At 72.7% G+C, this 52,533-nt stretch carries 60 protein-coding genes and 1 tRNA gene (1 of these 61 running past the window's edge); 14 read left to right on the top strand and 47 right to left on the bottom strand.

Going from position 1 to position 52,533, the window contains the following annotated elements:
* The 25 genes from ACFOSY_RS07780 to ACFOSY_RS07660 all read right to left on the bottom strand — a co-directional run.
* Positions 1-572: the 5' portion of a hypothetical protein gene (locus ACFOSY_RS07780; RefSeq protein ID WP_394305992.1), read on the bottom strand. It extends 226 nt beyond the left edge of the window; the window shows 572 of its 798 coding nt (coding positions 1-572); it begins with the start codon at positions 570-572; the stop codon falls past the left edge of the window.
* Positions 569-1,024 (bottom strand): hypothetical protein, encoded by a 456-nt coding sequence (locus tag ACFOSY_RS07775; RefSeq protein ID WP_394305991.1) that lies wholly within the window; start codon positions 1,022-1,024, stop codon positions 569-571. The genes ACFOSY_RS07780 and ACFOSY_RS07775 overlap by 4 nt, the downstream gene beginning before the upstream one ends.
* A gap of 73 nt (positions 1,025-1,097) precedes the next feature.
* Positions 1,098-1,451 carry a hypothetical protein gene (locus ACFOSY_RS07770; protein ID WP_394305990.1) on the bottom strand — a complete coding sequence of 118 codons (354 nt, stop codon included), beginning with the start codon at positions 1,449-1,451 and terminating at the stop codon, positions 1,098-1,100.
* A complete protein-coding gene (locus ACFOSY_RS07765; protein ID WP_394305989.1) occupies positions 1,448-1,669 on the bottom strand; it encodes a hypothetical protein in 222 nt (73 codons plus the stop codon). The genes ACFOSY_RS07770 and ACFOSY_RS07765 overlap by 4 nt, the downstream gene beginning before the upstream one ends.
* Positions 1,669-2,019, bottom strand: coding sequence for a hypothetical protein (locus tag ACFOSY_RS07760; protein ID WP_394305988.1), 351 nt, complete (start codon positions 2,017-2,019; stop codon positions 1,669-1,671). The genes ACFOSY_RS07765 and ACFOSY_RS07760 overlap by 1 nt, the downstream gene beginning before the upstream one ends.
* Positions 2,020-2,021: 2 nt before the next feature.
* A complete protein-coding gene (locus tag ACFOSY_RS07755) occupies positions 2,022-2,357 on the bottom strand; it encodes a hypothetical protein (protein ID WP_394305987.1) in 336 nt (111 codons plus the stop codon).
* 45 nt (positions 2,358-2,402) lie between these two features.
* The gene (locus ACFOSY_RS07750) at positions 2,403-2,615 is read right to left on the bottom strand and encodes a hypothetical protein (RefSeq protein ID WP_394305986.1); all 213 of its coding nucleotides are present in this window, start codon (positions 2,613-2,615) and stop codon (positions 2,403-2,405) included.
* Positions 2,612-2,833, bottom strand: a complete 222-nt coding sequence (locus ACFOSY_RS07745) for a hypothetical protein (protein WP_394305985.1) — start codon at positions 2,831-2,833, stop codon at positions 2,612-2,614. Before ACFOSY_RS07745 ends, ACFOSY_RS07750 begins: the two co-directional genes overlap by 4 nt.
* The gene (locus ACFOSY_RS07740; protein ID WP_394305984.1) at positions 2,830-4,206 is read right to left on the bottom strand and encodes a WhiB family transcriptional regulator; all 1,377 of its coding nucleotides are present in this window, start codon (positions 4,204-4,206) and stop codon (positions 2,830-2,832) included. Before ACFOSY_RS07740 ends, ACFOSY_RS07745 begins: the two co-directional genes overlap by 4 nt.
* A complete protein-coding gene (locus tag ACFOSY_RS07735) occupies positions 4,203-4,556 on the bottom strand; it encodes a hypothetical protein (RefSeq protein ID WP_394305983.1) in 354 nt (117 codons plus the stop codon). Before ACFOSY_RS07735 ends, ACFOSY_RS07740 begins: the two co-directional genes overlap by 4 nt.
* Positions 4,556-6,193: a hypothetical protein gene (locus ACFOSY_RS07730; RefSeq protein WP_394305982.1), complete on the bottom strand. Its 1,638-nt coding sequence runs from the start codon at positions 6,191-6,193 to the stop codon at positions 4,556-4,558. Before ACFOSY_RS07730 ends, ACFOSY_RS07735 begins: the two co-directional genes overlap by 1 nt.
* 26 nt (positions 6,194-6,219) lie before the next feature.
* Positions 6,220-6,594, bottom strand: a complete 375-nt coding sequence (locus ACFOSY_RS07725; protein WP_394305981.1) for a hypothetical protein — start codon at positions 6,592-6,594, stop codon at positions 6,220-6,222.
* A 51-nt stretch (positions 6,595-6,645) separates the two neighbouring features.
* Positions 6,646-6,969, bottom strand: coding sequence for a hypothetical protein (locus tag ACFOSY_RS07720; RefSeq protein ID WP_394305980.1), 324 nt, complete (start codon positions 6,967-6,969; stop codon positions 6,646-6,648).
* On the bottom strand, positions 6,966-7,670 hold the full coding sequence (locus ACFOSY_RS07715; protein ID WP_394305979.1) for a VWA domain-containing protein: 705 nt from the start codon (positions 7,668-7,670) through the stop codon (positions 6,966-6,968). Before ACFOSY_RS07715 ends, ACFOSY_RS07720 begins: the two co-directional genes overlap by 4 nt.
* Before the next feature lie 81 nt (positions 7,671-7,751).
* The gene (locus ACFOSY_RS07710) at positions 7,752-8,276 is read right to left on the bottom strand and encodes a hypothetical protein (RefSeq protein ID WP_394305978.1); all 525 of its coding nucleotides are present in this window, start codon (positions 8,274-8,276) and stop codon (positions 7,752-7,754) included.
* Positions 8,273-8,509, bottom strand: coding sequence for a hypothetical protein (locus tag ACFOSY_RS07705; RefSeq protein WP_394305977.1), 237 nt, complete (start codon positions 8,507-8,509; stop codon positions 8,273-8,275). The genes ACFOSY_RS07710 and ACFOSY_RS07705 overlap by 4 nt, the downstream gene beginning before the upstream one ends.
* Positions 8,506-9,012: a hypothetical protein gene (locus ACFOSY_RS07700; protein ID WP_394305976.1), complete on the bottom strand. Its 507-nt coding sequence runs from the start codon at positions 9,010-9,012 to the stop codon at positions 8,506-8,508. Before ACFOSY_RS07700 ends, ACFOSY_RS07705 begins: the two co-directional genes overlap by 4 nt.
* Positions 9,009-9,554, bottom strand: coding sequence for a hypothetical protein (locus ACFOSY_RS07695; RefSeq protein WP_394305975.1), 546 nt, complete (start codon positions 9,552-9,554; stop codon positions 9,009-9,011). The genes ACFOSY_RS07700 and ACFOSY_RS07695 overlap by 4 nt, the downstream gene beginning before the upstream one ends.
* Positions 9,551-9,766, bottom strand: coding sequence for a hypothetical protein (locus ACFOSY_RS07690; protein WP_394305974.1), 216 nt, complete (start codon positions 9,764-9,766; stop codon positions 9,551-9,553). Before ACFOSY_RS07690 ends, ACFOSY_RS07695 begins: the two co-directional genes overlap by 4 nt.
* Positions 9,766-10,374, bottom strand: coding sequence for a hypothetical protein (locus tag ACFOSY_RS07685; RefSeq protein WP_394305973.1), 609 nt, complete (start codon positions 10,372-10,374; stop codon positions 9,766-9,768). The genes ACFOSY_RS07690 and ACFOSY_RS07685 overlap by 1 nt, the downstream gene beginning before the upstream one ends.
* Entirely contained in the window at positions 10,365-10,637 is a 273-nt protein-coding gene (locus tag ACFOSY_RS07680) for a hypothetical protein (protein ID WP_394305972.1), read from the bottom strand. Before ACFOSY_RS07680 ends, ACFOSY_RS07685 begins: the two co-directional genes overlap by 10 nt.
* Positions 10,634-11,200: a hypothetical protein gene (locus tag ACFOSY_RS07675; RefSeq protein ID WP_394305971.1), complete on the bottom strand. Its 567-nt coding sequence runs from the start codon at positions 11,198-11,200 to the stop codon at positions 10,634-10,636. Before ACFOSY_RS07675 ends, ACFOSY_RS07680 begins: the two co-directional genes overlap by 4 nt.
* On the bottom strand, positions 11,197-11,745 hold the full coding sequence (locus tag ACFOSY_RS07670) for a hypothetical protein (protein ID WP_394305970.1): 549 nt from the start codon (positions 11,743-11,745) through the stop codon (positions 11,197-11,199). Before ACFOSY_RS07670 ends, ACFOSY_RS07675 begins: the two co-directional genes overlap by 4 nt.
* Positions 11,746-11,841: 96 nt before the next feature.
* A complete protein-coding gene (locus ACFOSY_RS07665; RefSeq protein ID WP_394305969.1) occupies positions 11,842-12,120 on the bottom strand; it encodes a helix-turn-helix domain-containing protein in 279 nt (92 codons plus the stop codon).
* Positions 12,117-12,404 (bottom strand): helix-turn-helix domain-containing protein, encoded by a 288-nt coding sequence (locus tag ACFOSY_RS07660; protein ID WP_394305968.1) that lies wholly within the window; start codon positions 12,402-12,404, stop codon positions 12,117-12,119. Before ACFOSY_RS07660 ends, ACFOSY_RS07665 begins: the two co-directional genes overlap by 4 nt.
* Before the next feature lie 261 nt (positions 12,405-12,665).
* Between ACFOSY_RS07660 and ACFOSY_RS07655 the strand changes: the two genes are divergently transcribed.
* Both ACFOSY_RS07655 and ACFOSY_RS07650 read left to right on the top strand, forming a co-directional pair.
* A complete protein-coding gene (locus tag ACFOSY_RS07655) occupies positions 12,666-13,106 on the top strand; it encodes a hypothetical protein (RefSeq protein ID WP_394305967.1) in 441 nt (146 codons plus the stop codon).
* A gap of 152 nt (positions 13,107-13,258) precedes the next feature.
* Positions 13,259-13,513, top strand: a complete 255-nt coding sequence (locus tag ACFOSY_RS07650; RefSeq protein WP_394305966.1) for a hypothetical protein — start codon at positions 13,259-13,261, stop codon at positions 13,511-13,513.
* 60 nt (positions 13,514-13,573) lie between these two features.
* Here the strand turns inward: ACFOSY_RS07650 and ACFOSY_RS07645 are convergent, their stop codons facing one another.
* The 4 genes from ACFOSY_RS07645 to ACFOSY_RS07630 form a co-directional block, all read right to left on the bottom strand.
* Complete coding sequence (locus tag ACFOSY_RS07645) at positions 13,574-14,863, bottom strand: tyrosine-type recombinase/integrase (RefSeq protein WP_394305965.1); 1,290 nt, start codon at positions 14,861-14,863, stop codon at positions 13,574-13,576.
* A gap of 121 nt (positions 14,864-14,984) precedes the next feature.
* A tRNA-His gene (locus ACFOSY_RS07640) sits at positions 14,985-15,057 on the bottom strand.
* Between the two features lie 120 nt (positions 15,058-15,177).
* Positions 15,178-15,780 (bottom strand): oligoribonuclease, encoded by a 603-nt coding sequence (gene orn, locus ACFOSY_RS07635; protein WP_394305964.1) that lies wholly within the window; start codon positions 15,778-15,780, stop codon positions 15,178-15,180.
* 123 nt (positions 15,781-15,903) lie between these two features.
* Entirely contained in the window at positions 15,904-17,139 is a 1,236-nt protein-coding gene (locus ACFOSY_RS07630) for a helix-turn-helix domain-containing protein (RefSeq protein ID WP_394305963.1), read from the bottom strand.
* Positions 17,140-17,959: 820 nt separating this feature from the next.
* On the opposite strand from ACFOSY_RS07630, the gene ACFOSY_RS07625 reads away from it, so the two are divergent.
* Positions 17,960-18,487 carry a universal stress protein gene (locus ACFOSY_RS07625; protein ID WP_225654121.1) on the top strand — a complete coding sequence of 176 codons (528 nt, stop codon included), beginning with the start codon at positions 17,960-17,962 and terminating at the stop codon, positions 18,485-18,487.
* 170 nt (positions 18,488-18,657) lie between these two features.
* Here the strand turns inward: ACFOSY_RS07625 and glmS are convergent, their stop codons facing one another.
* The 3 genes from glmS to ACFOSY_RS07610 form a co-directional block, all read right to left on the bottom strand.
* Positions 18,658-20,475, bottom strand: a complete 1,818-nt coding sequence (gene glmS / locus ACFOSY_RS07620; protein ID WP_394305962.1) for a glutamine--fructose-6-phosphate transaminase (isomerizing) — start codon at positions 20,473-20,475, stop codon at positions 18,658-18,660.
* 12 nt (positions 20,476-20,487) lie between these two features.
* Entirely contained in the window at positions 20,488-20,745 is a 258-nt protein-coding gene (locus tag ACFOSY_RS07615; protein WP_006131553.1) for a hypothetical protein, read from the bottom strand.
* 98 nt (positions 20,746-20,843) lie between these two features.
* A complete protein-coding gene (locus ACFOSY_RS07610) occupies positions 20,844-21,737 on the bottom strand; it encodes a DUF4429 domain-containing protein (protein ID WP_394305961.1) in 894 nt (297 codons plus the stop codon).
* 90 nt (positions 21,738-21,827) lie between these two features.
* Here ACFOSY_RS07610 and ACFOSY_RS07605 point away from each other — a divergent pair, with 90 nt between their 5' ends.
* Complete coding sequence (locus tag ACFOSY_RS07605; RefSeq protein WP_394305960.1) at positions 21,828-23,453, top strand: beta-N-acetylhexosaminidase; 1,626 nt, start codon at positions 21,828-21,830, stop codon at positions 23,451-23,453.
* A 147-nt stretch (positions 23,454-23,600) separates the two neighbouring features.
* Here ACFOSY_RS07605 and ACFOSY_RS07600 read toward each other — a convergent pair whose 3' ends face one another.
* The 10 genes from ACFOSY_RS07600 to ACFOSY_RS07555 all read right to left on the bottom strand — a co-directional run bounded on the left by ACFOSY_RS07600 (position 23,601) and on the right by ACFOSY_RS07555 (position 36,785).
* On the bottom strand, positions 23,601-25,373 hold the full coding sequence (locus ACFOSY_RS07600) for an IucA/IucC family protein (protein ID WP_394305959.1): 1,773 nt from the start codon (positions 25,371-25,373) through the stop codon (positions 23,601-23,603).
* Positions 25,370-25,912, bottom strand: a complete 543-nt coding sequence (locus ACFOSY_RS07595) for a GNAT family N-acetyltransferase (protein WP_394305958.1) — start codon at positions 25,910-25,912, stop codon at positions 25,370-25,372. Before ACFOSY_RS07595 ends, ACFOSY_RS07600 begins: the two co-directional genes overlap by 4 nt.
* The gene (locus tag ACFOSY_RS07590) at positions 25,909-27,195 is read right to left on the bottom strand and encodes a lysine N(6)-hydroxylase/L-ornithine N(5)-oxygenase family protein (RefSeq protein ID WP_394305957.1); all 1,287 of its coding nucleotides are present in this window, start codon (positions 27,193-27,195) and stop codon (positions 25,909-25,911) included. Before ACFOSY_RS07590 ends, ACFOSY_RS07595 begins: the two co-directional genes overlap by 4 nt.
* Entirely contained in the window at positions 27,179-28,621 is a 1,443-nt protein-coding gene (gene desA / locus ACFOSY_RS07585; RefSeq protein WP_394305956.1) for a lysine decarboxylase DesA, read from the bottom strand. Before desA ends, ACFOSY_RS07590 begins: the two co-directional genes overlap by 17 nt.
* Before the next feature lie 159 nt (positions 28,622-28,780).
* Positions 28,781-29,653 carry a siderophore-interacting protein gene (locus tag ACFOSY_RS07580; protein WP_394305955.1) on the bottom strand — a complete coding sequence of 291 codons (873 nt, stop codon included), beginning with the start codon at positions 29,651-29,653 and terminating at the stop codon, positions 28,781-28,783.
* A 46-nt stretch (positions 29,654-29,699) separates the two neighbouring features.
* Entirely contained in the window at positions 29,700-30,743 is a 1,044-nt protein-coding gene (locus ACFOSY_RS07575; protein ID WP_394305954.1) for an ABC transporter substrate-binding protein, read from the bottom strand.
* A gap of 245 nt (positions 30,744-30,988) precedes the next feature.
* Positions 30,989-32,149 carry an acyl-CoA dehydrogenase family protein gene (locus ACFOSY_RS07570; RefSeq protein ID WP_394305953.1) on the bottom strand — a complete coding sequence of 387 codons (1,161 nt, stop codon included), beginning with the start codon at positions 32,147-32,149 and terminating at the stop codon, positions 30,989-30,991.
* A 6-nt stretch (positions 32,150-32,155) separates the two neighbouring features.
* Positions 32,156-33,103, bottom strand: coding sequence for a hydroxymethylglutaryl-CoA lyase (locus ACFOSY_RS07565; RefSeq protein WP_394305952.1), 948 nt, complete (start codon positions 33,101-33,103; stop codon positions 32,156-32,158).
* Complete coding sequence (locus ACFOSY_RS07560; RefSeq protein WP_394306237.1) at positions 33,100-35,142, bottom strand: acetyl/propionyl/methylcrotonyl-CoA carboxylase subunit alpha; 2,043 nt, start codon at positions 35,140-35,142, stop codon at positions 33,100-33,102. Before ACFOSY_RS07560 ends, ACFOSY_RS07565 begins: the two co-directional genes overlap by 4 nt.
* Positions 35,143-35,168: 26 nt before the next feature.
* Positions 35,169-36,785 carry a carboxyl transferase domain-containing protein gene (locus tag ACFOSY_RS07555; protein WP_394305951.1) on the bottom strand — a complete coding sequence of 539 codons (1,617 nt, stop codon included), beginning with the start codon at positions 36,783-36,785 and terminating at the stop codon, positions 35,169-35,171.
* 88 nt (positions 36,786-36,873) lie between these two features.
* Here ACFOSY_RS07555 and ACFOSY_RS07550 point away from each other — a divergent pair, with 88 nt between their 5' ends.
* From ACFOSY_RS07550 to ACFOSY_RS07535, 4 genes are all read left to right on the top strand, one after another.
* On the top strand, positions 36,874-37,515 hold the full coding sequence (locus ACFOSY_RS07550; protein WP_394305950.1) for an SACE_7040 family transcriptional regulator: 642 nt from the start codon (positions 36,874-36,876) through the stop codon (positions 37,513-37,515).
* Positions 37,516-37,723: 208 nt separating this feature from the next.
* Complete coding sequence (locus tag ACFOSY_RS07545) at positions 37,724-38,881, top strand: acyl-CoA dehydrogenase family protein (protein WP_394305949.1); 1,158 nt, start codon at positions 37,724-37,726, stop codon at positions 38,879-38,881.
* A 35-nt stretch (positions 38,882-38,916) separates the two neighbouring features.
* Positions 38,917-39,783, top strand: coding sequence for an acyl-CoA thioesterase II (tesB, locus tag ACFOSY_RS07540; RefSeq protein WP_394305948.1), 867 nt, complete (start codon positions 38,917-38,919; stop codon positions 39,781-39,783).
* A 14-nt stretch (positions 39,784-39,797) separates the two neighbouring features.
* Positions 39,798-40,190: a hypothetical protein gene (locus ACFOSY_RS07535; RefSeq protein ID WP_394305947.1), complete on the top strand. Its 393-nt coding sequence runs from the start codon at positions 39,798-39,800 to the stop codon at positions 40,188-40,190.
* Here ACFOSY_RS07535 and ACFOSY_RS07530 read toward each other — a convergent pair.
* Together ACFOSY_RS07530 and ACFOSY_RS07525 are read right to left on the bottom strand one after the other, a co-directional pair.
* A complete protein-coding gene (locus ACFOSY_RS07530) occupies positions 40,187-40,975 on the bottom strand; it encodes a phosphatase (RefSeq protein WP_394305946.1) in 789 nt (262 codons plus the stop codon). The two genes, ACFOSY_RS07535 and ACFOSY_RS07530, sit on opposite strands and share 4 nt — an antisense overlap.
* A gap of 87 nt (positions 40,976-41,062) precedes the next feature.
* A complete protein-coding gene (locus ACFOSY_RS07525) occupies positions 41,063-42,034 on the bottom strand; it encodes an NAD(P)-dependent alcohol dehydrogenase (protein ID WP_394306236.1) in 972 nt (323 codons plus the stop codon).
* A gap of 109 nt (positions 42,035-42,143) precedes the next feature.
* On the opposite strand from ACFOSY_RS07525, the gene ACFOSY_RS07520 reads away from it, so the two are divergent.
* Positions 42,144-42,833, top strand: coding sequence for a TetR/AcrR family transcriptional regulator (locus tag ACFOSY_RS07520; protein WP_394305945.1), 690 nt, complete (start codon positions 42,144-42,146; stop codon positions 42,831-42,833).
* A gap of 6 nt (positions 42,834-42,839) precedes the next feature.
* On the opposite strand, the gene ACFOSY_RS07515 is transcribed toward ACFOSY_RS07520, so the two are convergent.
* Positions 42,840-44,330: a PucR family transcriptional regulator gene (locus ACFOSY_RS07515; protein ID WP_394305944.1), complete on the bottom strand. Its 1,491-nt coding sequence runs from the start codon at positions 44,328-44,330 to the stop codon at positions 42,840-42,842.
* A 185-nt stretch (positions 44,331-44,515) separates the two neighbouring features.
* On the opposite strand from ACFOSY_RS07515, the gene ACFOSY_RS07510 reads away from it, so the two are divergent.
* The 4 genes from ACFOSY_RS07510 to ACFOSY_RS07495 all read left to right on the top strand — a co-directional run bounded on the left by ACFOSY_RS07510 (position 44,516) and on the right by ACFOSY_RS07495 (position 49,764).
* A complete protein-coding gene (locus tag ACFOSY_RS07510) occupies positions 44,516-45,997 on the top strand; it encodes a sodium:solute symporter (RefSeq protein ID WP_394305943.1) in 1,482 nt (493 codons plus the stop codon).
* A 55-nt stretch (positions 45,998-46,052) separates the two neighbouring features.
* Positions 46,053-47,021, top strand: coding sequence for an agmatinase (gene speB, locus ACFOSY_RS07505; protein ID WP_006135327.1), 969 nt, complete (start codon positions 46,053-46,055; stop codon positions 47,019-47,021).
* The gene (locus ACFOSY_RS07500; protein ID WP_394305942.1) at positions 47,018-48,703 is read left to right on the top strand and encodes a thiamine pyrophosphate-binding protein; all 1,686 of its coding nucleotides are present in this window, start codon (positions 47,018-47,020) and stop codon (positions 48,701-48,703) included. Before speB ends, ACFOSY_RS07500 begins: the two co-directional genes overlap by 4 nt.
* Before the next feature lie 95 nt (positions 48,704-48,798).
* The gene (locus ACFOSY_RS07495) at positions 48,799-49,764 is read left to right on the top strand and encodes a YihY/virulence factor BrkB family protein (RefSeq protein WP_394305941.1); all 966 of its coding nucleotides are present in this window, start codon (positions 48,799-48,801) and stop codon (positions 49,762-49,764) included.
* A gap of 784 nt (positions 49,765-50,548) precedes the next feature.
* On the opposite strand, the gene ACFOSY_RS07490 is transcribed toward ACFOSY_RS07495, so the two are convergent.
* Positions 50,549-51,388, bottom strand: coding sequence for a helix-turn-helix domain-containing protein (locus ACFOSY_RS07490; RefSeq protein WP_394305940.1), 840 nt, complete (start codon positions 51,386-51,388; stop codon positions 50,549-50,551).
* Between the two features lie 113 nt (positions 51,389-51,501).
* Between ACFOSY_RS07490 and ACFOSY_RS07485 the strand changes: the two genes are divergently transcribed.
* The gene (locus ACFOSY_RS07485; protein ID WP_394305939.1) at positions 51,502-52,098 is read left to right on the top strand and encodes an NADPH-dependent FMN reductase; all 597 of its coding nucleotides are present in this window, start codon (positions 51,502-51,504) and stop codon (positions 52,096-52,098) included.
* A gap of 30 nt (positions 52,099-52,128) precedes the next feature.
* Here ACFOSY_RS07485 and ACFOSY_RS07480 read toward each other — a convergent pair whose 3' ends face one another.
* Entirely contained in the window at positions 52,129-52,485 is a 357-nt protein-coding gene (locus tag ACFOSY_RS07480) for a peptidase inhibitor family I36 protein (protein WP_394305938.1), read from the bottom strand.
* Positions 52,486-52,533 lie beyond the last annotated feature (48 nt).

Genomic DNA, 52,533 nt, shown 5'->3' with positions numbered 1-52,533 from the left:
GTGTGGCCGTCCCAGCGCGCACGGTCGTCGTCCGTGGCGACGTGCTCGACGTCGGCGAAGAGGTCCGCGTCTGCGGGGCTGATGTGCCATGAAGCCTGGCGGCCGCCGATGCGGAGGTAGACGATCTGCCAGCCGGGCTCGTCGACGTCCGATGCCGGCGCGATGACGGCGCCGTCGGTCATCGCCGCGAGGAGCGCGACCAGGTGCGCGCGCTCCCGGTACGCCCCGTCCCGTTCCTGCTCGGCGTTGTGCCGTGCTGCGCCTGCCGTCCTCAGTTCGGCCTCGCGCAGCTGGGCGATGGACTGCCAGTCGACGAGGGCGCCCTGCTCCTGGGCGGGCTGGGTGGGGAGGGTGCCGTTGAGGTAGGCGATGCCGATCGCGGCGGCGAGGTTGGTGCCGACGCGTTCCATCTCGGCTTCGGCGTTGCTGCCGTCGAGGATGTGGGCGGAGGCGGCGAGGCCGGTGAGCATGCCGGAGGTGAACAGGCCGGCGGGCTGGGCGAGTGCCTCCGGCTGCTCCTCCTTGAGCGCGTCGATCATGGCCTTGATGTGAGTGCGGGCACGGTCGGTCACTGGGGGTCCTTACTGGTCGGGGCGGTGTGCCAAGCGGTGGGCTCGTGTTTGAGGGCCCGGGCGGGCAGGAAGAGGGGGCGGCCGTAGCGGCTGTATCCGATGACCCGGTCCGGGCCGACGTACGGGTTGCCACGGGAGGTGCCGTCGCAGTCGATGCAGGGGTCGCCCTCGTGGCGGCCGTGCGCGCACCGGTCCAGGTCCGCGAGGACGGACAAGAGGCTCTGCGCCCACCGGTCCGCAGCGGTGTCGGTTGCTGCGGTCGGCGCCTGCGGGTGGCGGGTGGCGGCGTGGCGGCGGGTGTCGCGGATGCCGGCGACGAGGTCCTCGACCTGGTCGAGGTGGAGTCGGATCGGGGCGGTGGTGTCGATGTAGACGGCGGGTGTGCCGTCGGCGAATTCGTCGGCTTCGATCTCGAGGCGTTCGCCGTCGGGGTCGGTGTGGTGGAACGTCACTGGCTGGTCACCTTCCTGACGGGGGGCCGGCGGCCGGGCGCACGGGGTGTCCGGCCGGGGGCGTGGGGCGGGGCTAAGGCTGGTGGCGGTACTCGGCTTCGATCTGCGTGATGAACCGCTCGAGGCTGTGGTCGGTGCACCTGTGGTCGTGGGCGTGCCCGTTGGACGCGGCGGCGAGGAGGCAGCACGGGTTGAGCGGGGCGGGGTTCTCGCCGAGCGCGCGGCGTCTGGCCCAGTCGCATTCCGCCCGGGCGCGGCGGTGGCGGCGGTGCTCGCGCAGGGTGGCCTCGGTGAGGATCAGCACGCCGATCGCGAACAGGCAGGCCTGTATGTAGAGGCCGTTGAGGGCGGTGGCGATGGCCGCGGCGGTGAGGAGGACGGCGCCGGCGGTGGCGGCGTGCTGGTAGCGGCGAGGGTTCATGGTCATCTCCGGAAGGTGCGGCGGGCGAAGGGAAGGCGGGACGGTCGGGCCCAGGCCGGCGTCCGCCGTAGCGGCCGGGCGGCGAGGGCGCGGCGGCTGCGGTGCCGCTGCCAGAGGGTGCGGGCTGCGCGCCACCAGCGGGCGGGCGGGAACGGCTGGGAGGCGTGGCCGCACAAACCTGCGGCGACCGAGACGATGACCGCGACCGCGGCCAACACGTCCATCACTGCTGGGCTCCGTCCTGCCGCGCCCCGGCGGCGGGCTCGAGCAGGGCGACGGCAGCGCGTCGGGTGCTCGGCTCGTCGGGGTGGAGGCACCGCTTCTGCGTGTAGTGCCACACCCTGCCGGGCATGCCGCAGTCCGGGCCGACCTGGTGGGAGTCGACGAACACGAACCGCTCCCGAGCGACGGCCATGTGCGGATCGCAGGCGAACCCGTTGTCCAGTTCGGTGGTCCAGAGGATGTGCCAGGTGGCGTCGGCGGGGCAGTCGGTGGTGTCGGTGTCGCCGGGTGAGTAGCTGCACTTTTGGCCGCGGTGGTCGAGGTTGCGGCCGAGTGGGGCGAAGGGCTGCATGGTCACTGCTCCTTGGGCGTTTCGGTTGCCGTCTCGTCGGCCATGCGGCGCAGCGCGTTCGCGGCGTCCCTCTGGCCGAGCGCGTAGGGCGAGTTGCGGGGCTCGTCGGGCCACTCGCTGAAGAAGCGCTCCATCCCGGCGTCCAGCGCGTCGGCGGCTTCGCGGAGGACGGCGGCGCGGTGCTCGGCAAGACGCCGGGCCTCGAGTTCGCGGGCCTTCGCCTTCAGCGGGGCGAGTGCGGCCTCGGCCTTCGCGGTGGCCTGCTGCTCTTGCTCGGCGAGGTGCTCGCGGACTGCGGCGGTCTCGGCGAGGAACATCTTGCGGGGCAGGTCGGACATGTGCGTCTCCGGGTGGTGGGGCCGCCCCGTGGTGGGGGCGGCCGGTCATTGCATGAGGGCGGTGCGCCACGCCTTCAGCACGCGGTGCGGGACGGGCCCGGCCGGCGGGCACTCGATGCCGTTCGCGGCGGCCCAGGCGCGGGCTGCGGCGGCCGGGCTGACCGGCTCCGGGATGTGGAGCCGGTCAGCCCGTGCGGCGCGGGGCCCGCCCTGGGCGTCGATCTCGGCGAGGACTTGGCGCAGGGCGGCGATCGTCACGGCGGAGCCAGCACCTCGTCCTCGAGGGGCAGCTGCCCCTCGACGTCCGGCACCGGCAGCGCGAGACTCGCCCGCGCTGCAGCTGGTGCGCGGCGGACCGCGGCCCGCTGGGCGGGGGAGAGCTTGCGCCAGCACCCCGACCCGACCCGCCGCTCCCTCGCGAGGGCGGAGCGGACCGGCCGGTGGCACAGCCGGCACTCGACCTCGTCGCCGATCACGCCCCGCCCCCGTTCTGGGTGGCCTTACGCCACGCCTCGACGACCTTCTTGGGGACCCGGCCGGTGGCCGGGCAGTCGACGCCGTTGTCCTTCGCCCAGGCGCGCACCGTCGCGGGCTCGTAGTCCCGCCGCACCGAGGACTTCTTGGTGGTCTTGGCAGGGGTCAGTTCGGCCTGGCGGGTGCGGAGTTCGGCGAGCCGCTGCTCGAGCTCCTCGGCCTCGCTGGTGATCGCGGTGAGCTCCGCGTCGGCGGCGTGCCGCCGGCGCAGCCCGACCAGGGCGGCGCGGGCGCGGGCCGCCTGGTCCTGGACCTCCGGGTCGGTGTGGGCGTCGCCCCACTCGAGGAGCTGGTCGACGGGCAGTGCCTCCGCCGTGGCGGCCGCGATGCTGGGCTGGGCGGTCATGGTGGTGGTGGTCCTCTCAGGTACGGGCTTGGGGCGGCGCGCTCGCTTCCCCTTGCGGGTGGCGGTGCGCAGGGTGTGGTCGGTGAGGTGGGCGCCCGTGATGCAGTGCTGCTCGCCGCAGTTGCTGCGGACCGGGCCCACCGGCGGGCGGCCGTGGTGCTGCTCGAAGAGCACGCGGCGCGGGTTGAGGCGCAGGCCCTCGGCGTGCAGGACCAGCGAGCGGCGGTAGACATGCCCGGTCCACCGGGTGTGGCCGTCGCCGTACGGCTCGGTGGTCTCGGCCAGGACCTCGGCCCGCGGACGCGCAGGACTCCTGCCGGTGTTGATGGAGCGGGGCAGGCCGTACTTCTGGCGGACGCGCACGATGGTCGGAGCGCTGACGCCCAGCTGCTTGATGATCTGGCTGTAGGGGACGTGCTTCCGGAGCAGCTCGACGATGAGCCGCTCGTACGCGGCGCGCTGCTCCGGGGTGTACCGGACGCCGGGAGCCTGGCGGGGTGCCGGCACCGGCACGGTGACGCTCGCCCCGTCCACCACCGCCGGCGCGGCAGGCGTGACGGCGCGGGCCTGCTTGCGCCGCGTCTTCGTCTGGGACGTGCTGCGCTTCCCGGTGGCGCGCCGGGCCCGCTTCGCAGCGGCAGGCTTCGCCTTCTCGGGCCGGGGCGTGGCCGGGGCGGGTGTCGGCGGGCGGGTGTCGGCGACGGCCGCGAGCAGCCGCAGCGAGGCGACCGCTGCCGTCCTCGAGGACGGCAGCTCCGGCAGACGCTGCCGCTCGTTGCGGGTGAGCCCGCCCCACACGCCGATGGGCGGGTCCGCCTGCACCGCGTCGTACAGGCACTCCCCCCGCACCGGGCAGCGACGGCACGTCTGCTTCGCCACGTCCGGCGCGGCCTTGAAGAACGCCTCGTCCGCGCTGCCGCACAGTGCCAGGGCACGCCACTCTGCCTCGGGGACGACGACGGCGGTCACCGGCTCCACCGCCCCGGCTGCCCGAACAGCGGCGGCTGCACGGACGGGCGGCGCCGCGCGGGACGGGACCGCAACGGGGTCGGGGCAGGCGTACCGCTGCCGCCGGTGCACGACGGCCAGTGGGCGACGGCCTTCCACTCCAGGTGCTCCGGGTCCGGCCGGTCCGGGGTGAGCTCACGCACGACCAGCCCACCCAGGTGGTTGGTGTGCGCGGCGAGCCCCCCGGCCGGGGACGGCAGGGCGTTCAGCGGGGTGCGCTGCCCCGGCTGCGGCCCGGACGCCCAGCGGATCGGGGCACCGCACCGAGTGCACGTGGTGACGCCGCGCCGCGGGTGAGGGGTCGTGGGCATCAGAGTCCTCCGTTCAGGAGCGGCAGCACCCGCAGGTGGCCGTACAGGTGGAGCGCGATCTCCGGGCCGCGCTCGGCGATCGCGGCGCGGATCTCCTCGTCCGTCGCCGCGGTCCGCTGGCGGTAGGTCTTCTTCGGGGGCAGCGCCTGAGCGGCTGCCGCCTCGCCGTCCTGGCCCGGGCGGCCGGCTGCCGCGCGTTCGGCGCGCAGCTGCAGCAGCCGCTGCTCGAGCTCGCGGGCCTGGCGCCACCGGGCGCGCTGCACCTGCTGGTGGTAGGCGCAGGTACGGCAGGGGAGGCCTGCCTCGTGGTCGTCGGGGTCGTCGCCCCAGATGACGCCGCTCTCGCAGCGGGGGTCCTCACAGCCGCGGTGGACGATGCCCACGGCCAGGAGCCACGCCCCGATGTCGCGGATGTTCTCGCGGGCCTGGGCGGTGTAGCGGGTGTGGATGCGGTGGGCCATGCGGTCGGGGCTGGTGCCGGTGTCGAGCTGGGCGGCGATCTCGCGGGCGATGCGGCGCAGCACGAACCGGCGGACGTCGTCGAGTTCGTGGCGGACCGGGGCGAGCGCGGTGTGGATGCGCTCGGTCCAGCGCAGCTCCGGCCCGCTGTAGCTGCCGGGGTTGGTGCCTGTCAGCTGCTGGTCGGGCGAGGGAGAGGGGCGGTTGCCGCGCGGAGCGCGAGACGTCCCGGGCCCGAACGTGTCCGGCACCGGACGGTTTTCCACAGGGGCGGCGACCCACTTACGGTCACCTCGCCTACGGCGGGCAACCCCCACAGGCTTCGTCTCGTCACGTCGGTCAGTCCCCAGGTCTTCCTTAGACGCGAGGGATCCGTCACCAAGATCCGGACCCGATCCGTCATTGATGACCGGTGCGCCGGGACCGAACAGCGCCAGCTGCTCCGGCTCCTGGCCCTCGAGGACGTCGCCGCCTGCCGGCGCGTCCTCGGCCGGGGCAGGGACGGCGTGCAGCGGGTGGCGGTGGGGCTCGTAGGCGTGGCGGCCGCGCTCGCCCTCGCGGCGGTGCACGGTCAGCCAGCCCGTGGTCTCGAGCTCGTCGACCAGGCGGCGGACCTGCCGCTCACCGAGCGGCTCGCCGGCCTGCTTGCCGCTGTGATGCCGGAGCATCTCGCCGAGCTCGGCGGCGGTGACCGGGATCCGGCGGGCGGTGGAGTAGGCGAGCAGCGCGTACAGGCGCAGCAGCCGCGGGGTGAGGGTCTCGGCCGCGCGGACGGGGATCCGCACCCACAGCTCGCTGGCGATGAGGGGGCGGGTGATGCGGTGGGCGGACTGGCCGCGGCCGCCGGGCAGGGTGCGCCGAACGGTCGGCACCTCGACCACACCGTCGACGGTGTCGGGGTTCCGCAGGGCTTTGAGGCCTCGCTCGACCGCGGACTTGGACATGCCGAGGTAGGTGGCGAGGGTGGCGACGCGGGCGGTGCATCCCTCCGGGCGCATCGCCAAGGCTGCGATCTTGACGTAGACGCTCAGTGCCGCATCGGGGTACTGAGCGCCTACGACCAGGCGCAGAGGCACGCGGACCGTGAGGCCGGCGCCGCGCGCGGGCACGCCCGCAGCCGCGGGCTGCGGCTGGGCGTGCGGTGCAGCCGGGGCGGCTGCGAGCGCGGCGACGGACACGACGGGATTCCTTCAGGGTGGGTGGGTCAGGCGGACGGGGTGGTGTGGCAGGTGTGCTCGCGGCCTTGAGAGTTGAGGCCGGCCTCGCAGCACGCGGCCTCCGCCGCCTGCTTCGCGGTGTGCAGCTCGAGGGCGGCGGCCGCGCGCGCCTCGGTCAGGTGCTGGACGAACTCGTCGGCGGTCTCCTTGTTCACGTGCACCTCGAGGAACGCGGCCACGGCGCCGAAGAGCTGGGCGGCGGCGCAAGTGGGGAGCACGATCCCGATGTCCTTGCCGCTCTGCGAGAACAGGTGCAGGGAGACGGAGGGCAGGCCGTGCTCGCAGGGCAGCTCGGGGACCAGGCCTGCGCCGCCGCCGCTGACGACGAACAGCTGACTGGGTGCGGTGCGCCTGAGATGCATGAGGGTCTCCTCGGGGTAAGGGCGGCGCGGTGGGCGCGGCCTCGGGGTGGGTCAGCGGTCGATGCAGGAGGGGTAGGCGGAGTTGTGGCGGCAGTCGCGGTAGACGTAGAGGGGCACTTCGAACTCGTGCTCCTGGCCGTCCTTGTCGCGGGTGGTGAGCTCGTACTCCCAGCCGCACACCTGCCGGGTCTGCTTCTTCGTGCCGGTGCCGGTGCGCTCGGTGTGACACTCGAACTCCCGCTCCTTGCCGACGACTCGGCCGGCCGGGCCGGACGTGCTGTCGGTGCAGGACACGGTCAGCAGCAGCGCCACCGCGGTGAGGCCGGCGCCGACCCCGGCGAGGGCCCGGCGCAGCGCGGGGTAAGAGCGGGTCATGCGAGGACCCCGGCGGCGCGGGCGGCGGGCAGCCAGGTGGCGAACTCGCCGGTGATGCCGTCGTACAGCTGGCTGTCGGGGATGTCCTGCGGGCGGGCGCCGGCGTGGAAGTAGGAGGCGTTGTCGACGAGGCGGCCGGGCAGGGTGTCGAGCCGCTTGAGGAAGGCGACCTCGCGCGGGCCGAAGCCGACGAATGCCCAGAAGATGGGGAGCTTGGAGGCCATGGCGAGGCGGACCTGGGTGTCGCTCTGGTCCTGCGGGGCGCCGTCGGTCTGGAAGATCACCAGGGCGGGGTCGGTGGCGCCGGACGTGCGGTAGTGCTCGACGACCTGGTGCATGGCGAGGGTGTAGTGGGTGCCGCCCATGGTCCGCTCGCCGCCGTGGAGCTGGTGCTGCTCGGCGATGACGCCCTGGTAGTCGGCCAGGTGCACGCCGACCACCGGGTAGGGGCGGGAGTCGAACATGACCAGCGGCACGATGCCGTCGTCGTCGAGGTTGACGGACAGGCCGAGGGCCTGCTCGGCGAGGTGCTGCACGCTGCCGTCGCGGTAGTAGGGGTGCATCGAGTACGAGCGGTCGATGACGAGGTAGACGGCGGCGCGCTGTCCGGCGAGGCCGTGCTTGGTGAGGCTGACGGCGGCGGTCTTCGCGAGGCTGACCAGACCCGGGGCCTGCTCCTCGACCTTGCTCAGGGAGATCACGATGGTGTCCTTCACGGTGGGTTGCGGGTTGGTGCGCCGGGCGGGCGCGGCGTGGTCAGCGCCCGCCCGGCTGTCGGTGGGTCAGCGGCCGAGCCGCTGCTCCCGGTCGGTGCGGCTGGCGCGGATGTGCTCGAGGACGGCGGCGGGGATCGTGAGCGTGATCACCGGGGTGCCGGCGCGGCGGCGGCCCTGCTCGACGGCGTGGTACTTGAGCCAGCCGCGGGAGCGCAGGGTGCTGAGCGCGACCTGCACCTGGGCGACGGTCAGCCCGGTCGCTTTGGCGAGGGACTCCGTGGTCGGCTGCAGATCGGTGGAGAGACGGCCAGTCGCGTGGCTGGCGCGCCACAGCAGGTCGTGGCCGACGAGCCGGGCGTGGGGTGTCATGCGGCTGACGCGCAGGCCGAAGAGGAACGTCTTGCGGAAGTGCTCCCGCTTGGTGAGCTTGCCGGGGGCGATGGCCTCGGCGGCGGTGAGCGGCGGCTTCGGCCGCTGCGGCAGCGGCGGGCGGGCGTCGGTCTTCTGTGCCGCCGGGGCGGGCGTGGGCCGGGTCGGCGGCTTGGGTGCGGGGCGGCGGGCGAGGTCGGCCGGGGACGGGATGCTGCTCATGTGGTGACGTCCTTGTCGGTCTCGGCGCCGGTGGGGTCGGCGGCCTCGGGATCGGTGCCATGTGGGGACTGGCGGTGGATGGGCCAGCCCGGCCCGGGCGGGGTCTCGGGCTGGCCCTTCTCAGCGGCGGGCGTATGCCGGGCGCACCGCCAGCCGTTGAGGTAGAGGCGGGCGTACGTGAGCGCGTGGGGGAGGGCCAGCGACTCGCACGCCCGGGGGCGGCGCCTGGTCACTCGTCGGTGTCCCAGGCGGCGCAGGCGGCCTCGAGCTCGTCGGCCTTCTCCCAGGAGCTGCCGATGACGCCGCCGGTCCAGCCCTGTTCGTGCACGGTGGGGATGTAGGGGTAGGGGCGGATCTCTCCGGCGAGGACCTTGCGCGTGGCCTCGACGACGGCCTCCGGGCTGGCGTAGCCGAGCACCGGGAGGTCCGTCGGGTAGGCGTTGCTGCCGTGGTCCTGGAGCTCGGCGAACTTCCAGACCGGGCCGCGCTCCGGTTCCCAGGGCGCCTCGTGGCCGGTGTGCCATTCCCAGATCAGGATCAGGCCGTGCGGCCAGGTGTCCTGGTCGATGCCGGAGGCCTCCGGGGTCAGGGTGAGGACGGCGTCCAGGTAGCAGTGCGTGCCCTGAGTCTCGGAGTCGCGGACGTCGACCTGCTCGAGCCGGAGGCCGGCGCCGGTGAGTGCCTCGGTGACGGCCTCGATGTACGGGTCGTGGGGCAGGATCCGATGGGTGGTCATGACGCTCCGATCGAGGTGGCAGGGTCGGGAAGTTCGGTCATGGTGTGGCGCTCCCACAGGCCGGCCAGGTGGTCGATCGGCTTGTCCGGGGTGACCCGGCCGAGGCGGCGGCCGCACTGGCAGGAGCCGAGGAGCTCGCAGTCCCCGTACTCGACGAGCAGGGCGTGGCCGCCGGCGCGGGTCTCGCGGAACTCAAGGTCCGGCGGGTCGGTGTGCGGCTCGCGGAACGCCCGGGCGACGAGGTCGAGGGCGGCGGCCTCGTTGTAGCCGGACTCCTGCAGGACGGCGAGGAGTTCGGCGCGAGCAGTGGACCCGCCCGGCCGGGGCTGGCTGCCCCGTCGGGTGTCCTTCTGCTCCCGCTGCTCCTGCTTGGTGAGCTCGGAGTCGATGGCCTCGGCCAGCTGCGGCACGGTCGCCGTCCACTCCACGTCCGTGCCGGTGCCGAGTCCCTGGACCATCTGGCGCAGCTCGTGCGCGAGGACCGGGCGCTTCAGCCGCGGGCGGCGCAGGACGCGGGCGATGACGTCGGTACGGGAGGTCACTGCCCGGCCCCCTGTCCGGCCCACGCCTTGATGCCAGGCCACGGCTGGTGGCTGGGGCAGTAGTCGCCGCCGTCCTTCTCCGACCACCCGGCAGCGCGGGCGTTGTGCCGGAGCACGGTCGCCGGCGTGAGGTCGCGGTGGGTGCCGTGGACGAAGCGCGCACGGCAGCCGGGCTTGTTGCAGGTGAGGAAGCGGACGAGGCGGGTGGCCATCAGAAGCTCACCACCACGGCCCGCTGCGGGTTGCGGATGGTGCCGTCGATGAACGCGACTGCTTCGTCTATGGAGTCGAGGCCGTTCGAGGCGTAGGCCCAGCGCAGCGTGCAGATCTGGTGCGCGCCGTCGGCGTTCGGGTAGGCGCCGGCGATCCACCGCTGGGCGCCGGAGGCGTCGTGGTAGCCGGTGATGATCCCGTACAGCAGGTCGTGGGTGAGGGCGGCGGCCTGCAGGGTGACGAGGTACTGGTGCGGCTCGCCGCCGGGGATGGTCGGCCGGCCGGGCCACAGCCACACGCCGCCGTGCTGGGTGGGGCGCTGGCCCCAGCCGGTACGGCTCGTGTTGCTGCGGGTCTCGGTGAGGGCCTCGCCGCCGACGAAGACGACGGTGTCGCAGTCCCGGCACAGCAGCCGCAGCTGCACGCGGCCGAAGGTGTCGGCGTGGGTGCAGCCGTCGCTGGTGCAGGCGTGCGGTGCGTCGTGGGCGGTGCGGGGACGCACGCCCTCGGTGCGGCGGATGTCGACCTCGTCCCACACGGGGCTGGGGCAGTCGGTGGTGTGGGTGACCTCGTCCCACCCGAGGTAGGTCTCGGTGATCAGGTCCATGCGGGCTGCCTCTTCCTCAGGGAGACGGGCGCGGCGGGCGCGGCGAGGAGGCGGGTCTCGTCGGGGGCGGCGTCGCCCGCGTGCCGGCCGGTGGACGGCGGGTACGCGGGGCGCGGCGGCGCCTCGATGGCCGGGGCCTCCGGGCGGGGCGGGGCGGGCCGGTCGGCGGCGGCCTTCACCAGGACGGCGAGGACCACCCACGCTCCGGCGCCGATACCGCCGGCGCGCAGCCAGTCCGCGGCGGACGCGGCGGTGGCGCTCATGACGCGGGCTCGGTCTCGGCGAGCAGGCCCATCAGGCGGGCGGCGGATTCGTCGGTCATCAGCTCGGGCACGCCTTCGCCGCGGACGTGGACGGCGACGCCGTCGACGTGGCCGATGCCGTAGACCGAGGAGTCCCGCCGGGTCAGCGCGGCCGGGTCCAGGTGGAGCCGCTCGACCCACCAGGCCCAGGCGTGCAGCGACTGGGGGTGCACGGTGAGGCCGAGGTAGGTGGCGGAGGGGACGTCGGTGGCGGTGACGTCCGGCTGCCGGGTGCGGAAGGTGGCGGCGAGTAACGCGGCCGGGGAGTCCTCGTCGACGTTGACGTCGATGCGGGAGGTGCACTGGGCGTACGTCGTGGTGCGCACACCCTCGGTCTCGACGACCGCGTACCCGACGGGCGCGGCGGAGGCCTGGACGTCGGCCTGCTCGGCGAGCAGCGCCTTGACGGCGGGGGTGAGCTCGACGGCCAGGGCCTCGAGGTGCTGGGCGGTGAGCGGCAGGTCGAGCATCTGCGTGGCGAGCTCGAGGCGGGAGTGCAGCCGGTGCTGCAGGTCGCGGCTCACTCGCCGGCCTCCTGTCCCTGCGCCTTGGCGGAGAGCGGGGTGACCGGGATGACGGCGGGGATGACGACGTCGCCGGGGCCGGTGCCGACGGTGGGCAGCGGCTGGGTGACCTCGGTGTCCGACTCCGTCTGGCTGTCGTCGCCGCTGTTGCTGGTGTCCTCGGTGGGCAGCAGCTGGTCGGCGTCGGCCTCGCTGGTCAGCGCCCAGGCGCTGAGGGGGACGCCGTCGACGACGGTGCGCAGCCCGATCCAGACACCGGTGAGCTGGCCGCGGGCGTCGTGCTTGTCCTCGCGGGTGACCTCGGTGTCGGTGAGGGCGGCGGTCTCGAGGACGCCGCGGCCGGCGGTGAGCCCGGCGCCGAAGTGGATACGCGCCTCGAAGGTGTCGAGGGCGAAGCTGCGGTGGACCTCGGCGGCGTTCGGCAGGGTGGGGACCTGCTCGACGATGTGGTCGGTGAGGGTTCTCGCCCGCTCGTAGGAGCGGCGGTCGGGGCCGAGCACGGCGGTGGTGGTGGTCGGCGTGGTGGCGTGGGTAGCCTGTTCCACGTGTGCCTCATTTCAGAGTGAGTGATGTGAGGTGACGCCTCGAGCGACGGGGTCGTGCGGACCGGGCAGGGTCTGCGGCGGCCCCGTTTGCGTGTGTCAGGAGGCGTGGGTGAGCGCCTGGCCGCGGCGCGGCAGGGGGCGCAGGCTGGCGAGCGGGTGCTTGCCCGTCGCCGTGGGGGCCGGGGCGGTGGCCAGGGGGCCGGTGCTCGGCTCGTGGTGGAAGAGCTGGTCGATCCGCTCGAGGTCGGCGGCCGTGAAGTACACGGCGCGGCCGGCCTTCGTGTGCGGCAGCCGCTTGATGTGCCGACGGAGCCAGGTCTCGGAGACGCCGGGGAGCTGCTCGGCGGCTGCGGCGTAGTCGAAGCGCTCGGTCATGCCGTCACCCCGCTCGCCTCGCCGGCCGTCTCGTCGGGGACCTTGCGGCCGGTCTCGGCCCACAGGCACCCGACGTCGATGCCGATGACCCGGCATATGGCGCGGGCCACCGAGGCCGGCTGCGTCGTGGTCTTGCCGTTGAGCAGTCCCTCGATCGTGCCGTGCGGGACACCGACCTCTCGGGCCAGAGCACGGCCGCTGATCTCGGAACCGTCTCCGGTACGGCCCATGAGATCGCGCAGCGTGTGCGGCTTGAGCAGGGCGTATCTGGGTTCTCGCGTCACGTGCATACCTCTTGGGCAGTGCGTCCAGAAAAGTTGGGCAGTCCCAGAGTGGCACACCATTGGGCAGCCTGTCCAGAATTGTTGGACACCCTGGTTGTGCAGGTTTTGGTCAAGTCTCAGAGGCCTACTGGCGCGGGGGTCCCAAATTCCTGGACACTATGGCCATGTAACGTGGGTGGTTGACCGCTTGACCAGGGCGGATGCATCAGCTGCACCATGCGCCACTTGGGCACCCCACGGCCTACGTGACCGGGAGACGAGATGATGACGGCCGACCAGGCCCACGAGGGCACCGACAGGACCGACCTGTCGGACCTGCTGCGCGACCGCATGGCCGAGCTCGGCCTGTCCATCCGGACCGCAGCCGACGCCACCGTCGACCCCCAGCACCCCGAGGCCGGCCCCCTCTACAAGCGCGGCACCCTCGAGAACCTGCTCAAGAACCAGGTCGCCCGCGCCCCCAGCGAGCAGCAGTGCCGCGCCCTCGCCGCCGCCTTCCGCCTGCCGCTGACCGCCGTGCAGCGCGCGGTCGCCGCCCAGTACCAGGGCTACATCGCCGAACGCTGGAACAGGTCTGAAAAGGCAAGGGTGTTGGTCGCCCGCATCGACGAGATGGATGACGACAAGCTCGAGCGCCTGGCCAAGCTGGCGGACGTCGTCCTCGAGGACACGCCCCCACGCTCAACCTCTGGCCAGGGCTGAGTACACAGAGTTACTTTCACGTTCACTCTGGTCACGGGTTCGGCCGTGTGGCACAGTCGGTGATCCGCCTGGGAAGCGGCATATTCACTCGCTATAGGCACCCATGCCCACGGGGGAGCGTGGGTGCGCCGTTCACGCAAGGGGGCCTGAGCATGGGCGACTCGGGGGAGTCCGCGAAGAAGAGCAAATGCCAGCTGCGCCAGGCGCGCATCGACATACAGTTCGTGCCAGATCTCCCAGGCGGCCGCGCCGTGGTCCCCGCCGAGAAGGAGGGCCGCCTCGTGTGGCTCGTCTCCGAAGGGGCCATGACGCCGGAGTGCCTCGCCGAGATGCGCGACTACCTGTCGCACATATCCGGCAAAGGCCTCTGGCTCCAGAACTGGCAAGGCCGACACCAGACCGTCTGACACAGGCGAACTGATCCATCAGACCCGGGGCCGCGCACACCGCGCGGCCCCGCCGTCATGTCACACCGCCTGCAGCGCCCGCGGCGCCGGCCCGCCCATCGCCGCCTCGACAGCCGCGGCGATCTCCCCGTCCAGCGCCCGCACCAGGTGCCCGTACCGGTCCACCGTCGTCGTGATCGACTCATGCCCCAGCCGCGCCTGGATCGCGGGCAGCGGAATGTTCTTCTCGATCAGCCACGCCACATGCGTATGCCGCAGATCATGGATCCGCGGCCGCTTCGTCAGCCCCCGCCGGATCGCCTCGTCGCAGGCCTTCTTCCACTTCCGGTTGTAGAAGTTCGCGTGCCGCCACGCCTTGCCCATCCCGCCCCGGAACACGAAGTCCTCCGGCTGCCGCCCGGCCAGGTGCCGGCGCAGCATCTCCACCTGACCCTCCGACAGCGCCAGGACCCGCCTGCCCTTCTTCGTCTTCGGCGGGCCGAGCTTGAACACCGCGTCGTCGCACCGCTTCCACGCCCGCTGGATGCTGATCGTCCGCCGGGTCAGGTTCACGTCTCGCGCCTGCAGAGCGGTCGCCTCACCCCACCGCAGCCCTGTGCCGACGAGGAAGTCGGCGAGGTCCGCCGCGTCCTCGTCGATCTCCCGCAGGCACGCGGAGATCCGCGCGTACTCGTCGTGCTCGAGGAACGTCATCTCCTCCTCGATGCCGTCGTCCTGCCGCGGCAGCCTGGTCCGCTTGCAGGGGTTGTCCGACCGCAGCGGGGCGGCCGCATCGACCGCGGCCTGGAACACGCAGAACAGCAACCCGTGCCGGTTGGCGATCGACTTGGGACGGGCCGGCCTGCGCAGCCACTGCCCCTCCTGCCCCGGGTCCGGCACGCCCTGCTCCTGGCTGCGCACCCATGCCTTGATGTCGTCCTCGGTCACGTTGCACACCGTCGCGGGCACCGACGGCCCGCCACCCGCGGGCGTATGCACGAGGCCGCCCAGGCGCTCCTCACGGCCGTCGCCGTGGACGAGGAGGGCCCCGGCGAAGTGCCGGTCGATGTCGCGCTTGTAGTCGCGGCGTGTGCGCTCGTCGATGCCGGTGAGGTTGTCGGCGTACCGGTGCGCGTAGGCGACCAGCTCGACGTCGTCGGGGTGGGTGTCCGGCTCGACGAAGCCGTGGCCCTTCACCCAGCCGTGCGGCCACCGGTTCCCGTGCGCCTCGACCAGCTGCTTGAACTGATCGGCCTGCGCCTGGCCCAGCTCGCCGCCGAAGTTCTCGGTCTGCCAGCTGCCGTCCTGCCGCCACTTCACCTGAAAGGTGCTGTCGCCCGACTTCTTCGGGCGCTCCACGATGCTCGCCATGGAGGGAAGATACGGCCCGAATCGGGCGTCCAACAGGGCCCCGTGTTCCCAACTGTTCCCAAAGGGTCCGGGCATGACGAAGGGCTGACCCGTTTACACAGGTCAGCCCTTGATCATTCAGGGTGAGTGACGGGACTTGAACCCGCGACATCCTGGACCACAACCAGGTGCTCTACCAGCTGAGCTACACCCACCACGGCCTGTTTCCGGGAGATCAGTGACTTCCCCGACCGGCCGAGAAAAAGTGTACAGGGCCCGAAGGGGTGCTCGCGCACGGCCTTTCCGCGCGGCCCCCTCGAGCCCCCTCGGCACCCCTACTGAGCAGGCAGGACGTACTTCGCCGCGATCTTCTTCGCGGTGTCGGAGTCGGGTCCCGGCTGCGGCACGAAGACCGCCTCGCGGTAGTAGCGCAGCTCCGCGATGGACTCGCGGATGTCGGCGAGCGCCCGGTGGTTGCCGTTCTTCTCCGGGCTGTTGAAGTACGCCCGCGGGTACCAGCGGCGGGCCAGCTCCTTCACGCTGGACACGTCGACGATCCGGTAGTGCAGGTAGTTCTCCAGGGTCGGCATGTCGCGCAGCAGGAAGCCGCGGTCGGTGCCGACGGAGTTCCCGCACAGGGGCGCCTTGCCGGGCTCCTTGACGTGTTCCCGGATGTAGGCGAGGACCCGCTCCTCTGCGTCCTCCAGCGTCGTGCCGTTCGGCAGCTCGTCCAGCAGCCCCGACGCCGTGTGCATCGCGCGCACCACCTCCGGCATCGTCTCCAGGGCCCGCTCCGGCGGGCGGATGACGATGTCGACTCCCTCGCCGAGCACGTTCAGCTCCGAGTCGGTGACGAGGGCGGCCACCTCGATGAGCGCGTCGTCCGACAGCGAGAGGCCGGTCATCTCGCAGTCGATCCACACCATGCGATCGTTCATGTGTCTCACCCTACGGTGCGTGACGCCGGGCCGGACCGGGTGGTGAAGCGGGGATTCCCCAGATCTTTCCGCACAGCCGTGAGGGCCGGAGGCACACGGCCTCCGGCCCTCACGCCGGTCACCTCAGTGCACGCCGCGCTGTCCCGGGACGCCCGGCGCCGACGCGGTCAGGGACGCCCCCAGCGCGCCGGCCGCCGCCGGACGGCGCGACTGGTGCGGAACCCCGCCGTCCGGATGCAGCTGCGGCACCGGATGATGCCCCGCGGTCTCCGGCCGGCCGGCCGGGAGGCCGCCCGACGGCGCGCCCGGCGCGGTCTCGGTGTCCTGGCCCCGCTCGGACTGCGGACGCCGGGCCCGGTACGCGGCCCGGTAGGCGGCCGGGGACGAGCCGAGCTGGCGCCGGAAGTGCCCGCGCAGCGCGACCGGCGAGCGGAAGCCGCAGCGTCCCGCCACCTCGTCCACCGAGTAGTCCGACGTCTCCAGCAGGCGCTGCGCCTGGAGCACCCGCTGCGTGATCAGCCACTGCAACGGCGCGCTGCCGGTCAGCGAGCGGAAACGGCGGTCGAAGGTGCGGCGGCTCATGTACGCGCGGGCGGCGAGCGTCTCCACGTCGAACTGCTCGTGGAGGTGCTCCAGCGCCCAGGCGACGACCTCGGCGAGCGGGTCGGCGCCGATCTCCTCCGGTAAAGACCTGTCGAGGTAGCGCTCCTGGCCGCCGCTGCGGCGCGGCGGGACCACCAGGCGCCGGGCGAGCGCGCCGGCCGCCTCGTTGCCGTGGTCCGTGCGCACGATGTGCAGACACAGGTCGATGCCGGCCGCGGTGCCCGCGGACGTCAGCACGTCGCCGTCGTCCACGAACAGCTCGCGTGGATCGACGTGCACCGACGGATAGCGCTTGGCCAGCGTCGGCGCGTACATCCAGTGGGTGGTCGCGGGCCGGCCGTCCAGCAGGCCCGCCGCCGCGAGGACGAAGGCGCCGGTGCACAGCCCGACGATGCGGGCACCCTCCTCATGGGCCCGGCGCAGCGCGTCCAGGGCCTCCTCCGGCGGCGGGGAGGTGATCGATCTCCAGGCCGGCACCACGACGGTGCCCGCCCGGGATATCGCCTCCAGGCCGTGTGGCGCGGTGAGTTCCAGGCCCCCCGTGGTCCGCAGCGGGCCCTCTTCGCCGCCGCACACCAGCAGGCGGTAGCGCGGCACGCCGGCGTCCTGGCGGTCAACCCCGAACACCGACAACGGTATGGAACTCTCGAAAATGGGGCCGCCGCTGAACAGCAGCACCGCGACGATCTCCTTGCGGCGGCGCCCGGAGAGTTTCCGGGCCGCGTTTTCCGGCGCGGCAGTGGAGTCGTGGCTCATCCTGCTAAGCCCCCCTCGGTGGTCGCGGCTCCTCGGTTGTGTCGCTCCTGCACGTTTCCCCTCGGTCCTGCACGAGTCCCCCGCCGTAAGACAGTCAAGATCGAATCTACTGTGTCCCGTCGCGCACCGGTGGCCAGTTCGGCACTCGGTGCATTGTCGACTTGGCAACTTGGCGTGAAGCATTCGATCACGAAGCGTTGCACTCGCGCGCCGTGCAGGGAAGTGCGCCTCGTCGCGGTGGCCAAAGCACGTAGGGTGCGCGGGGCCCGCGCGGTCCTTTCCGTGCAGGTGGAACGGGGGTTGGGGGGCGGTCACGGCACGGGGTGCGCGAGAACCGGAAGTTGGCTGAAAAGAGACGGGTGGGGGTGCGGAAACCGGTCAACCGGCCGGTGAGCTTCCGCCGTCCCGCGGGGCGTGCGCCCGCGTGTGGAGCGGGCGCCGGGCGCGCGTGACACGGGCGCCGGTCGCGACGCGGTGACGGGCGTGCGATGGCGGGCGTCACCGCGGGGGCGGGCAGGAAGCCGGACGCGGCCCGGGGGAGGAGGTCGTCCTCGGGGGCCGGCCGCGGGCGGGTCGCCGGTCCGGATGGTTCGGATGTCAAGCGAATACCCCGCAAACCGCCTGTACAGGCCAGCAACCGTTGCGTCGTGGGCGGACCCTCGTGCATGCTCCGGGGAACCCGCCTCCCGGTTCGCGCGGGATCTGGGCCACGGAGGCGTGCCGCCGTACCCTTGGGGGTATGGGGTTGGGAAGGCACTTCCCGGACACAGCTCCGCCGCACACTGTCGTCCCACACAAGGATCACAACCCCGAGACAGCCATGGCCGGTCACGAATTCTTCGAACCCGCGGACCGCAAGCGGCCGGTCGCCGATCCGACGGCGTCCGAACCCCTGGCGGCGGAGGACTCACGTCACGCGTGCGACCCCGCCTTCCGGCACGGGGTGGTCGTCGGCTTCGACGGGTCCACGTCCAGCGAACGGGCCCTCGCGTACGCCATCGGCATGGCGCGGCGCTCCGGTTCCGGTCTGATCATCGTCCACGTCGCCAACCGGCTGCCCACCACGGTGTGGGCGGGCTGCGAGCCGCCGGTCTTCGTGGACGTCCCGGACCACCGCACGGAGGTGCTGGGGCTCGAGCTGGCCTGCGCGGACTATCTGGCCGAGGTGCCGTGGATCCTCGTCGAGCGGGGCGGGGACATCTGCCATGAACTCGAAGAGGTGGGGCGGGAGTACTCCGCCGATGCGATTGTCGTGGGTTCTACCCACGGGATCGTGGGGCGGCTTTTCGGGTCGGTTGCGGGGAGGCTGGCGAAGCGGGCGCAGCGGCCGGTTGTTGTCATTCCATGACGTGGGTGTGAGTAGCGGGGCCCCTGTGTTGTGGCAACACAGGGGCCCCGTTCTCGTTGTACGGCCCGTGCGGGTGCGTGGGGGGCTGGTCGCGCAGTTCCCCGCGCCCCTAGGTGTGCTGTTCGACCGGCCGGTCGACAAGGCCCCGCGCCCCGCAGGGAACCAGCGGCTTATTCGACCGTGACCGACTTGGCGAGGTTGCGGGGCTTGTCGATGTCGCGGCCCAGGGCCAGGGCCGTGTGGTAGGCGAGGAGCTGGAGGGGGATGCCCATGAGGATCGGGTCCAGCTCGTCCTCGTTCTTGGGGACCACGATCGTGTGGTCCGCCTTCTCCTGCTCCTGGTGCGCCACGGCGACGATCCGGCCGCTGCGGGCCTTGATCTCCTCCATGGCCGCGCGGTTCTTCTCCAGCAGGTCGTCGTCCGGGACGATCGCCACCGTGGGAAGGGCCGGCTCGATCAGGGCCAGCGGGCCGTGCTTCAGCTCGGAGGCCGGGTAGGCCTCGGCGTGGATGTACGAGACCTCCTTGAGCTTCAGGGAGGCCTCGCGGGCCACCGGGTAGCCCCGGACGCGGCCGATGAAGAGCATCGAGCGGGCCTCGGCGTACTCCAGCGCCAGCTTCTTGATCTCCTCCTCCTGCTCCAGCATCTCGGAGATCTGGGCGGGGAGGCGGCGCAGGCCCTCGATGATCCGCTTGCCGTCGCGGACGGAGAGGTCGCGGGTGCGGCCCAGGTGCAGGGCGAGCAGCGCGAAGGCGACCGTGGTGTTGGTGAAGCACTTGGTGGAGACGACGCAGACCTCCGGGCCCGCGTGCACGTAGACGCCGCCGTCCGCCTCGCGGGCGATCGCGGAGCCCACCACGTTGACCACGCCGAGGACGCGCGCGCCCTTGCGCTTGAGCTCCTGGACGGCCGCGAGGACGTCGTACGTCTCACCGGACTGGGAGACCGCGACGTACAGGGTGTCGGGGTCGACGACCGCGTTGCGGTAGCGGAACTCGGAGGCCGGCTCGGCGTCGGCGGGGATGCGCGCGAGCTCCTCGATCATCTGCGCGCCGATCATGCCGGCGTGGTACGAGGTGCCGCAGCCGAGGATCTTCACGCGGCGGATGCGGCGGGCCTCGCGGGCGTCCAGGTTGAGGCCGCCCAGGTGCACGGTGGAGAAGCGGTCGTCGATCCGGCCGCGCAGCACGCGGTCCACGGCCTCGGCCTGCTCGTGGATCTCCTTGTGCATGTACGTGTCGTGGCCGCCCATGTCGTAGGAGGCGGCCTCCCACTCCACGGTGGTGGGCTCGGCGGTGGTGCGCGTGCCCTCCGTGGTGTAGGTGCGGAAGTCGTCGGCCTTGAGGGTGGCCATCTCGCCGTCGTCGAGGGTGACTATCTGGCGGGTGTGGGCGACCAGCGCGGCGATGTCCGAGGCGACGAACATCTCCTTCTCGCCGATGCCGAGGACGACCGGGGAGCCGTTGCGGGCGACGACGATGCGGTCCGGGAAGTCGGCGTGCAGCACGGCGATGCCGTAGGTGCCCTCGATCAGGCGGACCGTCTCGCGGACCTTGTCCTCGAGCTTCTCGGCCGTCGAGCGGGCGATGAGGTGGACCAGGACCTCGGTGTCGGTCTCGGAGAGGAACTCGACGCCGTCCGCCTCCAGCTTGCGGCGCAGGTCGGCGGCGTTGTCGATGATGCCGTTGTGGACGACGGCGACCTTGCCCTCGGCGTCCAGGTGCGGGTGGGCGTTCACGTCGGACGGGGCGCCGTGCGTGGCCCAGCGGGTGTGGGCGATGCCGGTGGTGCCCTTGAAGCGCGCCGGGACCTTGGCCTCCAGGTCGCGGACCCGGCCCTTGGCCTTGACCGTCTTCAGGGTCCCCGTCTTCGGGGAGGTCACGGCGATGCCCGCCGAGTCGTAGCCGCGGTACTCCAGGCGCTGGAGGCCCTCGAGCAGCAGGGGGGCGACCTCACGCCTGCCGATGTAACCGACGATTCCGCACATACAGGTATGTTCCTAGCCGTAGACGATGCGGCGCAGCTGCCGGAGCGAGAGCTCGGGCGGCGCCACCGCGCGGTATCTCAGGTCCGCCTCGATCCGTTGGAAGATCGTCGCGTTCACCAGGCCCTGGGCCTGGAGCTCGCGGTGGCGGCGACGGACGTACTCCTCGGTCGTCTCGTCGAAGTAGGCGAGCACGTCCTGGATCACACGCAGCGCCTCGCCCCGGCTGAGGGGCGTGGACCGCGTCAGATGATCGACAAGTTCGTCGTGCACCCGATGATCCTGGAGTACCGGCGACGGTTTCGCAAGAAACGTGCCCGATTTCGGGCAGGCCTTGCCGGGTGACTCTTACATGCCCCGCCCGGTGACTCTTACATACGCTTCAGGATCGCCTGCTTGGCGAGGGTGAACTCCTCGTCGGTGAGGACCCCGGACCGGTGCAGCTCGCCCAGCTCCCGCAGCCGGCGCAGCAGCGCGTCGTGATCGTCCTCGGCGCGCCCGGGCGGCGCGGACCGGTCGGCCTCGGGGGCGGGCGGGCCCTCCAGTGCGGCCGGGGCGGCGGGCGTGGACGGGTGCGGCAGGCGGGCCTGCACGGCGGCGGCCACCAGTGCCATCAGCGGGTCCTTCTTGAAGCCCCACAGCTCCACCGCGTTCGGGTCGTACTTCGCCGGGACCTTGGTGGGGGCGTGGCGCACGAGGAAACGCAGGTGGCCGTTCTCCAGCCCCGCGGCCGGCTGCCAGTCCACGCCCTCCAGGTCCGCCGCCGCCAGGGTGCGGGGTCCCGCGGCGGCCTTGGCGTCCTCCGTCTTCCAGTTCCACTCCAGCCGGACCCGCTCCCCGTCGAAGCTCACCGTGCCGTCCCCGGCGGACACGGACAGCGGCAGGGGCGGGCCGGGCAGCAGATAGGCGGTCACCGGTCCCGACGGGACCTGCTCCAGCAGCAGCGCGGTGCGGACCTCCTCCGTGAAGTACTCGGCGACGCCGTAGCGGTCGGACTCCACGCTCAGCTGGTACGGGTCGTGCGGCTCGGTGAGTCGGCCCCCGGTCGCGTGCAACAGGGGGTCGGCGCCGTCGCGCAGCCGCAGCCTGAGCCGCCCCGACCTCTTGCCCTGCTCCAGCGAGATGCCCGCCAACGCCTCCAGCGGCACGGCCAGTTCACCCAGCGTCCGGCGCAGCAGACCGACGTTCTTGTCCCGGCCGGGCGTCAGACGCAGGGTCTCCCCGTCGAACGTCCACGACCCGTCCTTCTGGATGATTTCCGCCATGGGGGGATTGTTTCACCGGATCTGCGGGAGAGTGGTCTATACCCATTCCGGGTTCCCTTACAGGGGACAGGAGTTGAGAAGGGAGCACGTGTGAGACGGCAACGACGGCACCACGGAACGACTCCCCGCACCACCCGGCTGCTCGGGTCCCTGCTGCTCGTCGTGGCGGTGGGAGCCGCCACGGTCGCGGCGACCCCCGCCCGGGGCCCGGCCCCCGGGACCGCTTCGGGGCGCTCGCCCGTCCCGCTGGACCGGGTGATCCCCGCCCCCGCGTCCGTGGACCCCGGCGGACGCCCCTACCGCATCACGGAGAAGACCCGTATCCGCGTCGACGGCCCCCGTGAGGCCCGCGGGGTCGGCGAGTACCTCGCGGGCGTCCTGCGGCCCTCCACCGGCTATCCGCTGCCCGTCACCGACCGCGGCACCGGAGGCATCCGCCTGCGCGTCGCCGAGGGTCCCTACGGCAGCGAGGGCTACCGGCTGCGCAGCGGCCCCTCCGGGATCACCCTGACCGCCGCCGGGCCCGCCGGGCTGTTCCACGGCGTCCAGACGCTGCGGCAGCTGCTCCCGGCGGACGTGGAGCGGCGCACCCGGCAGCCGGGACCGTGGCTGGTGACGGGCGGCACCGTCACCGACAGCCCGCGCTTCGGCTGGCGCGGCGCCATGCTCGACGTCTCCCGGCACTTCTTCTCCGTCGACGAGGTCAAGCGCTACATCGACCGGATCGCCCTCTACAAGCTCAACAAGCTGCATCTGCATCTGAGCGACGACCAGGGCTGGCGCATCGCGATCGACTCCTGGCCGCGGCTCGCGGCCTACGGCGGCTCCACCGAGGTCGGCGGCGGCCCCGGCGGTTTCTACACCAAGGACGACTACCGCGAGATCGTGCGGTACGCGGCCTCCCGGTATCTGGAGGTCGTCCCCGAGATCGACATGCCGGGCCACACCAACGCGGCCCTCGCCTCCTACGCCGAGCTGAACTGCGACGGAGTGGCGCCGCCGCTCTACACCGGCACCCAGGTCGGCTTCAGCTCGCTGTGCGTCGGCAAGGAGGTCACGTACGACTTCGTCGAGGACGTCGTGCGGGAGATCGCCGCGCTCACGCCCGGCCGCTATCTGCACATCGGCGGCGACGAGGCGCACTCCACCCCGCACGAGGAGTACGTGGCCTTCATGGAGCGGGTCCAGCCGGTCGTCGCCCGGTACGGCAAGACGGTCGTGGGCTGGCACCAGCTGACCGGGGCCACCCCGGCGAAGGGGGCGCTCGCCCAGTACTGGGGCCTCGACGGCACAGGCGCGGCGGAGAAGGAGCGGGTCGCCGAGGCGGCGCGGAACGGCACCGGACTGATCCTGTCGCCGGCCGACCGGGCGTACATGGACATGAAGTACGACGCGAACACGCCGCTGGGGCTGTCCTGGGCCGGGTACGTCGAGGTGCGGCGGTCCTACGACTGGGACCCGGGCGCGTATCTGGAGGGCGTGCCGGAGTCCGCGGTGCGGGGTGTCGAGGCGCCGCTGTGGACGGAGACGCTCGACGAGGCCGGGGAGCTGGAGTTCATGGCGTTCCCGCGGCTGCCGGGGATCGCGGAGCTGGGGTGGTCCCCGGCGGGGACGCACGACTGGGAGTCGTATCGGTCGCGGCTTGCGGGGCAGGGGCCCCGGTGGGAGGCGATGGGGGTGAGTTTTTACCGGTCGCCTCAGGTGCCTTGGGAGTGACGGCAGTTGGCGGGCTGCGGGCCGGTGGGGGCTTGTCGCGCAGTTCCCCGCGCCCCTAGGGGTGTCGACCCTGAGGGGCGGTGACCAAGCCCTCCGGTGACCAAGCCCCCCGGGGACCGTACTCCGGGGGGCTTGGTCCGCACTGGGTCAGAACGCCGCCAGCGGGTTCTTCAGGGTGCCGATGAGCTGGAGGGCGCCCGACGGGTCCGACAGGTCGACCATCTGCCTGTTGTTGCGCAGCTGGAGGCGGTTCAGGCAGGACAGGGCGAACTCCGGGGCGAACATGTCGTACCGGGCGAACTTGTCCGCCAGCTCCGGCACCGACGCCTGGTAGGCGCGGGTGACCTCCGCGACCGTCCGCCAGAAGCCGTCCTCGTCGAGCACGCCCTCCTCGGCGAGGTTCGCCGCGAGGAAGCGGAAGAAGCAGTCGAAGACGTCCGTGAAAATCGACAGCAGCTTGGTGTCGTCCGGGACCTCGACGCGGATGCGGGACACCTCCGGCGGCAGCACCGCGTCCGGGTCCATCACCGCGATCTCCTCGGCGATGTCCTTGTAGATCGCGCGCTTCACGACGCCGTCCTCCAGGACCAGGATGACGTTCTCGCCGTGCGGCATGTACACCAGGTCGTAGGCGTAGAAGCTGTGCAGCAGCGGGACGTAGTAGGCCCGCAGGTAGCGGCGCAGCCACTCGGCCGGGGCCAGCCCGGAGCGCTCGATCAGGGCGGCCGCGAAGGACCGGCCCTCGTGGTCGACGTGGACCAGGGACGCCATGGTGGCGAGCGACTCGCCCTCCTCCAGGGACGTCACCGGGCTCTCCCGCCACAGCGCCGCCAGCATCTTCCGGTACGGCGAGTAGCGGTCGGTGGCCTGCTCGTACTCCAGGTGCCGGTAGCCCACGGCGGCGCGCTCGCGGATGACCGACAGTCCCGTGGACCGCAGCACCGGGTCGTTGTCGATCAGGCGGGCCAGCCAGTCGTTGATGGCCGGGGTCGCCTCCATGTAGGCGGCGGACAGGCCCCGCATGAAGCCCATGTTGAGGACGGACAGGGCCGTCTTCACGTAGTGCTTCTGCGGGTGCGACCGGTTGAAGAAGGTGCGGATGGACTGCTGCGCCAGGTACTCGTCGTCGCCCTCGCCCAGGCACACCAGGTGCCGGCGGGCCACCTCGGCGGCGAAGGTGACGGACAGCTTGTTCCACCACTGCCAGGGGTGGACGGGTATGAGCAGGTAGTCGGCGGGGTCCAGGTCCTGGGCGCGCAGGACGTCGTGGAACCGTTCGACGGTCGCCTCGCCCAGCTCCTGGCGGACGAAGGACTCGTAGTCGATGCCGGCGCCCGCCGTGAACGCGGCGCGGGAGCGGTGGGCGGCGAGCCACACCAGCCTCACCGGGTTCGCGGCCTCCGGGGCGTACCTGAGGTACTCGTGCACGCCGAAGCCGAGCCGCCCGTTGTTGGCGACGAAGCAGGGGTGGCCCTCGGTCATGCCGGTCTCGATCGCCTGGAAACCGGCGTCGACCAGCTCGGCCGAGGTGACCTGCGGCTTGGTCAGCTTGTAGCAGGTGCCGGAGAGGGTGGAGGAGATCTCCTCCAGGTACACCGGCAGGATCTCGTCGCTCAGTCCCAGGGACTTCTGCAGCTCGATGAAGAAGTCCAGTGCGGCGAGCTCGAGTTCGGCGTCGCCGCGGTGGCGGGTGATCGAGCCGGCGTCGACCTGCCAGTGGTCCAGGCCGCGCAGCGTGGCCGTGAACGTGTAGCGGGTCCCGCCGTCGTCGCTGCGGACGACGTACCGGCCGTCGCCGGCCGGTTCCGGCGTGACGAGCCGCTCGTGCGCGAACTCGGCGAGCGCCTTGCGGATCAGCAGACGGTTGGCCCGCGCCCAGCGGTGGGGGGACAGATGCGCCACGGCGTCGGACAGGGTCATACGGACACTCCTCGGGCGGCCTCGAACTGTTCACGCGTGCAGAAGCTCAGCAGCGCGCGCTTCTCCGGCTTGTCGATCTCCCGCTCGGGTTCAAAGCCCACGGCCTCGTTCAGGGCGTGCACGGCCTTGTTGCCGACGTCGGGCTCCACCACGACCCGGCGGGTGGCCGGGTCGGCGAACAGCTCCTCCATCACGGCGGTGATGACGGCGCGGGTGAAGCCGTGGACGGGGCGGTCGGTGGGGGCGACCAGGAAGTGCATGCCGACGTCACCGGGCTCGGGCTCGTAGAGCCCGACGAGTTCGACGTACCGGGGGTCGTACTTCTCCATCAGGAAGGCGGGTTCGCCGTCGTGCAGGCCGAGAAAGGCGTGGTGGTGCTCGTGGGCGGCGATCCGCATGTACTCGCGTTCGACGTCCGGGAGCGTCGCGTCCTGCATCATCCAGAACGCCGCCTTGGGGTGCGTCACCCAGCGGTGCAGCAGCTCCGCGTCCTGAAGCGGGTCGAGCGGGCGGACGGTGAACGGGCCGATGGCGCTCATACGGCGAACTCCTGAAAGGCGATGCTCTTCTCGACCGGGTAGTACTCGGCGCCCAGCAGCTCCCGGATGATGGAGGCGTTGCGGTAGGCGCCCATGCCCAGGTCGGGGCTGGTGATGCTGTGCGTGTGGACGCCCGCGTTCTGGAGGAACACGCCGCGCCCGGTGACGTCGATCGCGTAGTTGCGGGCGACGTCGAAGCGGCCGTGGCCGTCGAAGCGCAGCCGGTCGCGCACCGGCTCCAGGAAGGCGGGCTGCTCGTAGTGGTAGCCGGTCGCCAGCACCAGGCCCTCGGTGGCGATCTCGAAGTCCTTGCCCTGCTCGTCCTGGCGGAAGCCGAGCGTGTACGTGCCGTCCTCGTACCGGGCGGTGGTGAGGGAGGAGTTGGTGAGCAGCCGGGTGGGCACGCCGCGGCCGCCGCTCTCCACGTTCTTCTGGTACAGCAGGTCGAAGATCGCGTCGATCAGGTCCGAGTTGATGCCCTTGAAAAGGCCCTTCTGCTGCTTCTCCAGCCGGTAGCGGGTGTCCTCGGGCAGCGCGCGGAAGTAGTCGATGTAGTCCGGGGACGTCATCTCCAGGGTCAGCTTGGTGTACTCCAGCGGGAAGAACCGCGGGGAGCGCGTGACCCAGTTGAGCTGGTAGCCGTGGGCGTCGATCTCGGACAGCAGCTCGTAGTAGATCTCGGCGGCGCTCTGCCCGCTGCCGACGATCGTGACCGACTTCTTCGTCAGCAGCTCCGCCTTGCGCTGCACGTACCGCGCGTTGTGGAAGAGGCCGCCCTCCAGGCCGCGGCAGGGCTCCGGCACGAACGGCACGGTGCCGGTGCCCAGCACCAGGTGCCGGCCGCGGTAGGTGGCGCCGGTGTCCGTGGCCACGACGTACACCTCGGCGGCCTCGTCCCAGGTGACCTCGGTGACCGTGGTGCCGAAGCGGACGGAGCCGAGCTGGGCGGCGGCCCAGCGGCAGTAGTCGTCGTACTCGACGCGCAGCGGGTAGAAGTTCTCCCGGATGTAGAACGAGTACAGTCTGCCCTTCTCCTTCAGGTAGTTGAGGAAGGAGTACGGGGACGTCGGGTCGGCGAGGGTGACCAGGTCCGACATGAACGGCGTCTGGAGGTGGGCGCCGTCCAGGAACATCCCGGCGTGCCACTCGAAGTCCGGCTTGGACTCCAGGAAGACGCCGTCGAGTTCGTCGATGGGCTCGGTCAGGCAGGCCAGCCCCAGGTTGAACGGGCCCAGCCCGATGGCCACGAAGTCGTGGGCCGTGGTGTCAGCAAGCGCGGTCAAGGGACTCTCCCAGGTACTGCTCGGCGTGGCCGGCGATCAGGTCGAGGACGGCCGTGATGTCGGCCGTCGTGGTCTCGGGGTTGAGCAGGGTGAACTTCAGGTAGTGACGGCCGGTCACCTTGGTGCCCGCGACCACCGCGTCGCCGGAGGCGAACAGGGCCTTGCGGGCGTACAGGTTGGCCCGGTCGATCTCGGCGGGGTCGGTGACGGCTGCCGGGATGTAACGGAAGACCAGGGTGGACAGGCTGGGCTCGACCACCACGTCGAAACGGGGGTCGGCGGCCAGCAGCCTCCAGCCCTCGGCGGCCAGGTCGCACACCTCGTCGAAGAGGGCGCCGATGCCGTCCGCGCCCATCACGCGCAGCGTCATCCACAGCTTGAGCGCGTCGAAGCGGCGGGTGGTCTGGAGGGACTTGTCGACCTGGTTGGGGATGCGCTCGGTCACCATGCGGCGCGGGTTGAGGTACTCCGCGTGGTAGGTGGCGTGCCGCAGCGTGGCCGCGTCGCGCACCAGCACGGCCGAGGAACTGACCGGCTGGAAGAAGGACTTGTGGTAGTCGACGGTGACCGAGTCGGCGCACTCGATGCCGTCGATGCGGTGCCGGTACTTCAGCGAGGCGAGCAGGCCGCAGCCGTACGCGGCGTCCACGTGCATCCAGGCGCCGTACTGCTCGCACAGGCCGGCGATCTCCGGCAGCGGGTCGATGGAGCCGAAGTCGGTGGTGCCGGCGGTGGCGACGACCGCCATCGGGACCAGGCCCGCCTCGGCGCAGCGCTCCAGCTCGTGGGCGAGGGCGACGGTCTGCATCCGCTTGTCGTGGTCGACGGGGACGGCCACCACGGCCTCCGGGCCGAGACCGAGCAGCTTCGCGGACTTCTGCACGCTGAAGTGGCTGACCTCGGAGGCGAAGACGCGCAGTTTCGCCAGGTCCTCGGTCTTGGTCTCCTCGCGGGCGAGCAGCAGCGCCTGGAGGTTGGACTGGGTGCCGCCCGAGGTGAACACGCCGTCGGCGGCCGGGCCGAGGCCGATGCGGGCGGCCGTCCAGTCGATCAGTTTCCGCTCGATCAGGGTGCCGCCGGCCGACTGGTCCCAGGTGTCCAGGGAGGAGTTGACGGCGGAGAGCACCGCCTCGCCGAGCACGGCCGGGATGACGACGGGGCAGTTGAGGTGGGCGAGGTAGCGGGGGTGGTGGAAGTAGACCGCGTCCCGGAGATAGACGTCCTCCAGTTCGTCCAGCACCGCGGTGGTGTCGCGCAGCGGCTGGTCGAGGTCGATCGCGTCGATGCGCGGGGCGAGGTCGTCGACCGTGACGCCGGTGAACGGCCGGTCGGTGGCGGCGAGTTTGGCGGCCACCCGCTCGACTCCTTCGGTCACGGAGCGTCGGTAGTGCTCCGTGGTGGTGTCGTTGAGCAGGTGCGAGCGCATGTGGGGTCCTCCGGTGGGGACGGGGCCGGTGCGGGGAGCGGTCCAGCGCGGTTGAACTTAGGTAAGCCTAACCAAACTTTTCGGCGCCCAATCCCGTTTTCACCGTGACCGCCGTCACGTTCCAGGCGGACCGCGAAGAAGCTCCAACTCCCTTACGGGTCAGGCCAGTTCGCGAAGCTGCTCTTCCGTCAGTCCGCGCCGCCAGTAGCCCACGAACGTCACGCGCCGGCGGTCGACACCGCGCTCGCCGACGAAGTGACGCCGCAGCAGCTTCACGTGACCGGCCTCCCCGGCGATCCACACGTAGGCACGCCCGGGGGAGGGCAGGGGTGTCTCCCGCACGGCGTCCAGCGCGAGGGGGACGTCCGGGGCGGCGTCTTTGTCCCGGACGAACCAGGTGACCTCCGCGTCCGCCGCCGTCGGCAGCTCCTGGACGTCCCCGGCGTGTGGCACCTCCAGCCAGACCCGGGCACGGGTACCCGCGGGAAGGGCCTCCAGGACGGCGGCCGCGGCCGGCACGGCGGTCTCGTCGGCCCACAGCAGCACCGTCGAGGCGTCCTCGGGCGGGCGGAAACGGATCGCGCGGTTGTCGGCGACCGCCGGGCCGAGCAGCAGCACCCGGTCGCCCGCGGCGGCGCGGGCGGCCCAGCGGGAGGCCGGTCCGGCCGCGGTGGACGGGCCCGCCTCCGCGCCGACGCCGTGCAGCACGAAGTCGACGTCGATCTCGGCGGTCCGCCCCAGGGCGTCCGAGCGCAGCGCCCGCAGCGTGTACGAGCGCATCACCGCCCGTACGTCGTCGGGCAGTTCACGCCAGCCCTGCCACCAGCCGTCGCCCAGCTCCAGCGGCACCACCGGCTCGTCCTGCCCCGGGTGGGGCAGGAACAGCGACAGGGACTGGTCACGCCCGTCGGAGCGGAAGTCGCGCAACTCGGGCCCGGTGAAGGTGACCCGGACCAGGGACGGGCCGAGCCGCCGCGTCCCGGCGACCTGAAGGGCGAAGAAGCGGAACGGGGCGGCCACGGCAGTCGTCACGAGGAGCTCCTGCGGGTCGAGGGGGCGGCGGGGCCGGGCGAGGGGGTCAGCTGACCTTCTTGGCCTTCTCGATGGCCTCGGCGAGCGCCTCCACCGGCGCCACGCACTTGTCGTACGACAGGATCGGCTCGGTGGAGCGGGAGAGGACCTGGCCGGCCTTGACGGCGGGCAGCTGCTTCCAGGTCGCCTCGGTGATGTCGGCGGGCTGGATGGCCGAGCTGCGGTCGTCCATCATGATCACGTCGGCCTTGTGCTTGTCGACGTTCTCCCAGCTCAGGCTCTCGAACCAGCCGCCGGTAGCCTTCTTGGCCTCCTCCGTCGGCTCCACGAAGTTCACCCCGAGGGCCTTGAAGTACTCCAGGTCGATCGAGAGGTTGCTGCCCGAGACGTAGAACAGCTCGGGGCTCGCGGAGCCGACCAGCACCTTGATCTCCGGCTTGGCCTTGGCGGCCTTGCGCAGTCGCTCCGAGGCCGCCTCGAACCGCTTCTTGGCCTCGGTGACCTTCGCGGCCGTCATGTCGGCGCCGAGGGACTCGGCCAGCTCCCACATCCGCTGGAGCGGGCCCGTGAGCTGACGGTCGAACACGGAGATGCCGACGCTGGGCGCGAGCTTGGCGATCTTGTCCTTGGACGCCTCGGGGACGTACCAGAGGGTGCCGGCGTCGTCGAACATCGTGGAGATCAGGACGTCGGGCGCGAGGGCCGCGTACTTCTCGACGTTGAACTGGTCCCAGACGTTGCCCAGGACGGTCACCTTGCTGACGTCCATGTCGCCGGCCTGGACGTCGGCCTTGCCGTCCTTGGTCGTCGTCGGGCCGAAGACGCCCTTGACCTCGATGCCGTAGTCGTACAGCGCGGCGGCCACGCCCGTGAACGCGACGATGTTCTTCGGCGCCTCGTCGAGCTTCACCGTGGTGCCGCGGTCGTCCTTGAAGGACCAGGGGCCGGACTTGGCGGCGCCCTTCGTGTCCGCGCCGGCGTCCTTCGCGTCGTCGTCCCCGCAGGCGGTGAGCACGGCGCCGAGCCCGAGGGCGCCGCCGGCGGCGAGCAGTCCACGACGGGTGAGGCGGGCGGTTCTGGCGTTCGGCATGGAAGGGTCTGCTTTCGTGCGTACGGGACCGTGGTTCAAACAGCGTTAGGTTAGCCTAACCAAACGATCTGTCCAGAGGGCGTCCGGTACGCATCCTCGGGAAACGCCGGTCCGGGGCCGTGATTCGGATCACTCGACCCGTCGACAGCACGACGGCACGACGGCACGACGGCCGCCGACGACGGCGCACGGCGGACGGCCCGCGCCCGGACAAGGCGCGGGCCGTCCCTACGTATGGGCCGTGCTCAGCCCGCCAGGCCCAACTCCCGGGCGATGAGCATCCGCTGGACCTCGCTGGTGCCCTCGCCGATCTCCAGGATCTTGGAGTCGCGCCACATGCGGGCCACCGGATACTCGTTCATGAAGCCGTAGCCGCCGTGGATCTGCGTCGCGTCGCGCGCGTTGTCCACGGCCACCGTCGAGGAGTACAGCTTGGCCAGCGCCGCCTCCTTCTTGAACGGCTCGCCCGCCACCAGACGGCTCGCCGCGTCCCGCCACGCCAGGCGCGCCGTGTGCGCCTTCATCTCCATGTCGGCGATCTTGAACTGGATCGCCTGGTTCGCGCCGATCGGACGCCCGAACGCGTGCCGCTCCTTGGCGTACTTGACCGACTCGTCCACACAGCCCTGCGCCAGCCCCGTGGCGAGCGCGGCTATGGCGATGCGGCCCTCGTCGAGGATGCGCAGGAACTGCGCGTAGCCGCGGCCCTCCGCGCCCAGCAGGTTGGCCGCCGGGACCCGCACGTCCTGGAAGGACAGCTCCCGGGTGTCCGAGGCGTTCCAGCCGACCTTCGAGTACGGCGCCGCGACCGTGAAGCCGGGCGTGCCGGACGGCACGATGATCGACGAGATCAGCGGCTTGCCGTCGGGCTTGCGGCCGGTGACGGCGGTGACCGTGACCAGACCCGTGACGTCCGTGCCGGAGTTGGTGATGAAGCACTTGGTGCCGTTGATCACCCACTCGTCCGTCGCCTCGTCCAGCCGGGCCGTCGTGCGGGTCGCGCCCGCGTCGCTGCCGCCGTCCGGCTCGGTCAGCCCGAACGCGCCCAGGATCTCGCCCGAGCACAGCCGGGGCAGCCACTCGCGCTTCTGCTCCTCGGTGCCGAACAGGTGCAGCGGCATGGCGCCCAGCGAGACGCCCGCCTCCAGGGTGATGGCCACCGAGGAGTCCACCCGGGCCAGCTCCTCCAGCGCCACGCCGAGCGCGAAGTAGTCGCCGCCCATGCCGCCGTACTCCTCGGGGAACGGCAGGCCGAACAGGCCCATGCGGCCCATCTCGCGGACGATCTCGTACGGGAACTCGTGCCGCTCGTAGAAGTCGCCGATCTTCGGCGCCACCACGTCGTGCGCGAACTCCTCGACCGTACGGCGGAGTTCTTCCAGTTCGGGGGAGAGCTTGTGGTCCATGGTCCTTCACGACTCCTGGTGGGAGAGGGCTCGTACGGTGCGGGACGGGCTGGGTCGGCCCAGGTGTGCGGCCATCCAGACGCTTGTGGCGACCAGACGGCCGAGATCGACCCCGGTGTCGATGCCGAGGCCCTGCAGCATCCACACGAGGTCTTCGGTGGCGAGATTGCCGGTGGCGGACTTCGCGTACGGGCAGCCGCCCAGCCCGCCGGCCGAGGCGTCGACCGTGGTGACGCCCTGCTGGAGCGCGGCCAGCGTGTTGGACAGCGCCTGGCCGTAGGTGTCGTGGAAGTGCACGCCCAGCGCGGGGACGGGCACACCCGCCTGGGTGAGCGCGCCGATCAGGGCCGTCACATGGCCCGGGGTCGCCACGCCGATGGTGTCGCCGAGGCTCAGCTCGTCGCAGCCCATGTCGAGCAGCGCCCGGCACACCCGCACCACCTGCGGGACCGGGACCGCGCCCTCCCAGGGGTCGCCGAAGCACATCGACAGATAGCCGCGCACATGGACGCCCTGCTCCTTCGCGCGGGCCACCACCGGCTCGAACATGGCCAGCGCCTCGTCCACCGTGCGGTTGAGGTTGGCCTTGGCGAAAGACTCCGTGGCGCTGGCGAACACCGCCACCCGGCGGGCGCCCAGCGCCAGCGCGCGGTCCAGGCCGCGCTCGTTGGGCACCAGCACCGGCAGGTCCACCGGCAGGTCGGACACCGCCGGGAACAGGTCCTCGGCGTCCGCGAGCTGCGGCACCCACTTGGGGTGCACGAAGCTCGTCGCCTCGATCGTGGTCAGGCCCGTGCCGGCCAGCCGGCGGACGAACTCCGCCTTCACGGCCGTCGGCACGGTCTGCTTCTCGTTCTGCAGACCGTCGCGGGCGCCCACCTCGTGGATCCGCACCCGCGCGGGCAGCCCCTCGGCCGGTACGGCCATGGGCAGGCCCAGCTCGCTCGCGTTCATGCCGTCTTCCCTTCCGCAGGGTCCGCAGGGTCCGCCGGGTCCGCGGTCTCCACGGGCGCGATGACCGCGAGCACCTGGTCCATGGCGACCGTCGTGCCCGGGGACACGTCCAGCTCCGTGACCGTGCCGGCGTGCGGGGCCGAGATGACGTGCTCCATCTTCATCGCCTCCACCACGAGCAGGCTCTGGCCCGCGTCCACCTCGTCGCCGACGGCGACCTTCACCACCGTCACCGTGCCCGGCATCGGCGCGGTCAGCGAGTCGGCGCCCGCCTGACCCGCCCGGGTGAGGGACGCGGCGACCGGGTCGTGGTCCCGCACCTGCCAGGCGTCGCCGTCCCGGCCCAGCCAGGAGCCGTCCGGCAAGGCGGCGAACGTGTGTGCGACACCGTCGAGCGCGCAGGTGAACCGGTGTCCGTCCAGCGTCCCGGCGGACGCCCGCAGCGGGGTGTCCGCGCCCGGCGGCAGCAGCTCCAGGCCGCCGTCGGCCGTGGCCCGCACCCGCACGGTCACCGGGTCGTGGCCCGCCACCCGCAGATGGTGCGCCGTCCACGCCCGGCCGCCGCCCATCCGCCAGCCGTCGGCGGCGTCGAACGGGTCCCGCCAGCCGGGCGGCCCGGCGGGCGCGAGGGCGGCCTGGCGCAGCAGCGCCGCCGCCGCGTACACCTCGGCCGGCACTTCCTCGACGACCAGGGAGTCCGCCTCCCGCTCCACCAGCCCGGTGTCCAGCTCGCCCGACACGACCGCCGGGTGCGCCAGCAGCCGCCGCAGGAAGCCCGCGTTGGTCTGCACGCCCAGCGTCACCGTCCCCGCGAGCGCCGCCCGCAGCTTGCGCAGCGCGGTCGCCCGGTCGGGGCCGTACGCGATCACCTTGGACAGCATCGGGTCGTAGAGGCTGCCGACCTCCGTGCCCTCGCTGAGCCCGGAGTCGGTGCGCACGCCGTCGCCCTGCGGCTCGCGCAGCGTCAGCACCGTGCCGCCGGAGGGGAGGAAGCCGCGCGCGGGGTCCTCCGCGCACAGCCGCGCCTCGACCGCGTGCCCGGTGAGCCGTACGTCGTCCTGCCCGAACGCCAGCCGCTCGCCGGCCGCGACCCGCAGCTGCCACTCCACCAGGTCCAGGCCCGTGACCAGTTCGGTGACCGGGTGCTCCACCTGGAGCCGGGTGTTCATCTCCATGAAGTAGTACTGGGACGGGTCGCCGCCCGGCACGATGAACTCCACCGTGCCCGCGCCCCGGTAGCCGCAGGAGCGGGCCGCCTGCACGGCCGCCTCGCCCATCGCCGCCCGGGTGGCCTCGTCGAGGAGCACACTGGGCGCCTCCTCGACGATCTTCTGGTGCCGCCGCTGGAGCGAGCACTCGCGCTCGCCCAGGTGCACCACGTTCCCGTGCCCGTCGGCCAGCACCTGGATCTCGATGTGCCGGGGCCGGTCGATCCACCGCTCCACCAGCAGCGTGTCGTCGCCGAACGAGGCGCGGGCCTCGCGCCGGGCGGCGGCGATCTCGTCCGCCAGCTTGCCCGCGTCCCGCACCAGCCGCATGCCCTTGCCGCCGCCGCCCGCCGAGGGCTTCAGCAGCACCGGCATGCCGATCTCGCGCGCGGCCTCGGCGAGCTGCGCGTCCGTCAGGCCGCTGCCGCTGGAGCCGGGCACGACCGGCACCCCGGCCGCCTTGACCGTCTCCTTCGCGCGGATCTTGTCGCCCATCAGGGCGATGGCGTCCGCCGGGGGCCCGATGAACGCCAGGCCCGCCGCCTCGCAGGCCCGCGCGAACTCCGCGTTCTCGGCGAGGAAGCCGTACCCCGGGTGCACCGCCCGCGCGCCGGTGCGGGCCGCCGCATCGAGCAGCCGCTCCGCCGACAGATAGCTCTCCGCGGCCGGCGCCGGCCCGATCCGCACCGCCGTGTCGGCCTCCCGGACGTGCCGGGCGCCGGCGTCCGCGTCGGAGTACACCGCCACCGAGCGCACGCCCATGGACCGCAGGGTGCGGACGACCCGGACCGCGATCTCGCCCCGGTTGGCCACCAGCACGGTGTCGAACATCTGCTCAGTCATCGTCAGGGGTCCCCTCACATCCGGAAGACGCCGAACTGGGGGTCACCCAGGGGCGCGTTGGCGCACGCGGTCAGGGCCAGCCCCAGCACCTGCCGAGTCTCCATCGGGTCGATCACGCCGTCGTCCCAGAGGCGGGCCGTCGCGTAGTAGGCGTTGCCCTGGCGCTCGTACTGGGCGCGGATCGGGGCCTTGAAGGTCTCCTCGTCCTCCGCGGGCCACTCCTCGCCGCGCGCCTCGAGCTGGTCCCGCTTGACGGTCGCGAGGACCGAGGCGGCCTGCTCGCCGCCCATCACCGAGATCTTGGCGTTCGGCCACATCCACAGGAAGCGGGGCGAGTAGGCCCGGCCGCACATCGAGTAGTTGCCCGCGCCGTAGGAGCCGCCGACCACGACCGTCAGCTTCGGCACGCGCGTGCAGGCGACGGCCGTGACCATCTTGGCGCCGTGCTTGGCGATGCCGCCCGCCTCGTAGTCCCGGCCGACCATGAAGCCCGAGATGTTCTGGAGGAACACCAGCGGGATGCCGCGCTGGTCGCACAGCTCGATGAAGTGGGCGCCCTTCTGGGCGGACTCGGAGAAGAGGATGCCGTTGTTGGCGACGATCCCCACCGGGTGGCCGTGGACGTGCGCGAAGCCGGTGACCAGGGTCTGCCCGAACTCCGCCTTGAACTCGGCGAACCGGGAGCCGTCGGTGATCCGCGCGATGATCTCGCGTACGTCGTAGGGGGTGCGGGAGTCCACCGGCACCGCGCCGTACAGCCCCGCCGGGTCCACCTTGGGCTCGGCGACCGGCTCCACCCGCCAGGGCAGCTCGCCGCGGCCGGGCAGCGTGGAGACGATCTGGCGCACGATCCTCAGCGCGTGCGCGTCGTCCTCCGCGAGATGGTCGGTCACCCCGGACACCCGGGAGTGGACCTCGCCGCCGCCCAGCTCCTCCGCCGTGACCACCTCGCCGGTGGCCGCCTTCACCAGCGGGGGGCCGCCGAGGAAGATCGTGCCCTGGTTGCGCACGATCACCGCCTCGTCGCTCATCGCGGGCACGTACGCCCCGCCCGCCGTGCAGGAGCCGAGCACCGCCGCGATCTGCGGGATGCCGGCGCCGGACATGCGGGCCTGGTTGTAGAAGATGCGGCCGAAGTGGTCCCGGTCCGGGAACACCTCGTCCTGCATCGGCAGGAACGCGCCGCCGGAGTCCACCAGGTAGACGCAGGGCAGCCGGTTGTCCAGGGCCACCTCCTGCGCGCGCAGGTGCTTCTTCACGGTCATCGGGTAGTACGTGCCGCCCTTGACCGTGGCGTCGTTGGCGACGACCACGCACTCGCGGCCCGCGACCCGGCCGATCCCGGCGATCACCCCGGCCGCCGGCGCCTGCCCGTCGTACATCCCGTCGGCGGCCAGCGGGGCCAGCTCCAGGAAGGGCGAGCCGGGGTCCAGGAGGGTGTCCACCCGGTCGCGCGGGAGCAGCTTCCCGCGCGCGGTGTGACGGGCGCGCGCCCGCTCGCCGCCGCCGAGCGCCGCCGCGGCCAGCTTGCCGCGCAGCTCCCCGACGAGGGCGCGGTGCGCCTCCTCGTTGGCCCGAAAGGCCTCCGACGCGGGGTCTGCCGCGCTGTGAAGCTCCGGTGCCTCGTGCATCCTTGCGGGTCCCCTCACCTTGTTAATGAGCGTTAACGCATTTCCTCCAGGTTAACGACCGCTAACCTTCCTGTCTAGAATCGTCTTCATGGCCACCAGAACCGACGCCCCCACCCGCCGCGAGCAGATCCTCAAGGAGGCCGCGCGGCTCTTCGCCGAGCGCGGCTTCCACGGGGTGGGCGTCGACGAGATAGGCGCCGCCGTGGGCATCAGCGGGCCCGGGCTCTACCGGCACTTCGCGGGCAAGGACGCGATGCTGGCGGAGCTGCTGGTCGGCATCAGCGAGTCGCTGCTCACGGGTGCGAAGCGGCGGCTCGCCGAGGCGGGTGCGGCCGGGGCGGCGGGGGTGGCCGACGCGGTGGACGCGGCGGACGGGGTGGTCCCCGAGGCGGTCCTCGACTCGCTGATCGAGGGGCACATCGACTTCGCGCTCGACGACCGCCCGCTCATCACCCTGCACGACCGTGAGCTGGACCGCCTCCGGGACGCCGACCGCAAGCTGGTGCGCCAGCTCCAGCGGCAGTACGTCGAGCTGTGGGTGGGCGTGGTGCGCCGCCTCTACCCGGACCTGGGCGAGCCCGCCGCCCGCTCGGCGGTCCACTCGGTCTTCGGCCTCCTGAACTCCACCCCGCACCTCACCCGCCCGGGCTCCCTCCCGGACCGCGCGGGCACGGCGGAGCTGCTGCACCGGATGGCCCGGGGGGCTTTCGCGGCGGCGGCGGACTCCTGAGAGGCGACGGGGCCGCCCTCAAGGGGCCCCGGAGTGACGAGCGTTACGGGAGCCCCGCTCTGGACGGCTGTGGATACTCGCCGGTATCTTGCGTGAGCAAGCGCTTAGCCAGGGGATGCTCAGCCATCAATTGAGGAACCCCCACGGCGGGCAACCACCTACGCGAAAGCGGCGCCGGTTTAGGCGCAAGGAAGGGCGGTGGCGGACAGTGCGCCGTACGATTTTCAACGAGGATCACGAGGCGTTCCGGGAGACCCTCCGCGCCTTCATCGAGGCCGAGGTCGTCCCCGTCTACGACGAGTGGTTCGCGGCCGGACAGGCGCCCCGCGACTTCTACTACAAGCTCGGTGAGCTGGGCATCTTCGGCATCAGCGTGCCGGAGGAGTTCGGCGGCGCGGGCATGGACACCCACAAGTTCGAGGCCGTCCTCTACGAGGAGACCGCCCGCGCGGGCGTCCAGTTCGGCGGCTCCGGCGTGCACGTGCTGCTCGCCCTGCCCTACATCAAGATGCTCGGCACCGACGAGCAGAAGAAGCGCTACCTCCCGAAGTTCGTCACCGGCGAGGAGATGTGGGCCATCGCGATGACCGAGCCGGGCACCGGCTCCGACCTCGCGGGCATGAAGACCACCGCCAAGCTCAGCGAGGACGGCACGCACTACGTCCTCAACGGCGCCAAGACCTTCATCACCGGCGGCGTGCACGCCGACAAGGTGATCGTCTGCGCCCGCACCGCCGCCCCGACGGCCGAGGACCGCCGCCACGGCATATCCCTCTTCGCCGTCGACACCAAGTCCGAGGGCTACTCGGTCGGCCGCAAGCTCGACAAGCTCGGCCTGAAGACCTCCGACACCGCCGAGCTGGCCTTCGTCGACGTCAAGGTCCCCGCCGAGGACCTGCTCGGCGAGGAGAACAAGGGCTTCTCCTACCTCGGTCACAACCTGGCCTCCGAGCGCTGGGGCATCGCCTACGGCGCCTACGCCCAGGCCAAGGCCGCCGTGCGGTTCGCCAAGCAGTACGTGAAGGAGCGCACCGTCTTCGGCAAGCCGGTCGCGCACTTCCAGAACACCAAGTTCGAGCTGGCCGCCTGCCAGGCCGAGGTGGACGCCGCCGAGGCCGTCGCCGACCGCGCCACCGAGGCGCTGGACGCCGGCGAGCTCACCCCCGCCGAGGCCGCCTCCGCCAAGCTGTTCTGCACCGAGGTCGCCCACCGCGTCATCGACCGCTGCCTCCAGCTGCACGGCGGCTACGGCTACATGAACGAGTACCCGATCGCCCGCCTGTACGCGGACAACCGGGTCAACCGCATCTACGGCGGCACCAGCGAGATCATGAAGACGATCATCGCGAAGGACATGGGCCTGTAAGGTCCCGGAAATCCCTGTCGTATACAACTGACCCCATGAGTCAGGCACTCCAGGATCTCCTCGATCTGCTCGACCTCGAGCAGATCGAGGAGAACATCTTCCGCGGCAGCTCGCGCAGCGCCGTCGTCCCCCGCGTCTTCGGCGGGCAGGTGGCGGCGCAGGCGCTGGTCGCGGCCGGGCGGACCGTCCCCGAGGACCGGCCCGCCCACTCCCTGCACGCGTACTTCCTGCGCCTCGGCGACCCCGGCGCGCCGATCGTCTACACCGTCGACCGCATCCGCGACGGCCGCTCCTTCACCACCAGGCGGGTCGTCGCCGTCCAGCACGGCAAGCCGATCTTCCACCTCTCCGCGTCCTTCCAGACGCACGAGGAGGGCCTGGACCACCAGGACCCGATGCCGGCCTCCCCGGACCCGGACACGCTCCCCACCTCGGAGGAGCGCCTGCGCGGCTACGCCCACCTCGACCCCGAGGTCGTCGACCGCTTCCTGGAGGCACGCGCCGCCGTCGACCTGCGCTACGTCGACGAGCCGCCCTACGGCCGTTTCGGCGAGCCCCGCGCACCCCACTCCCAGGTGTGGTTCCGCACCAAGGGCAAGCTCGCCGACGACCCCCTGCTGCACGTCGTCCTCGCCACGTACGTCTCCGACATGACGCTCCTCGACTCCGTGCTCCTCGCCCACGGGCGCGGCGGCTGGGCCGTCGGCGACGTCGTCGGCGCGTCCCTGGACCACGCGATGTGGTTCCACCGCCCGTTCCGCGCCGACGAGTGGCTGCTGTACGACCAGCAGTCCCCTTCCGCGCACGGCGGCCGGGGACTGGGCCAGGCCCGCATCTACACCCAGGACGGGCGCCTGGCGGTCTCGGTGATCCAGGAGGGTGTGGTCCGGGTCCCGCGGTGATCTACCGTTCCGGGATGAGCAACGACCGACGTCTGCGCCGCCTCGTCGTGGACGGCACCGTCTGGCACTGGACCGTCCGGCAGCGGGTGCTGCCCGCGTACGAGGACTGCCGGCTGTCGGTGTCCTTCTTCACCGAGGGGTACCGCGCCGGGACCGGACGCAGGCTGACCCTGGTGTTCGCGCCGGGCCCGAAGCGGATCGTGTCCAACACGTCGTACTTCGAGGCGGGCACGGTGATGCGCCTCCCGGACCGCGCGGACCTCAACCTGCACGAGCCCGGGACGGCCCGCCGCCTGCTGGACGCCGCCGCGCCGGCCCTGGACCTCCGGCCGTCGGACCGGGACGTCGAGCTGGACGGCTGGCCCTGCTTCGACGAGGTCGTGGCCGGTCCCGAGGCCGTGGCCTAGAGCAGCCCCGCCTCCGTCAGCAGGTACGCCGTCATCGGGTCGTAGTGGCGGGGGCTCGTCACGTGGTCGTCCAGGGGGACGGTCACCTGGACGGTGCCCTCGGCCTCGGCGAGGAACAGCGCCGGGTCGTTGCAGTCGGCGTACCCGACGGAGTCCACGCCGTACTGGCCGGCGGCGCCCGCCCAGCCGTGGTCGGCGACCACCAGGTCGGGCAGGGTTCTGCCCTCCCGCTCCAGCGCCGTCAGGATCGTCTTCATCGGCGCGCCCGAGTGGGTGTGCCACAGCGTCGCCCCGTGCTCCAGCACCGCCACGTCGGCGAACTGCATCACGTAGCCCTCCTCCGTGGTCAGCCCGTCCGGGATGACCACGATGTCGCAGCCCGCGTCCCGCAGCGCGGCGGCCGTCGCCCGGTGCACGTCCAGCAGGCCGCCCGGGTGACCGGTCGCCAGCAGCACCCGCTGCCGGCCCTCCGCCGCCTTGCGCAGCCGCCCGGCCATGCGCTCCAGACCGTCGACCGTCAGCTCGGGGTCGATGGTGTCCTGCCCGTACCGGTGCTCCGGGTCGTCGTTGACGCCGACCCGCTCGGCCATCACCGCGAGCACGTCCTGCTCGTCGGTCCAGCGCTCGCCGAGCTCCAGACCGAGCCAGTAGTGCCGGTCGCCGTTCGCCAGCTTCCGGTAGTGGGAGAGGTTGTTCTCGCGCGGCGTGGCGACCTCGCCCGCGATGCGGGTGGCGACCAGGTGTTCGACGAGTTCGGCGCGGCTGGGGGTCCCGGGTATCGGCATGCACCCATTGTGAGGCAGGGAACAGGGGGCGTCCCTGGCGTATCGCGCGCTGGGACGTGCGTCACGTACTCAGCCGGATGCGTACGGCTACTCAGCCGCGACCCTCACCACGTACTTGCCCCGGACGCCGCCCGCCTCCAGCGCCCGGTGGGCCGCCGCCGTCTCCTCCAGCGGGAAGACCCTGTCCACCACGGGGCGCAGCGCGCCCTCGGCGACGTGCCGGGCCAGCACGTCGAGGTCGGCCCGCCGGGGGTCGCCGCTGAAGAAGCGGATCCGGCCGCGTCCGTGCAGCGCGCTGCCCGCGATGCAGCCGAGCGACGTGACGGGCCGGCTCAGGTCGAAGGCGATGGTCACCATGCGCCCGCCGGGGTCCAGCAGGCCCCGCAGGGCGCGGAGTTCGGTCCCCACCGTGTCCAGGACGACGTCGAAGCGGCCCAGGTCCGCCGGCCGTACGCTCCGGTGGTCGACGGCCTCGTGCGCGCCGAGCTCGCGGACGAGGCCGAGATTGGCGGCGCGGGCGAGGGCCGTGACCTTGGCGCCGTACGCCCGTCCGAGCTGGACGGCGGCGTTGCCGACGCCGCCCGCCGCACCCCGCACCAGGAGCCGTTCGCCGGGGCGCAGCCCGGCCTTGTCGCGCAGCGCGGTGACGGCCGTGGTGGCCACCGGGAGTGCGGCGGCGTCCACCGGGTCGAGGCCGTCGGGGAGCCTGCCGACGCGCTCCCCGGGCACGGTCACGTACTCGGCGGCGGTGCCGAACCCGGAGGTGCGGCCCAGGACGCCCCACACGCGGTCGCCGGGCGCGAACCGGGTGACCCCGGCCCCGTGCGCGGCGACCTCACCGGTGAAGTCCAGGCCCACGCGCTTGGGGAAGCGGCGGCCGAGCAGCAGCCGGAGCCGGCCCGAACGGGCGGCCAGTTCGCCGCCGTTCACGCTGAACGCGCTCACTTTCACCAGGACCTCGCCGGGGCCGGGCACGGGCCGGGGCACGCGGCCCACGTACAGCACGTCGGGGCCGCCGTAGCGGTCGTACAGCACTGCCTTCATCGAGCGGTCGTCCATCGCTGTCGCCTTCGCGTCGTGTCCCACGGGAGTCCTTCGGGGGGTTGCGGGACCGACCGTAGGCTGGCAAGCGGACGAGATCGTCCGTTTACGGCGGAAGCGAGAGACAGTGACGACGGAATCCTCTCGGAACACGACGGCCCGGGACACCACCGTGCGGGCGGACGCCCGGCGCAACCGGGAGCGCCTCCTCGCCGCGGCCCGCGCGGTCTTCGCCGAGCACGGGATCGACGCCCCGATGGCGACCGTGGCCCGGCGGGCCGGGGTCGGCGTGGCGACCCTGTACCGGCACTTCCCGACCCGGGAGGCGCTGGTGCGGGGCGCGTTCGCCCGGCAGATGGAGACCTGCGGCCGGGCCCTGCGTGACGCCCTGGCCGCCGACGACCCGTGGACGGGCCTGACGCACCTGGTCGAGACGGTCTGCGCCCTCCAGCGGGAGGAACGCGGGTTCCCGGCCGCGTTCCTCGACGCCTTCCCGGAGATCTCGGCCGAGCACGCGCGCTCCCGCGCGCAGGCGGAACGGGACGTCACCGCCCTGGTGCGCAGGGCCCAGGAGTCGGGCGCGCTCCGGCCCGACTTCCACCCGTCCGACCTCGTCGTGGCCCTGGTGGCCCACTGCGGCCTGGTGGCGGCCCTCCCTGACGACGCGAGGGCGTCCCGACGGCTCGTGGCGTACCTGCTCCAGTCGTTCCGGGCCGCCCCGCCCGCCGGACCGCTGCCCCCGCCGTCGGGACTGACCCTGCGCGGCCTGCCCCTGCCACCGGAGGGCGGCGGGTCCCGGACGCCCTGCCGGCCCTGACCACGGTCACGTCCGCCGCAGCGCGAACCACAGCTCCATCCGGACGTCCGGGTCGTCCAGGTCCGCCTCCAGCAACGCCCCGCACCGGGCGATCCGCTGCCGCACCGTGTTGCGGTGGACGTCCAGGGCGACCGCCGTGCGGTCCCAGCTGCCGTGCAGGGAGAGCCAGGTGCGCAGAGTGTCGACCAGGGCCGGGGACCGCTCTATCGGGGCGAGCAGGGCGCGGGCGTGCGCGTCGGCGTCGTGCGGCGGGACCAGGTCGGCGAGGGCCGGGCGGTCGCCGTGCCGCAGCACCGGCGTGCGGGTGGCGCGGGCCCGGGCCAGGGCGCGGGCGGCCTGGGTGTCGGCGGCCGGCCAGTCCGGCGGATCCGCCGCCGCGCTCACCCCGAGCGTCCAGCCCGGCACCCGGTCCACCGTCCGCCCGCCCGGCACCAGCACCCGCACCACCCCGCCCGCCACGTCCACCAGCGCCGAGCCGAGGGCGGCGCCCAGCGCGGACGCGGCCACCGGGTCCGGCGCCGCCCGCCCGTCCGGCCTGCCGTGCACCACCCGCCACCGGTCCCCGCCGAGCAGCGGCGCCACCTCAGCGGGCGCCGCGCCCAGCAGCAGCCGTACCAGCGCCGAGGAGCGGCCGGCGCCCGAGCCGCTGTGCCGCTCGCCGGTGAGCAGGGAGAGCAGCACGGCCGCCACGGACGCGATGGTGTGGTCGCCCGCGTCCCGCTGCGGGGCGGCCGTCCCGAGCACGAACCCCTCGCCGTTGCCGAGCGCGTGCGCGACCAGCCGCACCCCGGCCACCGTGTCGGACGCGGAGGAGGGACGGGCGTCCGCGGGCTCCTCCCCGGAGGGCCGCGCCCCCGAGGGCCGCACGACCTCCGCGAGTTTCGCCAGCGCCGCCCGCGTCCCCTCGCCCGGATCGGCCCCCGCGCCCGCGATCTCCGCGCCCTCGGGCCCGTACAGCACCGCGCGTCCGCCCAGGCGGCGGGCCAGCTGCTGGAGGACGGAGGGGACCGGGTCGGGGCGGGCGGCGGCGGTGGCCAGGCTCTGCTGGGCCTCCGTGACCCGCCGCAGCTCGGCCGTGCGGGCCTGCGCCATCAGCTGCCACAGCGCCCGCGCCACCGCCGAGAACGTGGTCCGCGGCGGTACCTCGAGCAGCGGCAGCCCGTGCATCTCGCACGCCTCCGCCAGCGCTTCCGGCACGGTGTCGTGCACGGGCGCCACACCGAAGCCGAGCGCCACGCCGCCCGCCGCGACGATCCGCGACACGTACGCGTCGAAGTAGCCCGCGCCGGCGCCGTCCGGGATGTGCACGCCCGCCGACAGCAGCAGTTCGCCGCCCAGCAGGTACGGGTACGGGTCGGCCATCTCCGAGGTGTGCGCCCAGTGCACGACGGCCGCCGGGTCCGCGGGGCCCGCGATCCGGCGCAGGCCCAGGTCCGCGCGGGCCAGCAGCGCGTCCAGGGGGACGGGAGGGGTGGGCGGAACAGTGGGGTCCGGCATGGTGGACGTTTCCTCCATCCCAGGCTGCCGATCTGGATGAAACGTACACTTCGCAGTCGCTTTTCGGCCACCTAAGGTCGGGTCACCGGCACCCCGCGGGTACGGGCGGATGTCCCCGCGCGGCCGCCGGTGAGCGCGACCCGTCTGCACGACACGCCACCGACAGTGCGCGAAGGAGGCCCCGCATGGCCGTCGACTACCTGGTCATCGTCGTCTATCTGGCCGGCATGCTGGCCATGGGCTGGTGGGGCATGCGCCGCGCCAGGTCCAAGAGCGAGTTCCTGGTGGCCGGCCGCCGCCTGGGCCCCGCCATGTACTCGGGCACCATGGCCGCCATCGTCCTCGGCGGCGCCTCCACCATCGGCGGCGTGGGCCTCGGCTACCAGTACGGGCTGTCCGGCGCCTGGATGGTGTTCACCATCGGCCTCGGACTGCTCGCCCTGAGCGTGTTCTTCTCCGCCCGCATCGCCCGCCTGAAAGTCTACACCGTCTCCGAGATGCTCGACCTGCGCTACGGCGGCCGGGCCGGCGTCATCTCCGGACTCGTCATGTGGGCCTACACCCTGATGCTCGCGGTGACCTCGACCATCGCCTACGCGACGATCTTCGACGTCCTGTTCGACATGAACCGCACCCTCGCCATCGTCCTCGGCGGCTCGATCGTCGTCGCGTACTCCACGCTCGGCGGCATGTGGTCCATCACGCTGACCGACATGGTGCAGTTCGTCGTCAAGACGATCGGCGTGCTGCTGCTCCTGCTGCCGATCGCCGTCGTCAAGGCGGGCGGGTTCGCCGAGATGAAGGCGCAGCTGCCCACCGAGTACTTCGACCCGCTGGGCATCGGCGGCGAGACCATCTTCACCTACGTGCTGATCTACACCTTCGGCATGCTCATCGGGCAGGACATCTGGCAGCGGGTGTTCACCGCCCGCAGCGACCGCACGGCCCGCTGGGGCGGCACCGTCGCCGGCACCTACTGCCTCGTCTACGCCGTCGCCGGCGCGGTCATCGGCACGGCGGCCAAGGTGCTCTACCCGAACCTGGCCAGCGCCGACGACGCGTTCGCCACCGTCGTCAAGGACGAGCTGCCCATCGGCGTGCGCGGGCTCGTGCTGGCCGCCGCCCTCGCCGCCGTGATGTCGACCTCGTCCGGCGCGCTGATCGCGTGCGCCACCGTCGCCAACAACGACATCTGGTCCCGGCTGCGCGGCGTCGTCCGCCCGGAGGGCGAGCAGCAGCACGACGAGGTCAGGGGCAACCGCGTCTTCATCCTGCTGATGGGCCTCGCCGTGATCGGCACCGCCATCGCCCTCAACGACGTCGTCCAGGCGCTGACCGTCGCCTACAACCTTCTGGTCGGCGGGCTGCTCGTGCCCATCCTCGGCGGGCTGCTGTGGAAGCGCGGCACCGCGCAGGGCGCCCTCGCGTCCGTCGCCGTCGGCGGCCTCGCCGTGATCGGCCTCATGGCGGCCTACGGCATCCTCGCCAACGAGCCCGTCTACTACGGCCTCCTCGCCTCCCTCGCCGCCTACGTCGCCGTCTCCCTCGCCACCCGCCCCACCGACGCGGCCGTGCTCGCCGCCTGGCGCGAACGCCTCGCCGGACGCGCCCCCGCGCACGACAACGCGTCCGAAACCGTGTCCGAACAGGTCCCGGCCGCCCAGTAGCATCGAGGGCGGTCCGTACATACGCGACGAAGCGTAGGAAAGAGAGCAGTCCTTCATGAGCAGCAACGACACGCCCCGCGGCCCCGTCGACTCGTCCCGCGTGCCGCGCTACGCGGGTCCCGCGACCTTCGCCCGGCTGCCCCGCCTCGACGAGGTCGGCCGCGCCGACGTCGCCGTCGTGGGCGTGCCGTTCGACTCCGGCGTCTCCTACCGGCCGGGCGCCCGCTTCGGCGGCAACGCCATCCGCGAGGCGTCCCGGCTGCTGCGCCCCTACAACCCCGCGCAGGACGCCTCCCCGTTCGCCCTCGCGCAGGTCGCGGACGGCGGCGACATCGCGGTCAACCCGTTCAACATCAACGAGGCGGTCGACACCATAGAGGCCGCCGCCGACGACCTCCTCGGCACCGGCGCCCGTCTGATGACCCTCGGCGGCGACCACACCATCGCGCTGCCGCTGCTCAGGAGCGTCGCCAAGAAGCACGGCCCGGTCGCCCTGCTGCACTTCGACGCGCACCTCGACACCTGGGACACCTACTTCGGCGCCGAGTACACCCACGGCACGCCGTTCCGACGGGCCGTGGAGGAGGGCATCCTCGACACCTCCGCCCTCTCCCACGTCGGCACCCGCGGCCCGCTCTACGGCAAGCAGGACCTCACCGACGACGAGAAGATGGGCTTCGGCATCGTCACCTCCGCCGACGTCTACCGCCGCGGCGCCGACGAGGTCGCCGACCAGCTCCGTCAGCGCATCGGCGACCGCCCGCTGTACATCTCCATCGACATCGACTGCCTGGACCCGGCGCACGCGCCCGGCACCGGCACGCCCGAGGCGGGCGGCATGACCTCCCGCGAGCTGCTGGAGATCCTGCGCGGCCTCGCCTCCTGCAACCTGGTCTCCGCCGACGTCGTCGAGGTGGCGCCCGCGTACGACCACGCCGAGATCACCTCGGTCGCCGCGTCCCACACGGCGTACGAACTGACCACGATCATGTCCCGCCAGATCGCGGAGGCCCGCGCCAAGTGACGCACGACCACGACCTGGAACTCCGCCCCACGCCGGCCCAGACGGAGGCCGCGCTGAACCCCCCGCCCGGCCGCAACGGCGGAGACCTGGTCGTGGAGACCCTGGCCGGGCTCGGCGCGACCACCGTCTTCGGCCTGCCCGGCCAGCACGCCCTCGGCATGTTCGACGCGCTGCGCCGCTCCGACCTGCGCTACATCGGCCTGCGCGTGGAGAACAACGCGGGCTTCGCGGCGGACGCGTACGGCCGGATCACCGGCGAGGCGGCCCCGCTGCTGCTGTCCACCGGACCCGGCGCCCTGACCTCGCTGGCCGCGCTCCAGGAGGCGGCGGCCGCGTCGGCGCCGGTGCTGGCGATCAGCAGCCAGGTGCCCACCGCCGGGCTCGACGGCGGACGCCACGGCTATCTGCACGAACTCCCCGACCAGTCCGCCTCGTTCCGGGGTGTGGTCAAGTCCGTGCACACGGTCCGCACGGCCTCCCAGATCCCCTCGGCGATCGCCGCGGCCTGGAAGTCGGCGCTCACCGTCCCGCACGGGCCCGTGTGGGTGGAGATCCCGCAGGACGTGCTGCTCGCCGAGACGGTCCTGCCGGTGGTGACGGCGATGGACGCCACCCCGGACGAGCTGCCCCCGCGTCCCGAACTCACCGCGCTGGCCGCGCACCTGCTGTCCCGCGCCGAGCGCCCGGCGATCATCGCGGGCGGGGGAGTCGTCCGCTCGGACGCCTCCAAGAAGCTGCGGCAGCTCGCCGAGCGCGTCCAGGCGCCCGTGGTGACCACCCCCGGCGGCAAGGGCGCCTTCCCCTGGACCCACCCGCTGTCCCTCCAGTCCTGGATCGAGGACCGGCACACCACCGACCTCCTGGAGGACGCCGACGTCCTGCTCGTCGTCGGCTCCGGACTCGGCGAACTCTCCTCCAACTACCACACGCTCAAGCCGCGCGGCCGCGTGATCCAGATCGAGGCCGACCTCGGCAAACTGGAGTCCAACCACCCCGGCATCGGCATCCACGCGGACGCCCGTCTCGCCCTCCAGGCGCTCCTGGAGACGGTGGAGCCGCGCGAGGACGCCACCGCCCCGGCGCGGGTGCGGGAGCTGCTGGACCGGGTGCGGGCCCGCATCGACGGGCAGGACCTCGCCCTGGAGCAGCAGGTGCTGACGGCCGTGCGGCGCGCCCTGCCGACCGGCTCGCCGTCCTTCTGGGACATGACGATCCTCGCCTACTGGGCGTGGTCCGCGTTCGACGCGATGGGCCCCAACCACCTGCACTCGGCGCAGGGCGCCGGCGGCCTCGGCTACGGCTTCCCGGCGGCGCTCGGCGCGGCGGTCGCCGACCCCACCCGCCCGGTGCTGGCGGTCTCCGGCGACGGCGGCGCGCTGTACTCGATCGCCGAGCTGGCCACGGCCCGCCAGTACGACCTGGACGTCACCTGGCTGATCGTCGACGACGGCGGCTACGGCATCCTGCGCGAGTACATGACGGACGCCTTCGGCGAGCCCACCGCGACCGAGCTGACCCGCCCGGACTACGTGGCCCTGGCCGAGTCCTTCGGCGTCCCGGGCGTCCGCACCACTCCGGAGACCCTGGAGGAGGACCTCGCCAAGTCCCTGGCCACCCCGGGCCCCTCGGTGGTCGTCCTCCCGGCCGTCCTGCGCATGTTCGCGCCGACGCACCTGGGCTGAGCCGCCCCCTGTGCGCTGCGGTCCCGTTCACGGGGCATGCGCACGGGTGGAGGACGACGTCCTCCACCCGCCCCGACACGAGGAGCAGCCGCATCGTGGGAACCGCCGTCCACGTTCCGCAGACCCGGGACATGCTCGGAGACGAACTCTCCGGCGACGAAGCCCTCACCGCCCTGCGGCGGTACGGGGGCCTCAGGCTGCTGGCCGACTCCTTCACCCGGTTCCGCTACGCGGACGGCTTCACCAACGCCCGGGCCCTCGCCTTCCAGATCGTGCTCGGCCTGGTCCCCTTCACCGTCGTGCTCGTGGGTCTCGCCACGTCGGTGCACACGGAGAGCGTGGGCCGGGTCATCGAGCTGACCCTCGGCCGGATCGTGCCGGGGGCGAGCGCGGACGTCGTCGAGAAGGCCTTCGAGGGCACCCGGCGCAGCGCCGGCAGCGACGTGTGGAGCACGGTCGCGCTCTGGCTGGGCCTCGGGTTCGCGGTGCTGAACCTCGCCTCGGCCATGGCGCAGATCGAGCGGGGCGCCAACCGCATCTACGGCATCGAGCGCGACCGCCCCTTCGTCCGCAAGTACGGCCGGGCCCTGGCGCTCGCCTTCACGGCCGGCCTGCCGATGGTCCTGGGGTTCCTGGTGCTCGTCGCGGGTGAGCCGGTCGGCGACGCCGTGGCCCGCACCCTCGGCCACGGGACGGGCGGGGCCACGTGGTGGGCCGTGCTGGACGTACCGGCCGGACTGCTGCTGGCCTGGGTCGCGTCGGCGGTGATCCTGCGCTGGTCGCCCCGCCGCGACCAGCCCGGCTACACGTGGCTGGCCTTCGGCTCGGCGGTCCACCTGGTGCTGTGGATCTCGGCGACCTGGCTGCTCGCGCTGTACGTCGGACGGAGCGGGGCCTTCGGCGCCGTGTACGGTCCGCTCACGGCCTTCATCGCCCTGCTGCTGTGGGCCAACCTGACCGCCGTGGCGCTCTTCCTCGGCATCGCGTTCGCGGCCCAGCTGGAGGCCGCCCGGGCGGGCATCCGCACCCCGGTGGAACCGGACCCCGGACCGGGCGCCTAGTCCCGGCCCTCGGGCGAGTGCCCACACGCGCGTGTGCGGTGGGCGCGGGTGTGCGTGGCCGCGGGCACCGGGCGTGCGGGGGCAGGCGACCCGAGGTGCGGCGGGCCTCCCGCCGGGCGGCTAGTCCCGGGCCTCGGGCGAGTGCACACACGCGCGTGTGCGGTGGGCGCGGGTGTGCGTGGCCGCGGGCACCGGGCGTGCGGGGGCAGGCGACCCGAGGTGCGGCGGGCCTCCCGCCGGGCGGCTAGTCCCGGGCCTCGGGCGAGTGCCCACACGCGCGTGTGCGGTGGGCGCGGGTGTGCGTGACCGCGGGCACCGGGCGTGCGGGGGCAGGCGACCCGAGGTGCGGCGGGCCTCCCGCCGGGCGGCTGCGCGGCCGGGAGCTGTCCGCGCCGGGCGCACTGCCCGTGCGAGCCACGCACCCCCGCGCCGGGCGGGTGCCCGCGCGCCCGCGCCGGGCGTGCGGGGGCAGGCGACCCGAGGTGCGGCGGGGCTCCCGCCGGGCGGCTGCGCGGCCGGGAGCTGTCCGTGCCGGGCGCACTGCCCGTGCGAGCCACGCACCCCCGCGCCGGGCGGGTGCCCGCGCGCCGGCCGACACGTCGGGCGCGGGCGGCCGGAAGGCCGAAGGAGGCCGCGGAGGACGGGCCCGCCCGGGGTGAGGTGAACTGCGGACCTCGCGTCCGGCGCACGCGCGCCCGGTGGCCACGAGCCCGGGCAGCCGCCGGGCCCCGGTGTCACGGACCGGTGGCCGCCACGGTCTCCGGGCCCCCGTGCGACGGGATCGTCACGAGATCGCCCGCAGCCGTCCGTGCCCCGTGCGGGCGGCGAGGCGGGCGATCGCCCGGGACGTCGCCTCGTCGTCGGGGAGGAGGACCAGCAGCAGCTGGGCGTCCGAGGGGAGTTCGAGGAACTCGCGGCGCAGGCGCAGGTCGCCCGCGTCGGGGTGGTGGACGCGCAGCACGCCCCGCTCCGGGACCTTGTGGCGGTTCAGACGGCGGGTGAACTCCGGGCCCGCCGCCGGGGCCAGCTCCGCCGCCAGCCACTCCGCGTTCTCCGCCTTCGGGCCCAGCCACAGGTCGAAGACCTGCTCGTCGGCGACCTCGTCCCAGTCGGGGAAGAGGGACCGGGCGCGCGGGTCGGTGAACACGTACCGCGTGAGGTTCGGCGCGTCCCCGTCCAGCAGCCCCGTGCCGGCCGCGACCGCCTCGTAGGCCGGGGTCCAGACGAGGAGGTCGCCCAGCCGGTTGGTGATCACCGCGACACCGGGTTCCAGCAGCCGCAGCGTCTCCCGCACGGACGGCCGCACGTCACGGCGGGCGGGCTCGCGGCCGAGGTGGCCGGTGCACTCGTCGCCGCTGACCTTCGCCAGGTACCGCACGTGCTCCCGCTCCGCCGGGGTCAGCGCGAGCGCGTCGCACAGCGCGTGCAGCACGGCCACCGACGGGTTGCGGTCGCGGCCCTGCTCGATCCGGGTCAGGTACTCGACGCTCACGCCGGCGCGTGTGGCCACGTCCGAGCGGCGCAGCCCGGGGGAGCGGCGGCGGCCGTGGTCCGGGAGCCCCAGCTGCTCCGGCTGGGTGCTGTCGCGCTTGAGCCGCAGGAAGTCGCCCAGTGGTGTCCCCATGCCGCGAGGATAGGACGGCCGGGCGGGGCGCGTGCAGTGCTCAGCATGGCCCTGCGGGGGCCAGCCTGAGCGCGGCCTGGCTGCCGACCGCGGCCGGTTCCAGGGTGGACGGCATGGACATCAACACGCACAAGCTCGTGGTCGTCGTCGGCAGCGTCCGTGAGGGACGCTTCGGTCCCGTGGTCGGCTCGTGGGTCGCCGAGCAGGCACGCGCGCACGGCGGATTCGACGTCGAGGTCGTCGACCTGGCCGAGCACGACATCCCGCTGGCCCTGCCGGACGCCTACCCGTCGGTGGCGGGCGCCTCCTACCCGCGCCCCGCCTCGATGGCGCCGCTCACGGCGGCGCTGGACGGCGCGGACGCCTTCATCATGGTCACGCCGGAGTACAACCACAGCTACCCGGCCGCCCTCAAGGCCGCGATCGACTGGCACTACACCCAGTGGGCCGCCAAGCCCGTGGCGTTCGTCAGCTACGGCGGCGGGGCGGGCGGCCGGCACGCCGTCCTGCACCTGGAGAACGTGATGAGCGAGCTGCACGCGGTGACCATCCGCGACGGTCTCGCCTTCCCTCTGAACCGGGTGCAGTGGGAGGACGGCCGGCCCCTCGACGCGGAGTCCGCGGGCTACGCGAAGAAGCTGCTCGACCAGCTCTCCTGGTGGGCGGGCGCCCTCCGCACGGCCCGCGAGGCGGTCCCGTACCCGGCGTGAGCACCGGGCACGGACTGTCCCCAGGGGGAGTCAGCAGGCGCCCGGCCCCACCCCGTCGATGCGGCCGCCGAAGTCGCCCAGGTAGCGGGAGCGCCAGTCGCCGTTGAACACGTCCCGCTTCTCCTCCGGCTGCCAGTTCACGAAGCAGGCCCGCGTGCTGGAGACGACCGATCCCACGTGGTCGTGGAGGCTCGGCGGCATGTCGCGGTAGCCGCTGCGCGAGGTCCACTCCCAGTAGTCACCGTCGAACCCCTCCTTGCTCCAGAAGCACACCGACCCGTCCGGGCAGGGCGGAGGCGCGGCCGGCGCGGCGGACGCCGCGTGGGCGGGCAGCAGCAGGGCGGTCAGGGCGAGGGCGGCGGCGAGGGACCAGGAACGGGTCTTCACACAACTCTCCAGTCACACGTGGGACGAGCACAGGGGCGCCCCGGCCGC

This window comes from Streptomyces lusitanus (assembly GCF_042647945.1).
Lineage (GTDB): Bacteria > Actinomycetota > Actinomycetes > Streptomycetales > Streptomycetaceae > Streptomyces > Streptomyces pseudogriseolus.
This window is presented reverse-complemented; position numbering and strand designations above follow the sequence as displayed.

Bases quoted from the DNA above. Each gene is read 5' to 3' on its own strand.
- tesB (WP_394305948.1), top strand. From the start codon at position 38,917: ATGAGTCAGGCACTCCAGGATCTCCTCGATCTGCTCGACCTCGAGCAG.
- ACFOSY_RS07655 (WP_394305967.1), top strand. From the start codon at position 12,666: ATGATGACGGCCGACCAGGCCCACGAGGGCACCGACAGGACCGACCTG.
- ACFOSY_RS07595 (WP_394305958.1), bottom strand. From the start codon at position 25,912: ATGAGCGCCATCGGCCCGTTCACCGTCCGCCCGCTCGACCCGCTTCAG.
- speB (WP_006135327.1), top strand. From the start codon at position 46,053: ATGAGCAGCAACGACACGCCCCGCGGCCCCGTCGACTCGTCCCGCGTG.
- ACFOSY_RS07760 (WP_394305988.1), bottom strand. From the start codon at position 2,019: ATGCAGCCCTTCGCCCCACTCGGCCGCAACCTCGACCACCGCGGCCAA.
- ACFOSY_RS07665 (WP_394305969.1), bottom strand. From the start codon at position 12,120: ATGACCGAGCGCTTCGACTACGCCGCAGCCGCCGAGCAGCTCCCCGGC.
- ACFOSY_RS07685 (WP_394305973.1), bottom strand. From the start codon at position 10,374: ATGGACCTGATCACCGAGACCTACCTCGGGTGGGACGAGGTCACCCAC.
- ACFOSY_RS07650 (WP_394305966.1), top strand. From the start codon at position 13,259: ATGGGCGACTCGGGGGAGTCCGCGAAGAAGAGCAAATGCCAGCTGCGC.
- ACFOSY_RS07600 (WP_394305959.1), bottom strand. From the start codon at position 25,373: ATGACCCTGTCCGACGCCGTGGCGCATCTGTCCCCCCACCGCTGGGCG.
- ACFOSY_RS07725 (WP_394305981.1), bottom strand. From the start codon at position 6,594: ATGCATCTCAGGCGCACCGCACCCAGTCAGCTGTTCGTCGTCAGCGGC.
- ACFOSY_RS07555 (WP_394305951.1), bottom strand. From the start codon at position 36,785: ATGCACGAGGCACCGGAGCTTCACAGCGCGGCAGACCCCGCGTCGGAG.
- ACFOSY_RS07510 (WP_394305943.1), top strand. From the start codon at position 44,516: ATGGCCGTCGACTACCTGGTCATCGTCGTCTATCTGGCCGGCATGCTG.
- desA (WP_394305956.1), bottom strand. From the start codon at position 28,621: ATGCGCTCGCACCTGCTCAACGACACCACCACGGAGCACTACCGACGC.
- ACFOSY_RS07525 (WP_394306236.1), bottom strand. From the start codon at position 42,034: ATGGACGACCGCTCGATGAAGGCAGTGCTGTACGACCGCTACGGCGGC.
- ACFOSY_RS07630 (WP_394305963.1), bottom strand. From the start codon at position 17,139: ATGAGCCACGACTCCACTGCCGCGCCGGAAAACGCGGCCCGGAAACTC.
- ACFOSY_RS07530 (WP_394305946.1), bottom strand. From the start codon at position 40,975: ATGCCGATACCCGGGACCCCCAGCCGCGCCGAACTCGTCGAACACCTG.
- ACFOSY_RS07735 (WP_394305983.1), bottom strand. From the start codon at position 4,556: ATGCCCACGACCCCTCACCCGCGGCGCGGCGTCACCACGTGCACTCGG.
- ACFOSY_RS07765 (WP_394305989.1), bottom strand. From the start codon at position 1,669: ATGGACGTGTTGGCCGCGGTCGCGGTCATCGTCTCGGTCGCCGCAGGT.
- ACFOSY_RS07720 (WP_394305980.1), bottom strand. From the start codon at position 6,969: ATGACCCGCTCTTACCCCGCGCTGCGCCGGGCCCTCGCCGGGGTCGGC.
- ACFOSY_RS07680 (WP_394305972.1), bottom strand. From the start codon at position 10,637: ATGAGCGCCACCGCCGCGTCCGCCGCGGACTGGCTGCGCGCCGGCGGT.
- ACFOSY_RS07485 (WP_394305939.1), top strand. From the start codon at position 51,502: ATGGACATCAACACGCACAAGCTCGTGGTCGTCGTCGGCAGCGTCCGT.
- ACFOSY_RS07575 (WP_394305954.1), bottom strand. From the start codon at position 30,743: ATGCCGAACGCCAGAACCGCCCGCCTCACCCGTCGTGGACTGCTCGCC.
- ACFOSY_RS07570 (WP_394305953.1), bottom strand. From the start codon at position 32,149: ATGGACCACAAGCTCTCCCCCGAACTGGAAGAACTCCGCCGTACGGTC.
- ACFOSY_RS07535 (WP_394305947.1), top strand. From the start codon at position 39,798: ATGAGCAACGACCGACGTCTGCGCCGCCTCGTCGTGGACGGCACCGTC.
- ACFOSY_RS07755 (WP_394305987.1), bottom strand. From the start codon at position 2,357: ATGTCCGACCTGCCCCGCAAGATGTTCCTCGCCGAGACCGCCGCAGTC.
- ACFOSY_RS07645 (WP_394305965.1), bottom strand. From the start codon at position 14,863: ATGGCGAGCATCGTGGAGCGCCCGAAGAAGTCGGGCGACAGCACCTTT.
- ACFOSY_RS07490 (WP_394305940.1), bottom strand. From the start codon at position 51,388: ATGGGGACACCACTGGGCGACTTCCTGCGGCTCAAGCGCGACAGCACC.
- ACFOSY_RS07610 (WP_394305961.1), bottom strand. From the start codon at position 21,737: ATGGCGGAAATCATCCAGAAGGACGGGTCGTGGACGTTCGACGGGGAG.
- ACFOSY_RS07565 (WP_394305952.1), bottom strand. From the start codon at position 33,103: ATGAACGCGAGCGAGCTGGGCCTGCCCATGGCCGTACCGGCCGAGGGG.
- ACFOSY_RS07560 (WP_394306237.1), bottom strand. From the start codon at position 35,142: ATGTTCGACACCGTGCTGGTGGCCAACCGGGGCGAGATCGCGGTCCGG.
- ACFOSY_RS07690 (WP_394305974.1), bottom strand. From the start codon at position 9,766: ATGGCCACCCGCCTCGTCCGCTTCCTCACCTGCAACAAGCCCGGCTGC.
- ACFOSY_RS07700 (WP_394305976.1), bottom strand. From the start codon at position 9,012: ATGACCACCCATCGGATCCTGCCCCACGACCCGTACATCGAGGCCGTC.
- ACFOSY_RS07625 (WP_225654121.1), top strand. From the start codon at position 17,960: ATGGCCGGTCACGAATTCTTCGAACCCGCGGACCGCAAGCGGCCGGTC.
- glmS (WP_394305962.1), bottom strand. From the start codon at position 20,475: ATGTGCGGAATCGTCGGTTACATCGGCAGGCGTGAGGTCGCCCCCCTG.
- ACFOSY_RS07550 (WP_394305950.1), top strand. From the start codon at position 36,874: ATGGCCACCAGAACCGACGCCCCCACCCGCCGCGAGCAGATCCTCAAG.
- ACFOSY_RS07515 (WP_394305944.1), bottom strand. From the start codon at position 44,330: ATGCCGGACCCCACTGTTCCGCCCACCCCTCCCGTCCCCCTGGACGCG.
- ACFOSY_RS07710 (WP_394305978.1), bottom strand. From the start codon at position 8,276: ATGAGCAGCATCCCGTCCCCGGCCGACCTCGCCCGCCGCCCCGCACCC.
- orn (WP_394305964.1), bottom strand. From the start codon at position 15,780: ATGAACGATCGCATGGTGTGGATCGACTGCGAGATGACCGGCCTCTCG.
- ACFOSY_RS07770 (WP_394305990.1), bottom strand. From the start codon at position 1,451: ATGACCATGAACCCTCGCCGCTACCAGCACGCCGCCACCGCCGGCGCC.